44 protein-coding genes and 4 tRNA genes (1 of these 48 only partly in view) are annotated in these 57,671 nt (G+C 55.6%); 11 read left to right on the forward strand and 37 right to left on the reverse strand.

Going from position 1 to position 57,671, the window contains the following annotated elements; all coding sequences use genetic code 11:
* Positions 1-203, reverse strand: the start of a protein-coding gene (locus tag ACRDCA_RS15035; RefSeq protein WP_438690248.1) for a class I adenylate cyclase. The gene continues 2,356 nt to the left of window position 1, outside the view; only the first 203 of its 2,559 coding nucleotides appear in the window; its start codon is at positions 201-203; the stop codon falls past the left edge of the window.
* A gap of 314 nt (positions 204-517) precedes the next feature.
* On the opposite strand from ACRDCA_RS15035, the gene hemC reads away from it, so the two are divergent.
* Genes hemC through hemY form a run of 4 tightly spaced genes read left to right on the forward strand, consistent with a single transcriptional unit; the run spans position 518 to position 4,540 of the window.
* A complete protein-coding gene (hemC, locus tag ACRDCA_RS15040; protein WP_438690249.1) occupies positions 518-1,459 on the forward strand; it encodes a hydroxymethylbilane synthase in 942 nt (313 codons plus the stop codon).
* Positions 1,456-2,196 carry a uroporphyrinogen-III synthase gene (hemD, locus tag ACRDCA_RS15045; protein ID WP_438690250.1) on the forward strand — a complete coding sequence of 247 codons (741 nt, stop codon included), beginning with the start codon at positions 1,456-1,458 and terminating at the stop codon, positions 2,194-2,196. The genes hemC and hemD overlap by 4 nt, the downstream gene beginning before the upstream one ends.
* A 22-nt stretch (positions 2,197-2,218) precedes the next feature.
* Positions 2,219-3,343: a uroporphyrinogen-III C-methyltransferase gene (gene hemX / locus ACRDCA_RS15050; protein WP_438690251.1), complete on the forward strand. Its 1,125-nt coding sequence runs from the start codon at positions 2,219-2,221 to the stop codon at positions 3,341-3,343.
* Positions 3,344-3,346: 3 nt separating this feature from the next.
* The gene (gene hemY, locus ACRDCA_RS15055) at positions 3,347-4,540 is read left to right on the forward strand and encodes a protoheme IX biogenesis protein HemY (RefSeq protein WP_438690252.1); all 1,194 of its coding nucleotides are present in this window, start codon (positions 3,347-3,349) and stop codon (positions 4,538-4,540) included.
* 1,544 nt (positions 4,541-6,084) lie between these two features.
* Here the strand turns inward: hemY and ACRDCA_RS15060 are convergent.
* The 19 genes from ACRDCA_RS15060 to trxA all read right to left on the reverse strand — a co-directional run bounded on the left by ACRDCA_RS15060 (position 6,085) and on the right by trxA (position 23,716).
* Positions 6,085-6,161, reverse strand: a tRNA-Pro gene (locus ACRDCA_RS15060).
* 76 nt (positions 6,162-6,237) lie between these two features.
* Positions 6,238-6,324: transfer RNA gene (locus ACRDCA_RS15065), tRNA-Leu, on the reverse strand.
* A gap of 47 nt (positions 6,325-6,371) precedes the next feature.
* A tRNA-His gene (locus ACRDCA_RS15070) sits at positions 6,372-6,447 on the reverse strand.
* Between the two features lie 70 nt (positions 6,448-6,517).
* Positions 6,518-6,594 (reverse strand) — tRNA-Arg (locus tag ACRDCA_RS15075).
* 135 nt (positions 6,595-6,729) lie between these two features.
* A complete protein-coding gene (thrP, locus tag ACRDCA_RS15080; RefSeq protein ID WP_438690253.1) occupies positions 6,730-8,133 on the reverse strand; it encodes a bifunctional threonine/serine APC transporter ThrP in 1,404 nt (467 codons plus the stop codon).
* Positions 8,134-8,474: 341 nt separating this feature from the next.
* Positions 8,475-9,215 (reverse strand): lipopolysaccharide N-acetylmannosaminouronosyltransferase, encoded by a 741-nt coding sequence (gene wecG, locus ACRDCA_RS15085; protein WP_438690254.1) that lies wholly within the window; start codon positions 9,213-9,215, stop codon positions 8,475-8,477.
* An 8-nt stretch (positions 9,216-9,223) separates the two neighbouring features.
* Positions 9,224-10,594, reverse strand: coding sequence for an ECA oligosaccharide polymerase (gene wzyE / locus ACRDCA_RS15090; protein WP_438690255.1), 1,371 nt, complete (start codon positions 10,592-10,594; stop codon positions 9,224-9,226).
* Positions 10,591-11,676, reverse strand: a complete 1,086-nt coding sequence (locus tag ACRDCA_RS15095) for a TDP-N-acetylfucosamine:lipid II N-acetylfucosaminyltransferase (RefSeq protein ID WP_438690256.1) — start codon at positions 11,674-11,676, stop codon at positions 10,591-10,593. Before ACRDCA_RS15095 ends, wzyE begins: the two co-directional genes overlap by 4 nt.
* Positions 11,673-12,923: a lipid III flippase WzxE gene (wzxE, locus tag ACRDCA_RS15100; protein WP_438690257.1), complete on the reverse strand. Its 1,251-nt coding sequence runs from the start codon at positions 12,921-12,923 to the stop codon at positions 11,673-11,675. Before wzxE ends, ACRDCA_RS15095 begins: the two co-directional genes overlap by 4 nt.
* 1 nt (position 12,924) lies before the next feature.
* Entirely contained in the window at positions 12,925-14,055 is a 1,131-nt protein-coding gene (gene rffA, locus ACRDCA_RS15105; protein WP_438690258.1) for a dTDP-4-amino-4,6-dideoxygalactose transaminase, read from the reverse strand.
* A complete protein-coding gene (rffC, locus tag ACRDCA_RS15110; RefSeq protein ID WP_438690259.1) occupies positions 14,042-14,761 on the reverse strand; it encodes a dTDP-4-amino-4,6-dideoxy-D-galactose acyltransferase in 720 nt (239 codons plus the stop codon). The genes rffA and rffC overlap by 14 nt, the downstream gene beginning before the upstream one ends.
* Positions 14,739-15,620: a glucose-1-phosphate thymidylyltransferase RfbA gene (gene rfbA, locus ACRDCA_RS15115; protein ID WP_438690260.1), complete on the reverse strand. Its 882-nt coding sequence runs from the start codon at positions 15,618-15,620 to the stop codon at positions 14,739-14,741. The genes rffC and rfbA overlap by 23 nt, the downstream gene beginning before the upstream one ends.
* A gap of 66 nt (positions 15,621-15,686) precedes the next feature.
* Positions 15,687-16,754: a dTDP-glucose 4,6-dehydratase gene (gene rffG / locus ACRDCA_RS15120; RefSeq protein ID WP_438690261.1), complete on the reverse strand. Its 1,068-nt coding sequence runs from the start codon at positions 16,752-16,754 to the stop codon at positions 15,687-15,689.
* On the reverse strand, positions 16,751-18,013 hold the full coding sequence (gene wecC, locus ACRDCA_RS15125; protein ID WP_438690262.1) for a UDP-N-acetyl-D-mannosamine dehydrogenase: 1,263 nt from the start codon (positions 18,011-18,013) through the stop codon (positions 16,751-16,753). The genes rffG and wecC overlap by 4 nt, the downstream gene beginning before the upstream one ends.
* The gene (gene wecB, locus ACRDCA_RS15130; protein WP_438690263.1) at positions 18,010-19,140 is read right to left on the reverse strand and encodes a non-hydrolyzing UDP-N-acetylglucosamine 2-epimerase; all 1,131 of its coding nucleotides are present in this window, start codon (positions 19,138-19,140) and stop codon (positions 18,010-18,012) included. The genes wecC and wecB overlap by 4 nt, the downstream gene beginning before the upstream one ends.
* 87 nt (positions 19,141-19,227) lie before the next feature.
* A complete protein-coding gene (wzzE, locus tag ACRDCA_RS15135) occupies positions 19,228-20,280 on the reverse strand; it encodes an ECA polysaccharide chain length modulation protein (protein WP_438690295.1) in 1,053 nt (350 codons plus the stop codon).
* A 20-nt stretch (positions 20,281-20,300) separates the two neighbouring features.
* Entirely contained in the window at positions 20,301-21,398 is a 1,098-nt protein-coding gene (gene wecA, locus ACRDCA_RS15140; RefSeq protein ID WP_438690264.1) for a UDP-N-acetylglucosamine--undecaprenyl-phosphate N-acetylglucosaminephosphotransferase, read from the reverse strand.
* A gap of 284 nt (positions 21,399-21,682) precedes the next feature.
* Complete coding sequence (rho, locus tag ACRDCA_RS15145) at positions 21,683-22,942, reverse strand: transcription termination factor Rho (protein WP_025119023.1); 1,260 nt, start codon at positions 22,940-22,942, stop codon at positions 21,683-21,685.
* A 447-nt stretch (positions 22,943-23,389) separates the two neighbouring features.
* Complete coding sequence (gene trxA / locus ACRDCA_RS15150) at positions 23,390-23,716, reverse strand: thioredoxin TrxA (protein ID WP_438690265.1); 327 nt, start codon at positions 23,714-23,716, stop codon at positions 23,390-23,392.
* A gap of 131 nt (positions 23,717-23,847) precedes the next feature.
* Here trxA and rhlB point away from each other — a divergent pair, with 131 nt between their 5' ends.
* Positions 23,848-25,137 (forward strand): ATP-dependent RNA helicase RhlB, encoded by a 1,290-nt coding sequence (rhlB, locus tag ACRDCA_RS15155; RefSeq protein ID WP_438690266.1) that lies wholly within the window; start codon positions 23,848-23,850, stop codon positions 25,135-25,137.
* 9 nt (positions 25,138-25,146) lie between these two features.
* Positions 25,147-26,640 (forward strand): exopolyphosphatase, encoded by a 1,494-nt coding sequence (gene ppx, locus ACRDCA_RS15160; RefSeq protein ID WP_025119026.1) that lies wholly within the window; start codon positions 25,147-25,149, stop codon positions 26,638-26,640.
* Positions 26,641-26,998: 358 nt separating this feature from the next.
* Here ppx and rep read toward each other — a convergent pair whose 3' ends face one another.
* Positions 26,999-29,023 (reverse strand): DNA helicase Rep, encoded by a 2,025-nt coding sequence (gene rep, locus ACRDCA_RS15165; protein ID WP_438690267.1) that lies wholly within the window; start codon positions 29,021-29,023, stop codon positions 26,999-27,001.
* Between the two features lie 278 nt (positions 29,024-29,301).
* Between rep and ppiC the strand changes: the two genes are divergently transcribed.
* A complete protein-coding gene (ppiC, locus tag ACRDCA_RS15170) occupies positions 29,302-29,583 on the forward strand; it encodes a peptidylprolyl isomerase PpiC (protein ID WP_025119028.1) in 282 nt (93 codons plus the stop codon).
* 86 nt (positions 29,584-29,669) lie between these two features.
* On the opposite strand, the gene ACRDCA_RS15175 is transcribed toward ppiC, so the two are convergent.
* The 9 genes from ACRDCA_RS15175 to bcsR all read right to left on the reverse strand — a co-directional run bounded on the left by ACRDCA_RS15175 (position 29,670) and on the right by bcsR (position 45,868).
* Positions 29,670-31,166: a M16 family metallopeptidase gene (locus ACRDCA_RS15175; protein ID WP_438690268.1), complete on the reverse strand. Its 1,497-nt coding sequence runs from the start codon at positions 31,164-31,166 to the stop codon at positions 29,670-29,672.
* 330 nt (positions 31,167-31,496) lie between these two features.
* Complete coding sequence (locus ACRDCA_RS15180; RefSeq protein ID WP_438690269.1) at positions 31,497-32,789, reverse strand: dicarboxylate/amino acid:cation symporter; 1,293 nt, start codon at positions 32,787-32,789, stop codon at positions 31,497-31,499.
* A gap of 293 nt (positions 32,790-33,082) precedes the next feature.
* Positions 33,083-35,095 (reverse strand): biofilm formation regulator HmsP, encoded by a 2,013-nt coding sequence (gene hmsP / locus ACRDCA_RS15185; RefSeq protein WP_438690270.1) that lies wholly within the window; start codon positions 35,093-35,095, stop codon positions 33,083-33,085.
* Positions 35,096-35,382: 287 nt separating this feature from the next.
* Entirely contained in the window at positions 35,383-38,856 is a 3,474-nt protein-coding gene (bcsC, locus tag ACRDCA_RS15190; protein ID WP_438690271.1) for a cellulose synthase complex outer membrane protein BcsC, read from the reverse strand.
* Positions 38,838-39,953: a cellulose synthase complex periplasmic endoglucanase BcsZ gene (bcsZ, locus tag ACRDCA_RS15195; RefSeq protein WP_438690272.1), complete on the reverse strand. Its 1,116-nt coding sequence runs from the start codon at positions 39,951-39,953 to the stop codon at positions 38,838-38,840. The genes bcsC and bcsZ overlap by 19 nt, the downstream gene beginning before the upstream one ends.
* A gap of 5 nt (positions 39,954-39,958) precedes the next feature.
* Positions 39,959-42,268 (reverse strand): cellulose biosynthesis cyclic di-GMP-binding regulatory protein BcsB, encoded by a 2,310-nt coding sequence (bcsB, locus tag ACRDCA_RS15200; RefSeq protein ID WP_438690273.1) that lies wholly within the window; start codon positions 42,266-42,268, stop codon positions 39,959-39,961.
* A gap of 64 nt (positions 42,269-42,332) precedes the next feature.
* Complete coding sequence (gene bcsA, locus ACRDCA_RS15205) at positions 42,333-44,936, reverse strand: UDP-forming cellulose synthase catalytic subunit (protein ID WP_438690274.1); 2,604 nt, start codon at positions 44,934-44,936, stop codon at positions 42,333-42,335.
* Positions 44,933-45,670, reverse strand: coding sequence for a cellulose biosynthesis protein BcsQ (bcsQ, locus tag ACRDCA_RS15210; RefSeq protein ID WP_438690275.1), 738 nt, complete (start codon positions 45,668-45,670; stop codon positions 44,933-44,935). The genes bcsA and bcsQ overlap by 4 nt, the downstream gene beginning before the upstream one ends.
* A 3-nt stretch (positions 45,671-45,673) precedes the next feature.
* Positions 45,674-45,868, reverse strand: a complete 195-nt coding sequence (gene bcsR / locus ACRDCA_RS15215; RefSeq protein ID WP_438690276.1) for a cellulose biosynthesis protein BcsR — start codon at positions 45,866-45,868, stop codon at positions 45,674-45,676.
* Between the two features lie 193 nt (positions 45,869-46,061).
* Between bcsR and bcsE the strand changes: the two genes are divergently transcribed.
* From bcsE to ACRDCA_RS15235, 4 genes are all read left to right on the forward strand, one after another.
* Positions 46,062-47,624, forward strand: coding sequence for a cellulose biosynthesis protein BcsE (bcsE, locus tag ACRDCA_RS15220; protein ID WP_438690277.1), 1,563 nt, complete (start codon positions 46,062-46,064; stop codon positions 47,622-47,624).
* Positions 47,621-47,818, forward strand: a complete 198-nt coding sequence (gene bcsF / locus ACRDCA_RS15225; RefSeq protein WP_438690278.1) for a cellulose biosynthesis protein BcsF — start codon at positions 47,621-47,623, stop codon at positions 47,816-47,818. The genes bcsE and bcsF overlap by 4 nt, the downstream gene beginning before the upstream one ends.
* Positions 47,819-47,820: 2 nt before the next feature.
* Positions 47,821-49,473, forward strand: coding sequence for a cellulose biosynthesis protein BcsG (gene bcsG / locus ACRDCA_RS15230; protein ID WP_438690279.1), 1,653 nt, complete (start codon positions 47,821-47,823; stop codon positions 49,471-49,473).
* A gap of 161 nt (positions 49,474-49,634) precedes the next feature.
* Complete coding sequence (locus ACRDCA_RS15235) at positions 49,635-50,309, forward strand: hypothetical protein (RefSeq protein WP_438690280.1); 675 nt, start codon at positions 49,635-49,637, stop codon at positions 50,307-50,309.
* A 37-nt stretch (positions 50,310-50,346) separates the two neighbouring features.
* Here ACRDCA_RS15235 and ACRDCA_RS15240 read toward each other — a convergent pair whose 3' ends face one another.
* From ACRDCA_RS15240 to dppA, 7 genes are all read right to left on the reverse strand, one after another.
* The gene (locus tag ACRDCA_RS15240; RefSeq protein ID WP_438690281.1) at positions 50,347-50,979 is read right to left on the reverse strand and encodes an RES family NAD+ phosphorylase; all 633 of its coding nucleotides are present in this window, start codon (positions 50,977-50,979) and stop codon (positions 50,347-50,349) included.
* A gap of 160 nt (positions 50,980-51,139) precedes the next feature.
* Positions 51,140-51,442 (reverse strand): hypothetical protein, encoded by a 303-nt coding sequence (locus ACRDCA_RS15245; RefSeq protein ID WP_438690282.1) that lies wholly within the window; start codon positions 51,440-51,442, stop codon positions 51,140-51,142.
* A gap of 322 nt (positions 51,443-51,764) precedes the next feature.
* Positions 51,765-52,754, reverse strand: a complete 990-nt coding sequence (dppF, locus tag ACRDCA_RS15250; protein WP_438690283.1) for a dipeptide ABC transporter ATP-binding subunit DppF — start codon at positions 52,752-52,754, stop codon at positions 51,765-51,767.
* Positions 52,751-53,731, reverse strand: a complete 981-nt coding sequence (dppD, locus tag ACRDCA_RS15255; RefSeq protein ID WP_025119040.1) for a dipeptide ABC transporter ATP-binding protein — start codon at positions 53,729-53,731, stop codon at positions 52,751-52,753. Before dppD ends, dppF begins: the two co-directional genes overlap by 4 nt.
* Before the next feature lie 14 nt (positions 53,732-53,745).
* Positions 53,746-54,648, reverse strand: a complete 903-nt coding sequence (dppC, locus tag ACRDCA_RS15260) for a dipeptide ABC transporter permease DppC (protein ID WP_438690284.1) — start codon at positions 54,646-54,648, stop codon at positions 53,746-53,748.
* A gap of 11 nt (positions 54,649-54,659) precedes the next feature.
* Entirely contained in the window at positions 54,660-55,679 is a 1,020-nt protein-coding gene (gene dppB, locus ACRDCA_RS15265) for a dipeptide ABC transporter permease DppB (RefSeq protein ID WP_029987210.1), read from the reverse strand.
* Between the two features lie 160 nt (positions 55,680-55,839).
* Positions 55,840-57,447 carry a dipeptide ABC transporter periplasmic-binding protein DppA gene (dppA, locus tag ACRDCA_RS15270; protein ID WP_438690285.1) on the reverse strand — a complete coding sequence of 536 codons (1,608 nt, stop codon included), beginning with the start codon at positions 57,445-57,447 and terminating at the stop codon, positions 55,840-55,842.
* Between the last annotated feature and the right edge of the window lie 224 nt (positions 57,448-57,671).

Below are 57,671 nucleotides of genomic sequence, written 5' to 3' on the forward strand. Positions count from 1 at the left end.
TCATCAGGCGTGTAGATACAGATGCCATGGGGAACGTTACCGTTGAGGTAGCCCGGCATCAGTGGATGATGGTGGTGCAATAAGGTAGGCAGCAGACTGTAGACCCGTTGGAACGCGGGCTTCATGGCCGCCAGGGCACGATCGACACGTAGTTGGTTGATCGCATCCAGTCTTTGTTTCAGTGTCTCGATGTAGAGGTACAAGACGTCTCGCCTGATTATCCCGATGCTTGAAAAAAACCCGTATTCCCGCTGCGTCTTTAGTTTAGAAGAATATTTGACGACTTATTGCTGGAAACGTGATCAATCTAACACCTTGCTGATTGACCGTAAAGGAGGTAAAGCTCCACACTTACCGTAGCGCTTCTATAAACGATTTACCCGCAGTGTGAACTGCTACCCACTTTCCCTCACGCCCCTTTGATTCCGTTGTCCTTTCTCCGCCTGTGGCTTCTTGCACTGACAGTTTTCGTCCTCAGTGGTAGGATGGACGGCGAATTATAAAAACGGTAACCAGCATGTTAGACAAAATTATTCGAATTGCCACCCGTCAGAGCCCACTTGCCCTCTGGCAAGCACACTATGTTCAGCAGCGCCTGATGGCTAGCCATCCGGGCTTGCAGGTCGAGCTGGTGCCAATGGTCACGCGCGGCGACATTATTCTGGATACGCCGCTGGCCAAGGTTGGCGGTAAGGGCCTGTTCGTCAAAGAACTTGAGCTGGCGCTGCTGGAAGGCCGGGCGGATATTGCCGTGCACTCGATGAAAGATGTGCCCGTCGATTTCCCTGAAGGTCTGGGACTGGTCACTATCTGCGAACGTGACGATCCGCGCGATGCTTTCGTTTCTAACAACTTTGCCTCACTCGACCAGCTGCCGCTGGGCAGCGTGGTGGGTACCTCCAGCCTGCGCCGTCAGTGCCAGTTGCGTCGTCGTCGTCCGGATCTGATCGTGCGCGATCTGCGGGGCAACGTCGGCACGCGCCTGGGCAAGCTGGATAACGGCGACTACGATGCGATTATTCTGGCCGTAGCCGGATTAAAACGCCTGGGCCTGGAACAGCGTATCCGTTCCCCGTTAAGCCCCGAAGAATCCTTGCCTGCGGTCGGCCAGGGTGCGGTGGGTATCGAATGCCGCCTTGACGATGACGTCACCCGCGCCTTGCTGGCTCCGCTCAACCATCGCGAAACCGAAATTCGCGTTCGTGCCGAGCGCGCCATGAACACCCGGCTGGAAGGTGGATGCCAGGTTCCGATCGGCAGCTATGCCGAACTGGTTGACGACGAGCTGTGGTTACGCGCGCTGGTGGGCGCTCCCGACGGCAGCCAGATGGTCTGCGGTGAACGCCGTGGCCCATCAGCACAGGCAGAGCAAATGGGTGTAGAACTGGCTGAAGAGCTGTTGGCCGCCGGTGCCCGTGAGATCCTGCATGACGTTTATCAGGGAAACCCTCCTGCATGACCATTCTGGTAACCCGCCCTTCTCCCGCTGGAGAGCAACTGGTGAGCCGCCTGCGCGCACTTGGCCGGGTTGCCTATCATGTGCCGCTGATCGACTTCGCGCCCGGTAACGATCTTGCCCGCTTACCTCAGGGGCTGGCCGGGTTGCATGCAGGCGATTTGGTGTTTGCGCTGTCACAGCACGCCGTCAGCTATGCCAGTTCGGTGATTAATCGTGCCGGGCTTCAATGGCCTGGCCAGTTGTCCTATTATGCTATTGGCCGGACTACCGCGCTGGCAATGCACCGCATCAGCAGCCTGCCGGTAGAATACCCGCGTGAACGTGAGATCAGCGAGATGCTGCTGCTAATGCCGGCATTACAAAAACTGGCCGGTAAACAGGCGTTGATCATGCGGGGCAACGGGGGGCGTGAACTGCTCGGCGAAACGCTGGCTGAGCGCGGCGCGGCGGTAAGCTATTATGAATGTTATCAACGCAGCCCGGTGCACTATGATGGCAGTGAGCAAAGCGCCCACTGGCAACGCGCCGGTATCGATACGCTGGTAGTGACCAGCGGCGAAATGTTACAACAGCTCTATACTTTAGTTCCTGATTACTATCGTTCTTCGTGGCTGTTACGTTGCCGCCTGATCGTGGTCAGTGAACGTCTTGCTACCCTTGCCCAGGAATTGGGCTGGAGCACGATTCGGGTAGCTGAAAACGCAGATAATGACGCGCTGATCCGCGCGCTACAATAACCTGACTATGGGATGTGCCACTATGACGGAACAAAACACTCCATCCGCCGCGGTTGAAGAATCAAACCCAGCGGTTGAGAGCCCCCAGAAGCCAGCCGCTGACCACCGGAAAGGTAAAAATACCGGCCCGGTATTAGGTGCGATCGCCATCGTGCTGGTCATCGCTCTGGGTGCTGGCGGCTATTACCATACACACCAGCAGGCGCAGACATTGATCGCCGCCAACCAGGCCTTGCAGCAACAGCTGGCAGAGCTGAAACAGAGCCAGCAGCAGGAAAAGAGTACGCTTGAAGGCTTGCTGCAACAGCAAGGTAAAACGCTGGAGGCTGCCGATCGCGAGCAAACCTCGTTGGTCCGTCAGCTCAATGAGCTGCAAGAAAAAGTGGCCACCATTTCCGGCAGCGATGCCAAGACCTGGCTGCTGGCGCAGGCAGACTTCCTGGTGAAAATGGCAGGCCGCAAGCTGTGGAGCGATCAGGATGTCACCACCGCGGCCGCGCTGCTGAAAAGCGCCGACGCCAGCCTGGCAGAGATGAACGATCCGAGCCTGCTCGATATTCGCCGCGCCATCACTGAAGATGTCGGTACCCTCTCTGCCGTAGCCCAGGTGGATTTTGACGGCATCATCCTGAAGGTCAACCAACTGTCCAATCAGGTCGACGACCTGCGTCTGGCGGATAATAACCGTGACGAACGGCCAATGGACGAAGACGACGGCGAACTGTCCAGCTCATTGAGCGAATGGCGCCAAAACCTGACCAAGAGCTGGCACAACTTTATGGCGGACTTTATTACCGTGCGCCGTCGTGATAGCAGTGCTGAACCGCTGCTGGCACCGAATCAGGATATCTACCTACGTGAGAATATCCGTTCGCGCCTGCTGGTTGCCGCACAGGCAATCCCTCGCCATCAGAACGAAGTGTTCAAACAGTCGCTGGAAACGGTATCGACCTGGGTACGCGCCTACTTCGATACCACCGATCCGGCCACCAAGGCGTTCCTGGAAGAGTTGGACAACCTGAGCCAGCAATCGATCTCCATGGACGTACCGGGCCAGCTGAAAAGCCAGCCAATGCTGGAAAAACTGATGCAGACCCGGGTACGTAATCTGTTGGCCCAGGCCCCTGCCACTCACCAGGAGGGATAAGCCATGTTACGCGTGTTATTCCTGTTCCTGGTGCTGATCGCCAGCCTGGTGCTGGGGCCGATGCTGGCCGGCCATCAAGGCTATGTGTTGATCCAGACCGACAATTACAACGTTGAAACCAGCGTCACCGGCCTGGTGATTATGGCCGTGCTGCTGTTCCTGGCGCTGTTTGTCATCGAATGGATCCTGCGCCGCGTGTTCCGTACCGGAGCACGTACCCGTGGCTGGTTCCTTGGCCGCAAGCGCAGCCGCGCACGTAAACAAACCAAAGCTGCGCTGATCAAACTGGCGGAAGGTGATTACAAGCAGGTCGAAAAGCTACTGACCCGCAATGCCGATCATGCCGAGCAACCGGTGGTGAACTACCTGCTGGCAGCAGAGGCGGCGCAACAACGTGGTGATGATTTCCGTACCAATCAGTATCTGGAACGTGCCGCCGAAGCGGCAGATACCGATCAGTTACCGGTAGACATTACCCGTGTGCGCATTCAACTGGCTCAGGGTGAAGCCCATGCGGCACGGCACGGCGTCGATCGCTTGCTCAACCAGGCACCGCGTCACCCGGAAGTGCTGCGGCTGGCGGAGCAGGCCTATCTGCGCACCGGTGCTTATGCCTCGCTGCTGGAAATTCTGCCTTCGATGAGCAAAATCAATCTGCACAGCGAAGAAGAGCTTCAGGCTCTTCAGCAGCAGGCTTATATCGGTCTGATGAATCAGGCCATGGCCGATGAAGGTAGTGAAGGGTTGAAACGTTGGTGGAAAGATCAGAGCCGTAAAATCCGCCACGAAATCCCGCTACAGGTGGCAATGGTGGAACATCTTATTGAGTGTAATGATCATGAACTGGCGCAAAGTATCGTGCTGGACGGTCTGAAGCGCCAATACGATGAGCGGTTGGTACTGCTGATCCCACGCATCAAGTCCGGCAACCCGGAGCAGTTGGAAAAAGTGCTACGCCAACAGATCAAGCAGCATGGCGCGACACCGTTGCTTAACAGCACGCTAGGTCAGTTACTGATGAAACACGGCGAGTGGCAGCAAGCCAGCGATGCGTTCCATGCGGCGCTGCAACAGCGACCAGATGCCTATGACTACGCCTGGCTGGCAGACGCGCTGGATAAGCTGCATCGTTCCGATGAAGCCACACAGATGCGCCGTGAAGGGCTGATGTTAACGCTCAAGCAAAACGGCGAATAACTCTCCCACTTCGTTTAACCGGGCTCAGCATACCTGCTGGGCCTTTTTTTCGCCTGAAACTTTCCTTGGGGCAAAAAAAAACACTTGCCGCGAGACAAGTGTATAAAAGAAGCAATCAGGTCTAGGACAACTGGGGTGGTGCCTCACTCAACGTTTTGCCCGGAGTGTGATGAAGCCGTTGCAAGCAACCCTTTCATCGTTCTGGTGGGCAATAGGCACCCTAAAATCGGCTCTGCATCATTCCTGGGTTTATGAGGCCTAAGGCGAACATAAGAAGTGGAATGAGCATCTACGATAGAGATATTGCACTTGGCGTGCCAACTTTTGATTAAACAGGGCCAACCACTAATAAATAATTACATCCTATTGAATTTTAAAGGTTAAAAATAATTTTTGGTTAGTCCCTTATTTTTTTCTGCCCACTCTCTGCTGTTTACCCCACAACGGAACCTGTCGCCTTAAAACGACGCGTGAATGACAAGCCTTTTTTATTGTTTTAAATCATCACGTTAAATGTCTCAAACTAACGACAAACGGCATGCCCGGAATGGGGAAAAGGAGACAGGTCAGCGATCCTCCGGTTTTGCCATCAACCAGCCGCTCGAGAAGGCGATGACTTTTAAAATAAAACACCGGTTTAATATTTTTGTGACTAGCATCACAAAATACTTGATCGAATTAGCGGCGAGGTGTAGCCTATTTGTGTGACGTAAATCACATTATTAACGACTCTCTGGGGATTACCACTATGAAACTGATCAACAAAATCATCACGGCTTTCAACAACGTAGACTTCTCTTTCGGCACCATCAACCTCTGATCGCGCAGAAACATTAGCTAGAAGTAAAACGACCGATCTCTGGGGCAACGCTGGCATAATGCCGTTGTGCTCCAGAAGTCGTTGAGCTGTTTATCCCATCCCACGCTCTGCCACTTTCCCAGCATTTCTCCCTCTGCTTAGTTCTGATAATTTTCTTTTAAAAACAAAATCATTTGTCTCTAAAGTCATCTGTATCCCCCTCACCCCAACCCTCTCCCAAAGGGCGAGGGAGCTGGTGCGGCGCTGTTATCAGGTCTGGAGTCAATCTGGACAATGTGGTAGTTGAGCGCAGAGGGAAAGAGGTGGCATGTTCGGTCCCCTCTTCCTGTGGAAGAGGGCCAGGATGAGGGGTCGTGCACGTAACCACGTTCGACATTCTCATCCGATAAAAAGCAAAAAACCCGCTCAATGCTGAACAGGTTGATCAAACACCAGACGTAAAAAAACCTGCTTAAAAAGCAGGTTTCTTTGAAATTGGTCGGCGAGAGAGGATTCACTCGTATCGTCCATGATACTCGCCCCTTCGGGGTATCGCTGTCGCGATATGCAAATCTGCTCCCGGCAGATTTGTCGACCTCCGCGGAGGTTATTTCGCACGTCCTGTGCTCCACCCTTACGGGCCAACGCTAAAGCGTTGTTCAAAACTGTTCCCGACAGTTTTGTCTCATCCTCATAAACTCCAGACGTAAAAAAACCTGCTTAAAAAAGCAGGTTTTCTTGAAATTGGTCGGCGAGAGAGGATTCGAACCTCCGACCCACTGGTCCCAAACCAGTTGCGCTACCAAGCTGCGCTACTCGCCGATTTCTTGTTGCTGATACTACTGAATTTTCAGGCTTATGTCTATGTAAATATTAAATTTATCAGACATTTTGTGTGTGGTGCGAAGAGAGGGACTTGAACCCTCACGTCCGTAAGAACACTAACACCTGAAGCTAGCGCGTCTACCAATTCCGCCACCTTCGCACTGTCACAAAACAGCTTTCAATTCTTTTACTTTACCCTAGGTAAAGTGGGGTGGCTAATGGGGCTCGAACCCACGACAACTGGAATCACAATCCAGGGCTCTACCAACTGAGCTATAGCCACCATAACTACTTTATCTACTGCTTACTTCACGCGGTAATCATACCACCGCAGCTCCTGCGCACAAAATTAATGGCGCGCCCGACAGGATTCGAACCTGAGACCTCTGCCTCCGGAGGGCAGCGCTCTATCCAGCTGAGCTACGGGCGCGTAGCGCCGTTGCGGGTGGGGATACTACGGTTTTATGCCCATCCTGTCTAGTGCTTTTTCTCAGAAATGTTGAGTTCGCTGACCCTTTGCTCACTCTTGCAGCAGAAAGGGCCCGGCAGGGCCCTTTTATGCGGGTCAGCGCTGACTTTCTGTACGCTTTTCAGGCTCATGATGGACTTTGTGCATACCGAACGCAAAGTAGCACAGGCTCACCGCAGCCAGGAAAATCGTCCCCACCAACAACGAAATCCGCGTATCCGGGTTGATCCCCATACCAACCAGCACACAAATCAGGAAAGCGATGGTCAGGTAGTTCACATAAGGGAACATAAACGACTTGAAGCTGTGGGTCTTCATCGCTTCCTTATGAGCACGGCGGAAGTAGATCTGACTAATCAGCACCACGAACCACGGCATCATACCCGGCAGCACGCTGGCGCTGTAGACATAGACAAACACCTGTTGCGGATTGGGGATAACGTAATTCAATGCAGACCCCACCAACAGGCAGATGATGGTAATGGCGATGCAGTTGACCGGCACACCGCTGGCGGAAAGTTTGGTCAAGGCCGCAGGCAGTTGGCGGTTCTTGGCCAGGGCATAGAGCATGCGCCCTCCGCTATACATACCGCTGTTACAACCGGAGAGCGCGGCGGTCAGTACCACAAAGTTGATGATACCAGCGGCGGCGACGATACCGATCTTGGCGAAGGTCAGCACAAACGGGCTGCCTGCGGTGCCGATGCCGTTCCACGGGAAGATGGTGACGATCACAAAGATGGCCCCGACATAGAAAATCAGGATGCGCCACAGGATGTTGTTAATCGCACGTTTGAGCGTCACCTGTGGATCCTTGGCTTCCCCGGCGGTGATGCCGACCAGCTCAACCCCTTGGTAAGAGGCCACCACAATACACAGCGCAAACAGGAAGCCTTTCCAGCCACCGGCAAAGAAACCACCGTGAGCCGTCAGATTGGCAAACCCGGTCGGATGCCCGCCGTTGCCGAACCCGAAGAAGATCACCCCCAGGCCCACCAGGATCATCACGATAATGGTGGTCACCTTAATCATGGCAAACCAGAACTCCAGCTCACCATACAGGCGCACCGCAGCCAGGTTGGCTAACGCGACCATAGCGACCGCAATTAACGCAGGCAGCCATTGGGGTATCTCAGGGAACCAGAACTGCACGTAGACGCCGATAGCCGTGATTTCCGATATCCCCACGGCAAGCCACATAAACCAGTAGCCCCAGGCGGTGAGATAACCGAAAAACGGGTTCATGTATTTGTGTGCATAGACGGCGAAAGAGCCCGCCACCGGCTCCAGGAACAGCATCTCGCCCATGGAGCGCATGATGAAGAACACAAACAGGCCAGCGATGATATAAGCCAGCAGCACCGAAGGCCCCGCCCATTTCAGCGTACTGGCCGATCCCATAAACAGACCCACGCCGATCGTCCCGCCCAGGGCGATCAGCTCTATATGCCGGGCTTCCAACCCGCGATGTAAACCTTGTGGTTTTTCTTTGCTTGCCATAAATCCTCAGTCATATTTTTTTGATTGTGTTTGCGTGCCGACTTGTGCCGGTCATTGTTGTTTTACCAAATGAGTGTAATTCATCCCGGACCAGACAAAACGCAGCGTAACGAGCAATCTGCACAATTTAATGGCGAGGAACTGCCGCCTGGCCGGGGAAAATTTGCGGGCGGTATGGTTTCGCATTTTGCCGCTATAAGCAAACCGCGAATTAAAACCTTATGGAATAAGTGAAGGGGGAATGATTGATCGGGGTTATAGCAACGGCGAAGTTATGAACGATAGGGAGATTATTTGGACAAAACAGAGGCTGGAGCAGTGGACCTGCTCCAGCCAGAGGATTACATCTTGCCGGTGTAGTAATAGCCGACGAATTTGAGTAACCGTAATTGGCGACGAATACGGCTCGGCTGGCTGAGCAAGCGGTAAAGCCACTCAAGCCCAAGATTCTGCCACACCTTGGGCGCACGCTTCACATGACCGGTAAACACGTCATAAGTGCCACCGACGCCCATATACAGCGCCTGTGGATGCACCTTGCGGCAATCCCGCATCAGGATTTCCTGCTTCGGTGACCCCATCGCGACCGTCACGATCGCCGCACCGCTGGCCCGAATGCGCTCAAACAACGCATCTCGCTGTTCTGGCGTGAAGTAACCGTCCTGGCTACCCACCAGATTCACATTCCATTGGCTACGCAGCTTCTGCTCGGTCTCCGCCAGCACCGCAGGTTTGCCGCCAACCAGAAACACTGGCGTACCTTCTTGCCCAGCGCGCTGCATCATGGCTTCCCACAGATCGGCCCCGGCTACGCGAGATACCTCCGCGCCAGGGTACTTGCGGCGGATGGAACGTACCATGCTGATCCCATCGGCATACTTGTACTCCGCCTCATCCAACAGGGCATGCAGCGCCGGATCGGTTTCCGCATTGAGAATTTTCTCGGCGTTCATCGCCACCAGGGTGCCTTGCTTGACTTTGCCACCGTCGAACAGAAAATCCATGCACTGCGCCATGCTGCGAAAGCCCCACAGGCTGAAACCGCGCAGCTCATACTTGGGAACCGAAATGTTTGCTTCCATCGTCACTATTACCTTGGCACAAGGGAGTTGGCAGCAGGTGCCAACGCGCGCTTGCGCATAATTCGAGTCTTGATAAGCCCGGCGGCGTCAAACAGCCAGTACAGTAATTTTGCCAATACCAGGCAGGTACCAAAAATGATGCAGAAGAACACCACGCGCGAGACGAAGGAATCCACCCCTTCACGCGCCAGCACGATGATATTGAACACCGCACCAAAGCAGAAGCCCTGTAAAATAGCCGCCTTAAAGCGGTTCTGCTCGCTTTTGCCCAGTTCATACAGCCAGTCGAACCACTTGATGATCAGGCCCACCACAATGGCGCCCAGCGGGATAAACAGCACTCCGCCCATCACCACCAACGAACCAATCAGCGTTGGGGAAATCGCCAGCCCGGAGTGGTTATCCAGCACTTCCCAGGTAAAGTAGTTGGCGGTATTCAGCACCAGATCCGGCCGCCCCGGCCACAGCCAGGCTGGGATAAACACATAGAAATCACGCACGATCGGTGCCAGCCCCTGGAAATCGATCTTGTCGTAATTTTGCAGCAGCAGCGCCAGGTTTTCCCACGGCGAGAAAGTATCGCGCGTCAGATACAGGAAAGCGTAGAACGCTTCAAAGCCGTTGCTGATATCCAAATTATAGCGTTTCAACGCCAACCAGAACATGCCGACGATGCCAAATACCCCGGCGACAGCCAGCATCCAGAGCGTGATCCAGCCACGCACCACGCCGATAAACAGGAACAGCGAGAAGGCGATAATGATGTTGGCGCGGGTACCGCCCACGATCAGGTAGGTCAGAATGCCAAACGCCACCGTGGCCGCCAGGAAGAAGAACCAGGCACGTAGATCCTGCTTAAGGAAATAGACCACCAGCATGGCCGGGATAAAGAAGTAGAAGAAGCGCTTGAGCGCCACCCCTGACACATCGCTGGAGAAAATTTGGCTGTAGGAGTTGAGCTTGAACAGCAGGAAACCGTTTTGCATAAAGAAGATGCCAACGGTACCGATCGCCACCAGCGCCAACAATATCCAGGTGATATGGGTTTCTACCCGGTTCATGGTGAATACTGGCTTATGCTGCTGATTAGTCCGTTTACGCAACCGCGTCTTGTAGCTGACATAGTAAATCGCGTAGAAACTGGTCGCAGAAAGAATGGCGTACAGCAGGAATTCTACCGGCACCACGGCCACGTCATACTGGAACACCAGCAGGCAGGTCAGCGGGAAACCAAAGTAAAACGTCAGCAGATAGAGCAGGGAAAAGAAGACGTTAAAGTTGAAACGGACGCGCCGGAACTCCTGATAGGTCAGGAAAAGTACGAACAGCGCCCCGATCAGATAAACGACAAACAGCCCGCCAAACTGAGCCAGCGTCATGGATGCTCTCCTGCCGCCAGCGCCAATGCCTGCTGCCAGCCATCAACATAGTTCGGATTGAAAAAGGCGATGGATTGTTTATCCAACGTCGCCAGTTGGCGCTGTGACTCACGCACTACCGCTTCATCCAGCGAATCGCCGTAGAACAGCACCGGCAGATGCTGCTCGGCCAGGTCTTGCCAGAATGGGTTCTTGCGGCTGAGCACAAAAGGCACGCCGAACTGGATCAACAGGCACAGCGTGCCGATACCCTGCTGACGGTCGAAAATAAAGTAGCCGAGATCGCACTCACGCAGGATATTGAGATAATCGTCAAACGCCACCTGCTGGGTCAGCAGTTGCAGATTCTGCTCGGAGAACAGCTTCAGACCCGCCTCGCGCACCTTGGCAATATAGGCGTCATTATTGGCCGGGTAGCCCATCGGTAAAATCACCCGCACCTTGGCACCAAATTGCTGATGGATCGCCTGTAGCGCCTCGATATGGCGGTTGGTGCTATCGCCAGAGTTCCCTACCAGGATGGTCATCGGCCCGGCCAGGTTCTTTTCGACTTCAATCCCCGTCAGGGCAGGATCCATCCGCGTTGGAAAATACAGCAGCGAAGCCGGAACGCGCGCATGCCGCTGCTGGTAGTGGATCAGATCGCCTCGGGTGGCAAACACATGGGCAACCCGCCCCTGAGCGATGCGGCGCAGCACGTAGAACAGGCGATATTTCCAACTGGTGGCGTTTTCATACAGATCGGCCCCCCAGATATGCCAGCTCACCTGACGCGACTTGATCTTGCCGCTCAGCAAGGCCAGCCACAGCGCCGCGTTAAATTGGCCATGCAGGAAAAAACGAGTGTCACGGTTGGCCTTGGCACGCGCAATCACCGCCTCTGCCAGGCTCTTTTTGCCTGGGAAAGCCTCGATGGTCAGTTTGGGAAAGTGGCCCAGCGCGGCAACATCTTTGGCTGCCACCATAAAATGACACACATGGTCTGCGGGCAGGCGTGCGGCCAGCTCATCATTGAAGAAGCGCAGCACCGTCTGATTATGATGTGGGATATCAGATCCCAGTACGTGGATTAGTATGGTCATACTCGTCTACGATAAAGAATAAATACGCAGCTACAGAGCGCGAAATACACGATGTAGGTTGCCATATAGGCCTGTGCCGCCCCCAATGCGCCATGCAGCGGGATCAGCCAGTGCGAGAACAGCGTCAGCAAGGCGAACTGGCTGACCTCTGTCAAAATATAAAAACGCAGTGACGCCTTGGCAATCACCAGGTAGCCGAAGACGTAGGCCCCGACCTTCAGCACGTCGCCCACCAGTTGCCAGGCAAACAGATCGCGCATGGCAACGAATTTCTCTGAGAACAGCAGCCAGATGGCAAAGTCACGCAGCAGCCAGACGGTAAAGCTGGCGGCGGCCACCGCAGGCAACACAAACTTCAGCGAGCGCACAATCTCGCGTGAGATGGCACTTTTCTCTTGCAGACGCGACAACGTCGGCAGCAGATAAACGGTAAACGAAGCGGTAATAAATTGCAGGTAGGCATCGGAGATACTGCTCACCCCTTGCCAGATCCCCACTTCATCCCAGCCGTAATGTTCTGCCAGCAGGTTACGCATCATTACATAGGCGACCGGCAAGGTCACGGAGGTGATCAGCGCCATCAGGGTAAACTTGCCAAGATGGGTTGCCAGCGCCTTATCCCAGGCCAGTTTCAGATAGCGCAGCGGCAGCACTTTGCGCCGCCACAGCATGAAACCGGCAGGTAAGACCACCAGGGCAGGAACCAATGCCAGCCCGGCCAGTGCGCCTTCATAACCGCCTAGTTTGAAGCAAAGGGTGAAAGCCACCACGCCGATCAGGCTACCGGCGATCACCGCCAGGGCGTTGCCCATCGCGTCGCGATAACCTTTGAGGATCGCCAGGAACAGGTTGGCGTAGGCAATCCCCATCTGGATAAACGCCACCGCCCGCACCACGTTCACATAATCGCCATGGCCAAACAGCCCACGGCTGATCGGAACGGCTGCAAACAGGAACACCAACGCCAGTAGGGTTGAGAAGCCCAGCACGATGCTGGAGGCAGTCCCCACCGCCATCCGCAAGTGCTGCGGATCCTGATGGTACTCCGCCACATACTTGGTAATACCGTTAAAAATCCCGGCACCCGACAGCACGCCCAACACGGTGATCAGTTGGCGGAAGTTACCCGCCTGCCCGACCCCGCTGGGGCCGAAGGCCACCGCCAGCATTTTTACCACCAGCAACCCCACGCCGATCTTGATCAGCGTGGAGCCCGCGGTCCAAATCGATGCTTTTGCCAGCGACATATCAGGCGAGGAAGCTCAGGATGGTATTAATCACCGTGCGTTGATTGACGTCTGACATGTTAAAGAACAGCGGCAGACGCACCAGGCGCTCGCTTTCTTTGGTGGTGAAGCGGTCTTCGCCGGAGAAACGGCCAAACTTTTCACCCGCCGGGCAAGCATGCAGCGGGATGTAATGGAACACCGACATGATTTCGGCTTCTTTCAGATAGTCGATAAACGCGGTGCGATCCTGCACGTCTTTCAGCTTGATGTAGAACATATGGGCATTGTGCACGCAGTTGGCCGGGATGACCGGCAAGGCGATGCGCCCTGCAGCCGCCAATGGCTTGAACGCGTCATAGTAGTTCTGCCACAGTTTCAGGCGGCGCTGGTTGATCGGCTCAGCGGCTTCCAGTTGCGCCCACAGGTAGGCGGCTTGCAGATCTGACATCAGATAGCTGGAGCCGATATCACGCCAGGTATATTTGTCCACCTGACCACGGAAGAACTGGCTGCGGTTGGTGCCTTTCTCACGGATCACTTCGGCACGGTCGATCAGGGCCGGGTCGTTAATCAGCGTTGCGCCACCTTCACCGCCAGCGGTGTAGTTTTTGGTCTCATGGAAGCTGAAGCAACCGATATGGCCGATGGTCCCCAAGGCTTTGCCTTTATAGGTGGACATCACGCCCTGCGCGGCATCTTCTACCACCATCAGGTTGTACTTCTTCGCCAGCGCCATGATGGTGTCCATTTCGCAGGCCACGCCAGCGTAATGCACCGGCACGATGGCACGGGTCTTATCGGTGATCGCCGCTTCAATCTTGGTTTCATCGATATTCATGGTGTCTGGACGCAGATCGACAAACACCACCACCGCTCCGCGCAACACAAAGGCGTTAGAGGTGGAGACGAAGGTATAGCTCGGCATGATCACTTCATCACCCGGCTGGATATCCAGCAGGATGGCGGCCATTTCCAGCGACGCGGTGCAAGACGGCGTCAGCAACACTTTCGGACAGCCGAAATGCTGTTCCATCCACTGCTGGCAGCGACGGGTAAAACCACCGTCGCCACAGAGTTTGCCGCTGCTCATGGCAGCCTGCATGTAATCGAGTTCCGTGCCAACAACCGGTGGAGCGTTAAATGGGATCATGTAAACCTCTGTAGAACCAATACGCGGTGCTTTCTATGTTGGCACCGTGCCGTTGATAGAGCCGTAACGCGGCGATATTGCTGATCTGAGTCGCGATCCGCAGGCGCTGCAGCCGTTGCTGCTGACACCAGGCGATCGCGGCAGCCATCAACCGTGAACCGGTCCCTTTCCCTTGTACACCCGGGAATGCCGCCAACAAACCGATACGCGCCTCTTGCTGGCCGATATCGCGCAGGCTGACAAACCCTTCTGGCTCCCCATCGCTGCCCAGCACTAGCAGGCACTGATGGTCAAACGTCCCCAGCACCGCTTTTTCAATCCAGGTGGCGTAAAAACGCCCGCTGTCCTGCGGCTGATACCAAGGCGCACGAAAACGGCTGGCGGCAAACACCTTGGCCGCCACCGTACGCAGCAGTGGAATATCGTCAGGCTGGGCGATGCGGATGGCCGGTAAATCTAATGCACAATCTGTGCCAATCGCCAGGGCAAAGTCCACCTCGCCCTCCACCAGCCGAAACCCTGCGGCGGCCAAACCATCGGCCAAATCCAGGCGCTGAGCCGGGATCTTGGCCTGAACCAGCGCAAAAGCATCCAATGCGGCGGCATTAAGCGCGGGAGCAGCATCGTCAAAATGCAGCTTGGCGCTGGCAAGTTGGAAATATTCGCTTTCCCAGCCTAACGGCTCAATATTGGCGTGGACGGACATGCAGTAAATCCAACAGATATTTGCCATAGCCGGTTTTGGCTAACGCCTGCGCCGACCGCCTTACGCCCTCATCATCCAGCCAACCGTTACGCCAGGCGATCTCTTCCAGACAGGCAATCTTGAACCCCTGACGCTTTTCTACCGTCTGCACAAAGGTACTGGCCTCGATCAGGCTGTCGTGGGTGCCGGTATCGAGCCAGGCAAAACCACGCCCCAGCAGCTCAACGCTCAGTTCGCCACGCTCCAGATACATCTGGTTGATGCTGGTGATTTCCAGCTCGCCACGTTCCGAGGGCTTCACCTGCTTGGCGAAATCCACTACCTGATTGTCATAGAAATAGAGGCCGGTGACCGCCCAGTTGGATTTCGGCTTCAGTGGCTTCTCTTCAATCGACAGCGCACGGAAGTTATCATCGAACTCCACCACGCCAAACCGCTCGGGATCCATCACCTGATAGCCGAATACCGTGGCGCCTTGCAGGCCCTGCACCACGCTTTTCAGTTTCGGACTGAAGCCCTGGCCGAAGTAGATATTGTCGCCCAGCACCAGGCAGCTCGGCTCGCCGCCGATAAACTCTTCGCCAATCAGGAAGGCCTGCGCCAGTCCGTCCGGACGTGGCTGTTCGGCGTAGCTGAGGTTGATGCCAAACTCTTCACCGCTGCCCAGCAAACGGCGAAACGAGGGGAGATCTTCAGGCGTGGAGATAATCAGAATGTCGCGGATCCCGGCCAGCATCAGCACCGAGAGCGGATAGTAAATCATCGGTTTGTCGTAAATGGGCAGCAACTGCTTGGAGACGCCACGGGTGATCGGATGCAAACGCGTCCCCGAACCGCCGGCTAGAATGATACCTTTCATGTTAACTCCTGAACTTTTGACCGCCGCACGGCGCTTGCTGCCCTCCGTGCGCGCTCCTGAATGGGATTACTCGCTCAGGCCTAAACGCTCGCCTGCGTAAGACCCATCTTGCACACGGCGCCACCAGGTTTCATTGTTCAGATACCAGGAAACCGTCTTGCGGATGCCGCTTTCAAAGGTTTCCTGTGGGCGCCAACCCAGTTCACGTTCAATTTTGCCAGCATCAATGGCATAGCGCATATCGTGGCCAGGCCGATCCGTAACATAGGTGATCAGATCGCGATATTTCGCCACGCCCTGCGGTTTGTTCGGTGCCAGTTCTTCCAGCAGATCGCAAATGGTATGCACCACTTCGATATTCTTGCGCTCGTTGTGCCCGCCGATGTTATAGGTTTCCCCAATCACACCTTCGGTCACCACCTGATATAACGCCCGCGCATGGTCTTCCACATACAGCCAGTCACGCACCTGTGCGCCATCGCCGTAGACCGGCAGCGGTTTGCCAGAAATCGCGTTGAGGATCACCAGCGGCACCAGCTTCTCAGGGAAGTGGTAAGGGCCATAGTTGTTGGAACAGTTGGTCACGACGGTTGGGAAACCGTAGGTACGCAGCCAGGCGCGCACCAGATGATCGCTCGAGGCCTTGGAGGCAGAGTATGGGCTGCTTGGCGCGTAAGGCGTCGTTTCGGTAAACAGATCGTCGGTGCCGTGCAGGTCGCCGTAGACTTCATCGGTCGAGATATGGTGGAAACGGAAAGCCTGCTTTTTCTCTGCTGCCAGTGCCTGCCAATAATGGCGGGCAGCCTCCAGCATGGTGTAAGTACCCACGATGTTGGTTTCGATAAAGGCCGCCGGACCGTCGATTGAGCGGTCTACGTGGCTTTCCGCCGCCAGGTGCATCACGAAATCCGGCTGGTACTGCGCAAACACGCGATCCAGTGCGGCACGGTCGCAGATATCTACCTGCTCGAAAGCATAGCGTTCGTTGTCTGCCACACCGGCCAGCGACTCCAGGTTACCGGCATAGGTGAGCTTATCGACCACCACCACGCTATCGCGGGTTGCTTCAATGATATGTCTGACTACGGCAGAGCCGATGAATCCGGCACCGCCGGTGACCAAAATACGTTTCAACGCCAAACTCCTTTGGTGTCCACGATCCAGGACTGCTTAATCTCTTCCGGCTTGATCGCCTTGAATTCTTTATGATCGACCAGCATCACGATCACATCCGCCTGCTGCAGGGCCTCTGGCAGTGTTTTCAGCGTAACGTGGCCTGCCAGTGACTTGGGCAGTTGCTCAACGTTAGGCTCTACTGCCAGGGTTTCACCCACGTGCCAATCGGCAATCAGGTGGGCTACTTCTACCGCCGGGCTTTCGCGCAGGTCATCAATATTAGGTTTGAACGCCAGACCGAAGCAGGCGATCTTCACTTCGGAAGCCCGCTTGTCGGTTGCCGCCAGGCAATCTGCCACGGCGGCCTTGACGCGATCGACCACCCAAAGCGGTTTGCCGTCGTTAACCAGACGCGCGGTATGGATCAGACGAGCCTGCTGCGGGTTTTGTGCCACGATGAACCAAGGGTCCACGGCGATACAGTGTCCGCCCACGCCTGGGCCAGGTTGCAAGATGTTGACGCGCGGATGGCGGTTAGCCAAACGGATCAGTTCCCACACGTTGATCCCTTGATCGGCGCAGATCAGCGAAAGTTCGTTGGCAAAGGCGATGTTAACGTCACGGAAGCTGTTTTCCGTCAGCTTGCACATCTCGGCGGTGCGCGAGTTGGTGATAACACACTCACCTTCGAGGAAAATTTTGTACAGCGCGCTGGCGCGTTCGGAACATTTCGGCGTCATTCCACCGATGACACGGTCATTCTGGATCAGCTCGACCATCACCTGCCCAGGCAATACACGCTCAGGGCAGTAGGCAATGTTCACATCGGCCTGCTCACCGGCATCCTGTGGGAAGCTCAGATCGTTACGCGCCTCTGCCAACCACAATGCCATCTGCTCGGTAGCGCCCACCGGTGAGGTGGACTCCAGGATCACCAGGTCGCCTTTTTTCAGCACCGGAGCCAATGACTTGGCGGCGGCTTCAACATAGGCCAGATCGGGTTCGTGATCTCCTTTGAATGGCGTTGGCACGGCAATCAGGAAAGCATCGGCCGCCAGTGGTTTAGTCACCGCTTGTAAATAACCGCCTTCAACGGCTTCTTTTACCACGCGATCCAGATCGGGTTCGACGATGTGGATGGCTCCACGGTTAATGGTATCTACCGCGTGCTGGTTAACATCTACGCCGACCACTTTTTTCTTGCGGGAAGCAAACGCCGCCGCCGTTGGCAAGCCGATATAACCCAGGCCAATAACTGAAATAGTGTTAAAACTCATAGTGTCACCTGATGATTCTTTAAAGCTTCGAGGATACGTTGGCAGGCATGCCCGTCACCGTATGGGTTATGCGCCCGGCTCATGGCGTGGTATTCGCCTTCGTCTGTCAATAACCGGGTTACCGCATCAACAATTTTAGCTACGTCTGTGCCCACCAGTTGGACCGTGCCCGCGTCTACCGCTTCAGGCCGCTCGGTGGTATCACGCATGACCAACACCGGTTTACCCAGCGATGGCGCCTCTTCCTGAATACCGCCCGAGTCGGTCAGGATCAGATAAGATCGCGTCATCAGATAGACAAACGGTAGGTAATCCTGCGGATCGATCAGAATGATGTTATCGATACCCTTCAAAATACGGTTGACCGGCTCACTGACGTTCGGGTTGAGGTGCACCGGATATACCACCTGCACCTCTGGGTGCTGGCAGGCAATTTCAGCCAGGGCGCTACAGATGCGCTCGAACCCACCACCAAAGCTTTCGCGGCGGTGGCCGGTTACCAGGATCAGTTTTTTGCTGGCATCCAGGAAAGGATAGCGCTGGTCCAGGCTGCTGCGCAGCTCTGGGTTGTGCATAATGCGATCGCGCACCCACAGCAACGCATCGATCACGGTGTTACCCGTGACGAAAATATGATCGTCCCGCAGCGATTCGCGCAGCAGGTTCTGACGTGAGTTTTCGGTTGGCGAGAAATGGTACATCGCCAAATGCCCCGTCAACTTACGGTTGGCCTCTTCAGGCCACGGAGAATAGAGATTACCGGTACGCAGACCCGCTTCCACATGCCCCACCGGGATACGCTGATAGAACGCCGCCAGGCTGGTCGCCATGGTGGTCGTGGTATCACCGTGAACCAACACCACGTCCGGTTTGAATTCCTCCAGTACGCCCTTTAACCCTTCCAGAATGCGGCAGGTGATTTCACTCAGCCCCTGGCCGGGTTTCATAATATTCAGGTCGTAATCCGGTACGATTTCAAACAAACGCAGTACCTGATCCAGCATCTCGCGATGCTGTGCCGTAACGCAGACTCTTGATTCAAAGGCATCATCCTGAGCCAGAGCATGTACCAGAGGTGCCATTTTAATGGCTTCCGGTCTGGTGCCAAAAACAGTCAACACTTTCACAGCGAATCTCTTTTGGTCGGTGAAGTGCAGGCGAACCTGCAAAGTTGGGCTCCGAGGAGCCCAACAGCGAAATTATTATAGTATGGATTAACTCCGTGGCCGGCGTACCAGAGCCACGCCCGCGCCAACCAGGCCACCGATTGCGCCCCACATAATCAGCCAGAATACCCGGCGTGGGCTATCACGTTTCACCGGTTCTTCCGGCGTACGCAAATAGCGGTAGGTCTGGAATTTGGCATCCAACGTCGGGCCAACGTTCAAGGTTGCCAGCATGGCCCGGTTCTGATCGTAACTCAGATCATACGTGGGGCCGGAAGCCTGTAGCCCTTCCAGGCGGGCTTGCAGCATTGGCTTGCCCAACAGGAACAGGTCGGAGTCTGGCAGCTGTTCCGCTGGCGTATCGGTCTGCGTGCGGCTAATTCCCTGCTGCTCGGCAATTTTCAGCGCCTGCTGCACGGTCTTGAGTTCACGCTGATAAACCGCATCGGCTACCGCTTCCTGGCGTTTTACCTGAGCGTTCATCGAGGTAGTACGCGCAGCCCAGGCTCCCTGGATCTCTTCGTTCAGATGCTGCGCCGCACGGTGGCTGGCAAAGGCAACATACTGGCGCAGCAGATGGTTGGAGTCTGGCGCAGTTTCTGCGGTCAGTTTCACGCTGTCGTTGAGCACTTTCTTGTCGTCGCGCGGCGTGAACTGGATATTGTTGATCAGATCATCAAGCAATGCCGCATCGGCACGGGCATCCCCTTCCTGGCGCTGCTTGTAGTAATCGCTTTGCAGCCAGAAATCACGGCGCGTGTCATAGGCGGCCAGTTGCATGATAAATTCATTATAGGCTTCATCGGCAATCCCTGGCTGATCGCTGGCAACCGCTGGCAGAGTGCGCAGGTCCAGGTTACGCAGGAACTGCTGCTGAGAGTAATATCCCCCCAACGCATTCACCGTCGGTTTATCGGTGATCGCCGTGGCGCTCCACTCCTGTTTCACCAGGTAGGACACGATCAGCGCGACGGCAGCAAACAACACCGCGAAACCGATAATCCATTTTTTGCCACGCCACAGGGTGCAGCACAGACCACGGATATCGAGTTCGTTATCGACCACCGGGGTATTCTTGTCAGACGTTGTTTCAGGAATCATCACTGCCCTAAAGCCTCAGGTTAAGGTACTTGCTTATTGTTCGATGAATGACGGAGGCGGCGCTTGAGACGTTTGATATAGCGCGCGACCCGCCATGCACGTTTGATGCAATAGCCATAGAAGAAGAATGCAAGCAAGAATAATGCCAACATAACCCATTCAGGTATGAAAGTCAGGCGTTCGCCCACCACGCCAATCGCCGCCAACAGCGCCGCGGCCAAGGTGATCAACACAAAGGCCTGACGAGGCGTAAAGCCCGCACGCATAATCAAATGGTGGATATGTTGACGGTCTGGCGAGAACGGACTCATGCCTTTACGCAGGCGGCGATACATGATGGCAATCATATCCATCAGCGGGATGGCAATTATCCACAGCGCGGTCACCGGCTTGATGGGATGATTTGGCCCTTGCGAGCTTTGCACCAGCAGCCAGATGGCGGTAAAACCGATCAGCGTACTGCCGGCATCGCCCATAAAGACTTTATAGCGACGGCCAAGAATGCCGAGGTTGAGCAGAATATAGGGAACAATGGCCGCCAGCATGGCGAAGCACCAGAAGGCGAGATCGCTATGGCCGCCTTGATACAGCAGGATCCCCATCGCGCCAAACGACACGCAGGAGAGGCCGCCGAGCAGGCCATCGATACCGTCGACCATGTTAAAGGCGTTAATCGCGGCCCAGACGGCAAACAGCGTCACCAGGTAACCAAACGGCCCCAGCTGCATTTCCCATCCGCCAAACACATAGCCAAGGCTGCGCAGATAAAGGCCGGCAAACACCATCATGGCAATGCCGACCAACGCCTGAATGGTGGCGCGGATCTTGACGCTGATATCGAAGCGATCGTCCAGTGCCCCGACGAACACCAGGACACCGGCACAGGCGAGGTAGAGTTTACCGTGCGCAATCGTCTGGTCGGTGATCAAGAAGGCAAAACAGATGCCAGCGTAAACAGAAATCCCACCCACCAGCGGGATCAACCCCTGGTGACGTTTGCGATAATTAGGTTTATCAACCAAACCAATAGGTTTTGCTGCCTTGCGAGCAACAAATAAAAAAGCCAGAGAAAACAGAAAAACAAAAAGAATTTCAGTACTCATGGTGAGTAAGTTCACGGTTAACAAATCTCTGAAGAAGATGAGGCAGCTTAACATGGGTAACAAACCGCGCCACATGACCAAGCAACCTTTCAGTCATTTCCTATGACAATAGACATTCACACTTACTCATGCCAAGACGTGTCTTGCTTCAACGCATTAACGCAAAAAACAGGCGCAAATAAGATGAGTTCTCAATAAGTCGCAGGAATAACTTACTTTCCTTTACTGTTACTTATCGTATCCGCCAAAAGCAAAAAACGCCACGACTAGGCGTGGCGTTCCTCGAATATTTTACTTAATTATGAGCGTTTCATCATGTCGAAGAATTCGTCGTTGGTTTTGGTCATCGCCAACTTGTTGATGAGGAATTCCATCGCGTCGATCTCGCCCATTGGGTGAATGATCTTGCGCAGGATCCACATCTTCTGCAGTTCTTCAGAAGTAGTGAGCAACTCTTCTTTACGCGTACCGGAACGGTTGTAATCAATAGCAGGGAACACGCGCTTCTCGGCGATTTTACGCGCCAGATGCAGTTCCATGTTACCCGTACCTTTAAATTCTTCGTAAATCACTTCGTCCATCTTCGAACCGGTATCGACCAGTGCGGTAGCGATGATGGTCAGGCTGCCGCCTTCCTCAACGTTACGAGCCGCACCGAAGAAGCGCTTCGGACGATGCAGGGCGTTGGCATCCACACCACCGGTCAGCACTTTGCCTGAGGCAGGTACGACGGTGTTGTAGGCACGTGCCAGACGGGTGATGGAGTCCAGCAGGATGATCACGTCTTTTTTGTGCTCGACCAGGCGCTTGGCCTTCTCGATCACCATTTCGGCAACCTGCACGTGGCGAGAAGCTGGCTCGTCAAAGGTAGAAGCGATAACTTCGCCTTTTACCAGACGTTGCATCTCGGTCACTTCTTCTGGACGTTCGTCGATCAGCAGCACCATCAGCACGCAGTCTGGGTGGTTGTAAGCGATGCTCTGCGCGATGTTTTGCAGCAGCATGGTTTTACCGGCTTTCGGCGGTGCCACAATCAGGCCACGCTGGCCACGGCCAATTGGCGATGCCAGATCCAGTACGCGAGCCGTCAGATCTTCGGTAGAACCGTTGCCGCGCTCCATACGCAAACGTGAGTTGGCGTGCAGTGGCGTCAGGTTTTCGAACAGGATCTTGTTACGGGCGTTTTCCGGTTTGTCGTAGTTGACTTCGTTAACTTTCAACAGGGCAAAATAGCGCTCGCCTTCTTTTGGCGGACGAATCTTACCGGAAATGGTGTCACCTGTGCGGAGGTTGAAGCGGCGGATTTGGCTAGGAGAAACGTAGATATCGTCGGGGCCTGCGAGGTAGGAACTGTCTCCGGAACGGAGGAAACCAAATCCATCCTGCAATATCTCCAGCACGCCATCACCGAAGATATCTTCTCCGCTTTTCGCATGTTGCTTGAGTATAGAGAAGATAATGTCCTGTTTGCGCAGGCGGGCCAGGTTTTCCAGCCCCATATTTTCGCCGAGAGTAATCAGCTCAGAAACCGGCGTATTCTTTAATTCGGTAAGATTCATAGTGGGGGTTCTTAAACTCGGGGTGTGTCTCGAACTAGTATCGTGAATGGTATGGCAGCGTGTTAAACCCATTCGCCTTTCAAGCTACTACGTGAAATTGATCGGGTATGCGTGCCTGTTACTGGACGTTCGATCGCCGGGCTGCTGGGTCACCGCAGTAAGAAATGGCTTAGCTGGGGCGCACACGCTGACGGTTTAAGATCGAAGGTGCCTTAAAACTGATTTTTTGTAAAACCGCTTGATCGTCAAAACACGGGCTCGGGTCACAGTAAAATGCTAGTGCCGATGGTTCAACGTAGAGTAATGCTCAGATTCAAACTCTTTAGATTTAATACTTATGGCAAGTTCAAAATGCAGTATGGTTAAACTTAACACGCTTCTTGGCAGGCGTCTAGCGGTGAATGAAAATCCCCCTCCAGACGCCCGTCACGGGGCTTCCTGCCCTAATTACAGATTCGCTTCAAGGAACTCTTTGAGCTGGCCCTTGGACAACGCGCCGACCTTGGTCGCTGCCACTTCACCGTTCTTGAACAACAACAGCGTCGGGATACCGCGGATGCCGTATTTAGGCGCGGTAGCCGGGTTTTGATCGATGTTCAGTTTGGTAATGGTCAACTTGCCGGCAAACTCTTCGGCAATCTCGTCGAGGATCGGAGCAATCATCTTGCACGGACCACACCATTCAGCCCAGAAATCGACCAGGATAGGCCCTGCGGCTTTCAGTACATCGGTATCGAAGCTGTCGTCAGTCAGGTGAATAATTTTATCGCTCATGTTCTACTCCACAGGATTAGGTCTACCTTGTTGGTGTAGCATCAAACCAACTTGGGTGATTTTATTTCACCGCTTTTATTTCAACGGATATGCTTTCGTAAAGCAATAGTTAGCTGATATTCTACCACACTATGAGCAAAACACACTTGACCGAACAGAAGTTTTCCGACTTCGCCCTGCACCCGTTAGTCCTTGAAGCCCTTGAGAAAAAAGGGTTTCACAACTGCACGCCCATCCAGGCGTTGGCATTGCCGCTCACCCTCAGTGGGCGCGACGTTGCAGGTCAGGCGCAAACCGGTACCGGAAAGACGCTGGCATTTTTAGCGTCTACTTTTCACTATTTGCTGTCCCACCCGGCGAAAGAAGGTCGCCAGACCAACCAGCCGCGCGCCTTGATCATGGCGCCTACGCGTGAACTGGCAGTACAGATCCATTCCGATGCAGAAGCCCTGTCACAGTCTACCGGGTTGAAGCTTGGCCTGGCCTACGGCGGCGATGGCTACGACAAACAGCTGAAAGTGCTGGAAAGCGGCGTGGACATCCTGGTGGGCACCACCGGTCGTTTAATCGACTACGCCAAACAGAACTATATCGATCTGGGTGCTATCCAGGTTGTGGTGCTCGATGAAGCCGACCGTATGTACGATCTGGGCTTTATCAAAGATATCCGTTGGCTGTTCCGCCGCATGCCTGCGGTCGATCAACGCCTGAACATGTTGTTCTCTGCCACCCTGTCCTATCGCGTCCGCGAACTGGCCTTTGAGCAGATGAACAACGCTGAATATGTGGAAGTTGAACCGGAACAGAAAACCGGCCACCGCATTCAGGAAGAGCTGTTCTACCCGTCCAACGAAGAAAAAATGCGCCTGTTGCAGACGCTGATTGAAGAAGAGTGGCCGGATCGCTGCATCATCTTCGCCAACACCAAGCACCGCTGTGAAGACATCTGGGGCCATCTGGCCGCCGACGGTCACCGCGTTGGCCTGCTGACCGGCGACGTGGCGCAGAAAAAACGCCTGCGTATTCTGGACGACTTCACCAAAGGCAACCTGGATATCCTGGTCGCTACCGATGTCGCCGCCCGCGGCCTGCATATCCCGTTGGTGACTCACGTCTTCAACTACGATCTGCCGGACGACTGTGAAGACTACGTGCACCGTATTGGCCGTACTGGCCGCGCGGGCGAAAGCGGTCACTCCATCAGCCTGGCCTGTGAAGAGTACGCGCTTAACCTGCCAGCCATCGAAACCTATACCGGCCACAGCATTCCCGTGAGCAAGTACAACAGCGATGCGCTGATGACCGATCTGCCTGCACCGAAGCGCCTGGTGCGCCCGCGTGGCAACAACGGTCCACGCCGTAACTCTTCTGCGCCACGTCGTGGTGGTGCGCCGCGTAACAACCGTAAACGTTCGGGCTGATAGATAACTATGCCAGGTTCCAGCACCCTCTATGCCGCCATCGATCTGGGGTCCAACAGTTTCCATATGTTGGTGGTACGTGAGGTGGCTGGCAGTATCCAGACGCTGGCCCGCATCAAGCGCAAAGTGCGCCTGGCGGCCGGGTTGGATCAGCACAATCACCTGTCACAGGAAGCCATGCAGCGCGGGTGGCAATGCCTGCGGTTGTTCTCGGAACGCCTGCAGGACATCCCGCGCGATCAGATCCGGGTCGTCGCCACCGCGACGTTACGCCTGGCCAATAACGCGGCCGAATTCCTGCAAACCGCCGAAACCATCCTTGGCTGCCCCGTACAGGTCATCAGTGGCGAAGAAGAAGCCCGCCTGATCTACCATGGCGTGGCCCACACGACCGGCGGCCCGGATCGGCGTCTGGTGGTTGATATCGGGGGTGGCAGCACGGAGTTGGTTGCCGGTACCGGGGCGCAGGCTGCGCAGTTGTATAGCCTGTCGATGGGCTGTGTCACCTGGCTTGAGCGCTTCTTCAGCGATCGCAATCTGGAGCGGGATAACTTCGAAGCCGCCGAACAGGCCGCGCGTGAAATGGTGCGGCCCATCGTCCCACAACTGCGTCAACATGGCTGGCAAATTTGCGTCGGCGCATCCGGTACCGTGCAAGCGCTACAGGAAATCATGGTGGCGCAGGGCATGGATGAACGCATTACCTTGCCCAAGCTGCGGCAGCTAAAACAGCGGGCCATTCAATGTGGCAAGCTGGAAGAGCTGGAAATCGAAGGGCTGACGCTGGAACGCGCCTTGGTGTTCCCAAGCGGCCTGTCGATACTGCTGGCCATTTTCCAGGAGCTGGGTATCGAAAGCATGACGCTGGCCGGTGGCGCTCTGCGCGAAGGGCTGGTGTATGGCATGCTGCATCTGCCGGTCGAACAGGATATCCGCAGCCGCACGTTGCGTAATCTGCAACGCCGTTATCTGCTGGATATCGATCAGGCCGAGCGTGTCAGCCAGTTGGCTGCGAACTTCTGTCTGCAAACCACCAATGAATGGCAACTGGATACGCGATGTCGCGAGCTACTGCATGCGGCCTGCCTGATCCACGAAATCGGCCTGAGCGTCGATTTCAAACAGGCTCCCCAACACGCCGCCTATCTGGTCAGCCATCTTGATTTACCCGGCTTTACCCCGGCACAGAAAAAACTGTTAGCCACCCTGCTGCAAAACCAAAGCAACGCCCTCGATCTCCCGCTGTTGAGCCAACAGAATGCCGTGCCGCCGCGCGTAGCACAACGCATGTGCCGTCTGTTGCGTCTGGCTATCATCTTTGCCAGCCGCCGCCGTGACGATACCCTGCCTGCGGTACGCTTGCGCGCCAACGATGAAGAGTTGCATGTGATTTTGCCGCAAGGCTGGCTGGAACGGCATCCGCTGCGCGCAGAAGCGCTGGATCAGGAAAGCCATTGGCAGAGCTATGCCCACTGGCCGCTGTTTTTAGAAGAGCAGCACTGAGAGTAGTCCCCTCACCCTAACCCTCTCCCCAAGGAGAGGGAACCGATCGAGTACTCTGATATTACAAGGTTTTCCGAATCGGCACCGGCTCATCAACAACGCCGGACAGTCCCCTAACCCTCTCCCCGAGAAGAGGGAACCGATCGAGTACTCAGATATTACAAGGTTTTTCGAATCGGCACCGGCTCATCAACAACGCCGGACAGTCCCCTCACCCTAACCCTCTCCCCGAGGAGAGGGAACCGATCGAGTACTCAGATATTCCAACGTTTCCCGAAGCGGCACTGGCTTATCAACGACGGCGGACAGCCCCCTCGCCCTTTGGGAGAGGGTTGGGGTGAGGGGAAAATCCTCGGGGTCAGCTACCGCCTTTCGCCTTGGCCAACATCGCTTTCACGCTGGCCAAATGGCTCTGGCCTTTCTCCATCCGCTCTTGCGGACTAACCACCTTCCGCTCTGTCTCCCAGGCCAGATCATCCTGCGGCAGTTCCAACAGGAAACGGCTGGGTTCAGGGCGCACTAACTCGCCGTATTGGCGACGTTCGCGGCACAGGGTGAAAATCAGCTCTTTCTGGGCGCGAGTGATCCCCACATAGGCCAAACGCCGCTCTTCATCGACATTATCCTCATCAATACTGCTCTGATGTGGCAATAACCCCTCTTCCATGCCCACCAGGAACACATAGGGGAACTCCAACCCCTTGGAGGCATGCAAGGTCATCAGTTGCACCTGATCCAGCTCTTCGTCGCTTTCGCCACGCTCCATCATGTCGCGCAACGTAAAGCGCGTGACCACCTGGGTCAGCGTCATCGGTTCGTCCAGATCGTTGCCTTCCAGCATCTCGGTCATCCAGCCAAACAGCGTGTTGACGTTTTTCATGCGCATTTCGGCCGCTTTCGGGCTGGGCGAGGTTTCAAACAGCCAGCTTTCATAGTCGACACCACGGATCAGATCGCGCACCGCCGCCACCGGCTCACGCTCCATCATTTGAATAATGCCTTCCATCCAATGAGTGAAACGCTGTAATGACTCCAATCCTCGACCGGTCAGATACTGGCCCAGGCCGAGATCGAAGCTGGCACGGAACAGGCTTTTGTTGCGCTGATTGGCCCACTCCCCCAGCTTTTGCAGCGTCGCCGGGCCAATTTCCCGCTTTGGCGTGTTGACGATGCGCAGGAAGGCGCTGTCATCATCCTGATTGGTCAGCACCCGCAAATAGGCCAGCAAATCCTTGATTTCCGGACGCGAGAAGAACGACGTGCCGCCCGAAATCTTGTATGGAATGCGGTTCTGCATCAGCATTTTTTCAAACAGCCGCGACTGATGGTTACCGCGATAGAGGATCGCATAGTCGCCATAATTGGTTTTCTTCACAAAGTGATGGGCGATCAGTTCCCCCACCACCCGCTCGGCCTCGTGATCTTCATTGTTGGCCGTTACCACCTTCAACTCTTCGCCGTAGCCCAGCTCGGAGAACAGGCGTTTCTCGAATACGTGCGGGTTGTTGGCAATCAGAATGTTGGCGGCCTTCAGAATACGTTCACTGGAACGGTAGTTCTGCTCCAGTTTGATGACCTGTAACGCTGGGAAATCTTCCTGCAACAACACCAGGTTCTGCGGACGCGCACCGCGCCAGGAGTAAATGGACTGATCGTCATCCCCCACCACGGTAAAGCGTGCGCGGTTGCCCACCAGCAGTTTCACCAGTTCATACTGGCTGGTGTTGGTGTCCTGATATTCATCCACCAGCAGATAGCGGATCCGGTTCTGCCAGCGTTCACGTACTTCCTCATTCCGCTGTAGCAACAAGGTGGGCAACAGGATCAGATCGTCAAAATCCAGTACGTTACAGGCCTTCATATGGTCGTGGTACAACCCGTAACAATGGGCAAACAGTTTGTCCCGCTCGGAGCGCGCCAGCCCCATGGCCCGTTGCGGATCCACCAGATCGTTCTTCCAGTTGGAAATGGTCGAAATCAGCTGTGCCACCAGCGTTTTGTCGTTTTCCAGCCACTTCTCGGTCAATTCTTTCAGCAACGCGAGCTGATCCTGATCGTCAAACAGCGAGAAGTTGGACTTCATCCCCAGCGCGGCATATTCGCGTTTGATCACTTCCAGCCCCAGCGTATGGAAGGTTGAGATCATCAGGCCACGCGACTCTTTGCGCCCCATGGTTTGTGCCACACGCTCTTTCATCTCGCGCGCCGCCTTGTTGGTAAAGGTCACCGCGGCGATATGTTTGGCCTGATAACCACATTGGTGGATCAGGTGGGCGATTTTGTTGGTGATCACGCGCGTTTTGCCGGAACCGGCTCCGGCCAGTACCAGGCAGGGCCCGGTAACGAATTCGACGGCTTGTTGTTGGCTGGGGTTTAATCGCATGGCGCTTTATTGCTCAATAGTGGTGTGCTGGGGGGGTGAATTGTAGCAGAAAGCGCCGACCAGATTTATACCCGTCGCCTTTCAAGTTGTTGCGTTGTTACCTGCGAGCATAAACCCCAGTCACTTATCAAAGAGTTACGCTCTTGTCGCCTAGCTATGCTGTACAGGGATGTACAAATGCCGCGAGCGCATGGACGCGCTAGAGCGGCCAACTCGAAATTCATAGGGTAAGACAGGTATAATGCGGCGAATTCTTCATGACTAAACGGATAAAAACGATGGCCAAGACCGCGAGTGCCCTGCACATTCTGGTGGATAACGAAACGCTGGCAAACGAACTGATGGCTAAACTCAAGCGTGGCGTCAGCTTTGATACGCTGGCGCGCAAATACTCGAGCTGCCCGTCCAAGCGCAACGGTGGCTCCTTAGGTGAATTCAACAAGGGAACCATGGTCGCCGCCTTCGATAAGGCAGTGTTCAGCATCCCGTTGCTCAAGCCCTATGGCCCGGTGAAAACCCAGTTCGGCTATCACATCATCAAGGTGCTATACCGGAGTTAAGCCCCTCTCCCAAAAAAGGAGAGGGGACCGATCGAGTGACTATCGGTAACAGAGGATCACCTGACCACAGCAGAAATGATCAATGATTATTGAGCACTGGTTTCCGGTGCCGCCGTTGTCGCGTCCGCCGGTTTTGGCTCTTCGCTCACCACGGCCGGTGCTGGCGTCATGATACCGTTGTAGGTTTCCTGCAACTGCTTCATGTTCATCTCCGGCTCCCCCTTCGGCTGTAACAACACCAGGGTAGCATCCTGCGACAGTTGCAGCTTCAGTTCCTGATTCAGCGATGCCAGCGTCAGTGACGACAAGAAGGCCTGACGCAGCTTCTGGTATTGCTCGGGAGCTATATCCACCACACCACTCTGCTGTGAACGCAGGCGCTGGCTCATCAGCACGTCGGTATCGGTGCGAGCATAGGTGGCAAACAGTTTGCTCAACTGATCGGTTTTCTGCGCCAGCAGGGCATTAAACTCATCCTGAGACAGGCCGTTATTACGCACATTGGCCAATTCGCGGGCAATAAACGCCAGGCCGTTGTTCAGGTTGTCATTCGGTGAGTTCAGGTGGATCGCACACTGGGCGCGTTGATATTGCACCCGGCAGTCGAAGCCCAGTTTGATGTTTTTCTGCTCGCTCTTTTGCAGCACCTGCTGAATGTGCCAGAACAGGGCCTCACGGGCCATATCACTGCGCCAGTAACGGCTCAGGCTTTGCGAATCGCGGATCGGATGCCAGGGCGTATCCCACATGATCGACAGCGTATCCTGCTTCACCTGATCGCTGATCAGGCTGACCGGCTGCGGCGGCAGTGGCGTCAGGGTTGGCATGGTTGCCGGTGTCTCGCGCTTGCCTTGCAGAGGCGAAAATGCCTTGTTGATCTGCTCACTCAGGCTACGGCTATCGACTTTACCCACGACGTACAACGTCATGGCGTCCGGGGTATACCACTGTTGATAAAACTTTTGCAGTTGCTCGATATTGACCGGCCGCTTGACCTCCTGACCCGGATCGTGTGCCAGCAGCGTTGAACCTTTCAGACGATAACGCCACCAGGTATCTTTGGGATTCGGCGGAAAGGTGCCGATAGGATCCATATTGGCGTTCATCACCGCTTCTACCGTTGGCTCATCAATAGCCAACTTGCCGGTGGTATCCGCCAGCCAGGCCAGCGCCTCTTTCAACAGATCGGGGCGGTTATTGGGCAGGCTCAGGTTGTAGATGGTGAAATCATAAGAGCTGATGGCTGGCGGCAATGGCCGTTCACTGTCCACGCTCTGTTGCCACAGCGACTGTAGCTGCGGCTGGGTAAAACTCTCGCTGCGCGTAATCGCAATACGCGGCAACAGATGGGCAAAACCGATCTGCTGGGAAGACTCCACCAGCGATCCGGTATTGACCATCAACCGTAACTCAACGCGATCGCTCGGGCGCTGTGGTGTATCAAGGATCTGCCAAGAGAACCCGTTATTCAACTGCCCCTGCTGCCAGGCAGGATCAGGTTGTAGCGCTTCAGCGTGCACACTGCCGTTGGCCGCAACCAACAGCAGCCCACCCACTAAAAGACGAATTCTGGTGCCCTGCATGTGAACCCCTACTTAATGACTAGCCAATTTTTTATGCGAATAAGGTATTCCAGTCAATGGAATATAAGGCAGCGTCCCGTCACTGGTCACCAGCGGTGCTGACGAGTCGGCCTGAACTGTGCGTGGCACAGCAACAATCACACCCTGAGTTTCACCGTAGGGCGGAAAGCGCAAAGTGTACCATTCTGTTAGACCGCGCGCCTTTGCGGATGTCACTCATCACAGTGAAAAATAATAGCCGGTAGGGTGTTATGGAGAAAAAATAAACAATAAGCAAGAGGAAATGGTATCGGCTGCGGTGGCAGCCGATACCGAAGGTCGGAAAAATAATCAGGCGGAAGGGAGCTTTCTGTCGGCAGGAGCTTTCTCGGTGCGCTGATTCAACACGTCTTGCAGCTGCTTTTCATCCAGTTGGTTACACCATTTGGCCACCACTACCGTCGCCACACCGTTACCGACCAGATTGGTCAAGGCGCGGGCTTCGGACATAAAGCGGTCGATACCAAGGATCAGCGCCAGGCCAGCCAGCGGCAAATGCCCTACCGCCGAAATGGTCGCTGCCAGTACGATAAAGCCACTGCCGGTCACCCCTGCCGCTCCTTTCGAGGAGAGCAGTAACACGACCAGCAAGGTCACCTGATGCATGATATCCATATGGGTGTTGGTCGCCTGGGCGATAAACACCGCGGCCATCGTCAGATAGATTGAAGTACCGTCCAGGTTGAACGAGTAACCCGTCGGGATAACCAGCCCCACCACCGATTTCTTGCAGCCCAGATTTTCCATTTTATCGAGCATGCGTGGCAGCACCGATTCGGAAGACGAGGTACCCAGAACGATCAGCAGCTCTTCTTTGATGTAGCGGATAAATTTGAAGATGTTGAAGCCGTTGTAGCGGGCAATCGAGCCCAGCACCACCACCACAAACAGCACGCAGGTGATGTAGAAGCAGACAATCAGCTGGCCGAGCTGCAACAGCGTACCCACACCGTATTTACCGATGGTGAACGCCATGGCACCAAAGGCCCCCAGCGGTGCCAGACGCATGATCATATTGATGATGCCGAAAATCACGCGGGAGAAGCTGTCGATAACGTTAAAGATCACCTGGCCTTTCTCACCCAGGCGATGCAGGGCAAAACCGAACAGCACCGCAAACAGCAGCACCTGCAAGATGTTACCGCTGGCAAAGGCACCCACTACGCTACCCGGGATAATATCCAACAGGAATGGCACGATACCCTGCTGGGAAGCCTGCTCGGCATACACCGCCACCGCTTTGGCATCCAGCGTTCCCGCATCGACGTTCATCCCGGCGCCCGGTTGCACCACGTTAACGATCACCAGACCGATCAGCAGCGCAATGGTACTGACAATTTCAAAGTACAGCAGGGCGATCGCCCCGGTACGGCCCACGGCTTTCATGCTTTCCATACCCGCGATGCCGGTCACCACGGTACAGAAGATCACCGGAGCGATAATCATTTTGATTAATTTAACAAATCCATCACCCAGGGGTTTCATCTGGGCACCAAGGTCAGGGTAGAAATGGCCAAGCAGGATCCCCAGCGTAATCGCGGTTAACACCTGAAAATAGAGGCTCTTGAATATAGTTGTTTTCATATGCACATCCTTTGGGGGGAGACAACGCAGCAGGCGGGCAATCACTCGTCCGTCCTGTTTTTCGCTTGCGCGGAAAATAACACCCCTATAACAACATGGAAATAACTTGTTGCCGACTTCCTGGCATATTGGTGTGAATTTAAGAGCTGAAACGCGTCAGTCAGTGTACAAGTTCCGGCGTTACGTCAGCTTTTCTTTGCATTAACTCAGAATGGGTATGGGCTTAAGGCGCAGGAAAACCCACGGCAAAAGTACCGGGAGGAAAGATAAACTCAGTGCCAGATTGAACCGGATCACGCTTTGGTAACAGGGGCAAACTGCGCTTCAAATGCCTCACGAGGCAAGGGTTTGGCAAACAGGAAGCCCTGGCCAATGCGAATGCCGTGTTGTAGCAACCAGTCTCGCTGCGCCTCGGTTTCCACCCCTTCCGCCATCACCGGCAGGTTGAGCACCTGGGAAATCGAGCTGACGATCCGCGCCATCGCATCGTCCTCTGGCAGCCCATCAATGAAGCTCTTGTCGATTTTAATCAGATCGATCGGCAGGGATTTAAGTCGATTGAGATAATGCAGGCTGGCATAGCCCATACCAAAGTCATCCAAGGCGACCGATACACCTAAGTCGTGTAATTCACGTAACAGTTCCAATGCCCGATCGAGGTCGTGGATACGCACCGTCTCGGTAATTTCCAGCAGCAGTTTGCGTGGGTCGATCTGATGCTCGTCCAGCAGTCGTTTCAGATGCGGCACAAAGTCTTGATGCTGCAACTGGATCGCCGAAATATTGACCGCCAGCGGCAACGGGATGCCCTGGGATTGCCACGCGGCCAGAATGCGGCATGACTCTTCCAGCACCCAGTTACCGAGAGGCACAATCACGCCCAACTCCTCCGCCAGCGGGATCACATCCGCCGGGAGAATGATCTGACCATTGGGCAGTAGCCAACGCAGCAAAGCTTCCGCACCGGTCACTTCACTGGTTTGCATATCCCACTGGGGTTGCAGGAACAGCGCAAACTGGCGTTGCTCTATGGCTAACAGGATCTCGCTTTCCTGCGTCAGGCGCTTTTGGGTTTTTTCGGTCAGGCAAGGCTCGAAGAACAGGATCTGGTTTTTACCCTCACGATGCGCCGACATCATGGCCGAGGTGGCGCTGCGCAGCAGTTGCTCTGCACTCCCCCCCGGATTGGGATAATGGGCAATGCCGATACTGGCGCTTGGCCGCAGCGGCATTTTCTGTTGCAGGTTGAGCGGTGCATTAATGGCCGCCATCACTCTTCTGGCCAACTGTAAGGCGTGAATGGGCTGCTCGATATTTTTCGCCAGGATGGCAAACTCGGCATGACTCAACTGAGCCAGCACACAGTCCGCACCGATAACCTGACGCAGCTTTTTCGCCAGCGTCAGCAACAGGGCTTCACGCATTGACGGGTTCAGCACGCCGGAGGCTTCATGCAGGGTTTCGATACCCACTACCAACAGGTTAAAACGCGGTGGCCGCATGCTGGTAGCAATATGTTGTTCAAGCAGCGCGGCAAACAACGCCGGATTAGGCAATTCGGTAATCGAGTGATGGGTGCTCAGGCGGCTCATGGCGGTATGCGCCTTGGCCAGCGCCTGCTGGTTGCGGTTGTAATTACGCACCAACTGGCCCAATTCGTCGTCCTGATGTTGGGTCGGCAGCGTCAGTTGGTGGTAAGGGAGATCGTCCACAGAGACATTTTGCAGCTCGCGCGCCATGGCGCGTAACGGATAAACCAGCAGCCGGTTCATGCACCAGCTCACGGCGACCGACAGGATCAGTGCCAACAGCAGGTAGGTCGACAGCATGGTCGATAGCGTGCTGAGGATAAACTGATACATGCGGTACGAATCGGCCTGTAACACCAGATAAGCCAGCGGTTGGGGATTGGCAGGCACCCGCTCAACCGAATAAAGCGGAACTGAAATCTGTACTGGCAGCTCAAAAATACGTGCCACTAACGCGGGAACGGGACGTTCCGACGGGAAATCGGCGTGCAATGCCTGAAACTCGTTCGGCAGGACGATATCTGCCCGGGTGAGGATCCCCACGGGCCGCAACGCATTGAGTACGCGTTTGGTTTCCGGCATATCCATGCGCAGGACCGCTTCTGACAGGGGTTGGCGCACGGCATGGGCCACATTCTCCAGTTGCTGGACATAGTCATCCCTGCGCTGCTGCACAAAGTGGAATAACTGGATCACGATGAAGATACAGATCGTCACCAGTGCCACACCAGACACCGCCGCCATCTGCTTAATCGTTAACGAACGCCTGACCCGCAAAAACCTGCTCCCCTAGAGTTAACTGAAAACCAAAATGCCTGATGGTGAAACACCATGCTTAAAGTGACGCTTCTCACCCCAGCCTCTCCGACGAGAAAAGCTGGGGTAAGGGGAAATATTGCTTGCTGGATAAGCGGCTTGAGTATACTCGATTGCCCCGCGTTTTTGCCTTACCAACCGCTTGGCGACAGCGGGAAAAGCGCGGCTTTCGGTATTATCCGAACCGGAATAGCCACAGGGTAGCAAAACTACCCTGTGGGCGACACCATCAATCAACCAATTTCAGATTACTTAAAGTCGGCATAAGGCGTCAGCGGCTGCGGTGGCAGATCGAGATCGCCCTGCCAACCCGCGAGCGAGTAACGCAGATAAATTAACGCATGGCTTGGCGTGTAGTCTTTGGCCTGTTGAATATCGATACCCGCCCCCAGCGTCCAATGGGAACTGAGGCGGCGTTCGATCAGGGCGCGCAGCGTGTAGCCTACGCCGGAGGAGGAGCCACCGCTTTCCACCGCGTCCTTGTCTGGCAGAGAAGCGGGTATCAGCCCTTGCAGAGGGTAGCGCTTTTCATCGTTGGTTTTCGCATGCGAGATCGACACCGAGCCACCGACTTCCCACGACCAGTTTTCCGTGCGCTGGCGATAGTTCACCGGCACCGCCAGCGACACATATTGCTGCGGGCTGTAATAGCCCCCCTGGCCAAGCGAGTACCCGCTCAAGTCCTTCTGATAGTGCCAGAGCATGGTACTCAGCCCAATGGTGGCACGGCGGTTATCTTCGTTAATCACCTTGTAATAATAGCCAGCCATCAATCGTTCACGCTGGTTATCCTCAACGTTCTGGCCAGTGAGCTGATGAGCACTGAGATCGGCCCATACGCCGTTGGCTTCACCACGGTCGTAACTGGCGCTCAGGTTGATGCCGGTAGCACGCACGCCTCCCCAGCTAATGCCGGTATTCGGATCACGGGTGCCACCGAAGGCTAACAGCGAGCTGGTTACCGGCCGCCGTGATGCGCCCAGCGTCCAACCGATATGGTTCCAGTCACCGCTATACGCCACGCCGCCGACCCAGTCCACCACCTCAAAGCCCATCGGGGTAGTGCCGATATCGGTTTGCCAACGATCGTTGGCCCAGCCGGCCGCCACGCTGGTGCCGGTGGTTTTTTGCCGTTGGTCTCCGCTGCAACCCTGCGTATTACAGGTGCCAAAGGTTTCGAAGTACTTGCCGTTATTGTCGGTCGAGAAACTGCCCGCGTTCAGTTGGACGGTATCGGTACGCAAGAACGCCCGGCCATCATACAGCGGCATATCCACCTGCAACATGGTGTCATGCGCCTGATAATCCGAGATACCGCCGGTGCCGCTTGAACGCCAGTAGTCGTGATCGAGCGTGACCCTGACGTCCTGTTGGCGATAGAGATCGGCGGCATCGGAGCGGATGCCGCGTTTTAGCCAATCATCCGTCGCGTTATTGCGGGTTAGCCGGGTGTAACCGTCATTATCCGCAGGAACCGTTGGCGCAATCCCGCTGGCTACCATCGCCTGGCGATAATCCTGCTGCGCCGGTTCCGGTTGCAGTTGCGCTTGTTCCAGCCTGGCGGCATCACGATATATCAGCGCTTTGGCCTGCCCTGGCGGCTCTTGCTGGGCGGCAACTTTAAGCTGCTGGAAGATATCGGTCGCTTTCTGCGGTTCGCCCACCGCCCGCCAGGCATTGGCAACCCGACGCTGACCGTTGATCGATTCATCCGGTTGTGCCGGTGCCGTTTGCAGCCGTTGGCGAGCCTCGCTCAGTTGACCTTGCGCCACATAGGCTTCGATTTCGCCCAAGCGCGCATCCGGATTATTCGGCTCACGCGCCCGCACTCGCTGGTAATCCGCCAGTGCGGCGTCATATTCACCCCGCTCCAGCGCCCAATCGGCCAAGGTCAGATCGATGCGCGTTGCCGGAGGCTGCTGACGCAGGTAGGCAATCGCCGCAGGTTCATCGCCGGCAGCACGCAACCGTTCGGCATGATCCAACGTGGCCTGCATCTGTAAACGCTGGGCCATTTCACGCATACCGTCGTTCCACTGCGCTTTCGGCAAACTATTCAGCTGTGCCAACGCCTGATTATCACGATCGCTGCCAGCCAGGTAGAGCGCATAGGCGTAAACCTGTTGTGGATCGCCGGACTTCTTCGCGGCCTGTTGGCGCATCAGCACATCGGCCTGCTGCGGTTGCCCGGCCTGGCGCAGCGTTTGCGCATAGTGATAGGTCAGCCAGACGTCGTCAGGATCCTTCTGGTGCGCCTGCCGATACTTTTCTGCCGCCGCAGGCCACTGCTGGCGCTGGGCCAATTCATCGGCCTGCTGCTTGAGCATGTCCAGTTGCAGCCCATCGAGCGTGCTGCGTAACTTGTTCTGCTGCCCACGAGGCAGACTATTGAGATAGGCCAATGCCTTTTGTGGCGACTGCCGTTGGTAAATATTCACCAACCCGCGCACCGCACTGCCGCTACTCGGATCCAGACGCAGCGCCTGCTGATAATATCGCTCGGCGACGGCATCATCTTTGCGAGCCACGGCAACGTCAGCCAGGCCGATCAGTGCATCGCTGTCGCCGTTATCAATCTGCCGTGCCTGCTGATAGTGTTGCTGGGCCAGCGGCAGGTTATTGGCCTTTAACGCCTTGTCGCCCGCGTCGATCGCCAGCCAGTAGCGGGTGGATTGGATCAGGCTCTGCCACTTGCTGCTGTCGTAATTATCCTTGTCTGCCTTCTGTGCCTGCTGGAACAGGCTCAGCGCCTGCTGGCGGTTACCCGCGCGGGAATAGGCCAAACCAAGCGCGCCAAGTACTTCGGCATCATTGGGCGCACTAGCTAACGCTTGTTTCAATTCAGGGATCGCCGCCCGGCTGCCGCCGCTGTTCACCTGTGCCAATCCGGCCATGCGCGCACGATAGGCCGGATCGGACAGCAACGTCCGCTGGCGGGCCAGTTCCTGTTGCGCGCCAAGCGCCTGCTCGCCGCTTTCAAACACGCCAAGGAACCGGTTTAACGCCGCCACGCTTTGCGGACTGACGGGCAACGCTTTGACCTTCTCCAGCCATAGATCTGCCGCAGCACCGCGCCCTGAAGGATCGGCAGCTACCTTTTGCAATAAATCATAGGCCTGAGCGTCGCGATCCTGGCTAAACAGCATCCGCGCCAGCGCCATGCGCAGCGTAACGTTACCGGGATATTGCTGGTCCAATGCCTGAAGTTTCTGTATCGCCGCCGGTTCCTGGCCGGGTAACCTGGCCACCAGGCGCCAATACTCCACCGCCAGATCGAGCGTGGGTAGATTGCCGTGGAACAGTTCGTCGTACTGGGCTTTGGCCTCTGGCAGTCGCCCTGCGGTTGCCATCAAGCGTGCCTGTTGCAACTTCTGGCGAGTTTCCGGCTGGGTCAGCAACATGTTCATTTCTGCCTGGCGGAACACTGGCGATTGCGGTGCAATCCCCTTCAGCTTATCCAACTGTTGTTGCGCCAATACCTGATTACCCTGCCGCAGCGCCAGACGCATGCGCGCCGCAATCACGTCCGGGTTGTTCGGGTCCATCAGCTCAAGCCGATAGAGCGATTGGCGCACCAACTCATCTTTGTTGCTGGCCTCACCGATACGCACCTGCTCCAGCAGCCACTGCTCCGGGGCAACGCTTTCGGCACTCTGCGCCTGTGGCAACAGGACCAGGCTCAATGGAAACAGGCTTAGCCAGCCTAGTGTGAAGTTGCGCATTGGCTACCCCAGGCGGGTTGAAGTTCACCCTGACGATTGAAACGATAGCGTAGCTGATCCCATCCCTGGCCAAACAGCAGCAAAGAGGCGCTGAAATAGGCATCGTCACCCAAAGGATTATCCTCAATGCGTTGGCGCTGTACCGCCAGGGCATCGGGCTGTGCGGCCAACAGCGGCAACATGGCGGCGGAGAAGCCTACCGGACCCGTACCGCTGGTTTTGCCGCTGGCGGTATCGGCCTTCTCCGGCACCGCACCAAGCTGGGCGGTGAGACGCACCATCGGCTGGAATTGCTTCACCAGCGCCGCTTTATGGGGATCGTCGTCCGCCAGCATGCCGGCCCACAGATAGACGCGGATGGCGTCATAGCTGCCAATATTGGGTTTGACCGGGTCAGGCTGCCAGCCTTTACCCGATTGCCACTCGACCCAGTCCGGCGAAAACCCCTGCGGAGCGGTTTCCAGCAACATCCGCTGGCTGGTTTTCTGCATCGCTCGCCACGGCCCGTTCAGAGGGGCAAAGCGGGCCAGCAACTGCGGCGGTAAATAGCTGGGGTTGAGCCGCCAGCGCTCCTCGGCGACAAAACCGACCTTGCCCGGCAACAGCATCAGCCCCAAACCCGGAATATTCGCCACCTCTTCGCGGCCAATCCGCTGCAACAGCAGCGTACCCAGCGTTTGATAACGGCGGCTTTGCCATAGTCTCCCCGCCTCCAGCAGGTTGTAAGCAATCCACATATCCGAGTCAGCAGCCGAATTACTGTCCAGCACCTTCCAGGTCTGAGCGTCGTCCTGCCCCCACAACCAGGCGGGCAAATGGGCACTCAGATCGCCTGCGGCCAGATTGTTCTCCGTCCACTCCAGCAGCTTATCGAAGGCAGGCCGATCGTTAGCCACCAGCGCAAAGAACATCCCATAGCTCTGCCCTTCGGAGGTGGTGATGCGCTTCAGGCTGCTGGGATCGATCACCCGCCCTTCATTGCTGATATAGAACTGTTTGTACTGCTGCCAGGCTGGCCAATCACAGCCTGCCGCCGTGCCGAACGCACACAGCAGCAGCAGGCCAGGCAGCAAACGACGCAGGCTGAACCCTACCATGGCAATTAATCCCGATCTTCCGGTGACAGACGACGACGGCTAAAGGCCTTCAGGCCACGCCGCAGCAACAGGGCCACGATCACCACCACCAGTGCGGCTATCGCCCCAAGCAGCAGCGGGTGCGTCGACAACGCATACCAGATCCGTTCCCACCACGGCAGATGGCCAACGTAGTAAACATCACCTACGCGCAGGCTATCGACGCCGGATTCACGGATCACGGCCACTGAACCAAACATCGCCGCACGCTTGCCGCTGTCCATTTGCGCATTATTCAGCAGTTCATAACCCCGTGGGCTGTCCGCCAGCAGGGCCACGATGCTGCGCTGATCGTGGAACGGTGATTGCACGCCGATCACCGCCGCCATCGCGCCTTCCGAACTGATGGTGGTTTTGCTGTCTGGCGTGGCGTCATCCTGCTGCACGTCCATACTCGGCAACGGCAGTTGGCGCATCGGCATTTTCACCCAGCTTTGGGTCGCGTCCACCAACAGGTTGATTTTCTTGTCATCACGCAGCTCCGGCGGGATGGTGCCAATCAGCAGGATATCGGCGTCCTTATCCTTGGCCTGTGACCAGTCATCGGCCAGCGAGAAGGCCAGCGCCGGGTAGCCGGTTTGCGCCCCCATGTTACCCATGGCGTTGAGCAGAGCACTGACCTGCGCAGGCTGCGGCTGTTTGTTTACCAGTACCAGCGTTTGCGACAGATCCGCCAGGCGGCTGAATGGGAAACCGGCATTGGCGAAGGCACGCAGATCGGGCATGGTGATAAAATGACGATAGCCGGAGAAATCGATGGTGGAACTGCCGTCGATCACCGCATGATTCGGCACCAACGAATAGGTTTCACAGCGCCCTTCGGCACCGCTGGCCAGCAGCGTGGTGTAATCAAAGTCAAAGCGCAGCTGGTTGGTGGCCCCTAGCTTCAGCGCCGGAATGTTGACCGCTTTGTCAGAATCGAGCAGCCCCTGAGCCAGCGGCAAACGCAGCAGTTGCGCGCCCTTTTCATTTTCCGGCACCAGAGCATAGGACTGCACAAACTGATTGTTCAGGCTGATGCTCAGGCGAGAGCCGTCCTGAATACGCGGTGAGGTGTAACGGTATTTCAGCTGCATATCGATGCCGGTGCTGTGGATCAGGAACAGATCCGGCGGCAGGTTCATCGACAGCGAGATCGGCCCAGGTTCGACGCCGCTAGTCTGCAACTGCTCGGCATATTGTTGCAGTTCGCTGAACTTCATCGCCCGATCGGTACGCACCCAGTTTGGCGCATCATATGGCTGACGCACCGCCAACTGTTCAACCTTGTCCACGCTCAGGTTCTGGCCACGGAACAGGATATTGCCCTGTGCAATGCCCTTCACCGCCGTGATCAGGTCGTTGTCATCACGGCCCTGCACCAGCAGCAGTTTCACATAAGGGTTATCCGGATGGCTGATCATCTCCACCGTCGGCCCGTTCACCGCCGGATAATCCTTGAGGAAATCCGGGCGCTGTTTATTGGTGGCAAACACGATGGCGTGCTGATTAGGCAAACGGTTGAATAATGTCGGGAAAGACTGGCCGCGCCATTGCGCCTTGGTACCAAACCAGGAAGCCAGGATCCCCGCAGCGCGCTGCTGCTCCAGATCCGGCTGGCCGGCGAACACCATCGGCAACGTTAAGGGCCGAACGTCGCGGCTGTCGAAGAAGGGTTCCGGGAAATGGGAAAGCTCATTTTTCACCGGCAGCGTCTGGTAGCGCAGGCTCAATGAGCTGGATTTGCCGACGTCCAGCCACAGCGTGCTGTTGGCCGGGTTCTCACAGATGTTCTGGTAATGACCGACAAATACCAGCCGTATGCGGTTAAAATCGGTGATATAGCGTGGATCGATCGCCATCTGGATGCGATTAGGCTTGCCCAACTGCTCTTTGGTGATGGTGGTTACGCCCATCAGCTCATCGTTGAGGTAGATTTTGACGTGCGACTCCACCGGGATCAGCGACGGTGAAGGGGTGAACTCCAGATCAAGCAGCGCCTGTGACACCACCTCGTCACTGCGCACGCCAAATTCAATCTGCCCCTCAGGGCGGGTGCCACGCAGAATAAAGGTGCCAGGCGGTGGTGCTATCTTGGTAAACGGCAGTATTACATCACGCACCGGCGCATCAGACGCTTGCGGCGCTGTCCCCCCCATAGGTACGGTGACCAGAGCTTCAGCCACGGTGCTCGCAGGCGGAGTCACACTAGCCGCTGGTGTGGGGGCCGTTTCCGCCTGAGACAGGCTACTGATGCCTAAGGCCAGCGCGGTAAACCAGTTTATTTTTCTCGTCATCGTATCATCATCAATGTTGGGGCCGGTTAGCAGGGCTGGCGAACCGGCAGTTACGATACACAGCCTATGCCACAGTCTCTTGGGCCGTTGGAGCGCGATCTCTTCCTACGCCATGCGGAATAAATGACAGGATCCAGGTTGCCAGCGACGTCAGGCCAACCAGGAGCCTGCGCATCATTGGTGGCGCATAGTCCGCCATGCGCCGGTAGCCATGGAAACCTAACATCAGGACATCCCGCAGGCTTTCCACCGGCCGGTCTTCCGGGAATCCGTCTTGCCACAGTGCCCAGGTGTCGGCCCGGGCAAAGGTGCATTGAATAAAATCGATATGTTGGCGCGTTGAGAGTTTGACCAGGCGGATCCCCACCGAACGGCCATGGGAACGCGTCACCACGCAGGGGAAGCTGAACTCCTGCTGGCCACGTTTAAGCAGCAGCGAAATCTGGTCATGCTCTTGCAATTGATCCGGCACGCGCATTTCGATACCTACCCCACCGTCGGAGTAATCGCGCAGCGTACAGGGGAACAGATGACCGTCGGCCCGGGCTACCGCCGCAGGCATGGCAATCTCCACGCGATGCGACTGCCGCACCTGCCTGGCCTCCACCGCCACCGCAACCGCCCCACCCAGTATGGTCATGTTGTAGATCACCCAAACCAGGCTGATGACCACCGTCATCATCTCGTCCGTCGGACCGTAGAAAAAGCGCCACACGCCAAATCCCAGACCGGCCAGATTGAGTATCACCAGCAGCAGGTAAGGCCGGGTGATCACCCAATCGACGTGCTCTTGCGTTACCAGCCCGCCTTTGGCGGTAACGTTGAACTTGCCTTTATGCGGGTTGAACAGCGCCACGGTCGTTGGCCGGGCGATATACCAGGCCAGCACGGTTTCGTAAATTTCACTCCAGAAAGAGTGGCGATATTTGCCCTGTATGCGTGAGTTGGTCAGGCTGGCGTGGATCATGTGGGGCAGCACATACAACGCAATCGCCAACGCAGGCGCGAAGATGATGTAGGCATGCATCAACAGAAACGCCAGCGGTGCGGTCAGGAAGATCAGGCGTGGAATACCGGACAGGAAGTGCAGCATGGCGTTGGCATAGCACAGGCGCTGGGCAAACTTCAGCCCTTTACCCAGCAACGGGTTATCCAGCCGGAAGATCTGCACCATGCCGCGCGCCCAACGAATACGCTGGCCAATATGGGCGGACAGGCTTTCCGTTGCCAGCCCGGCGGCCTGCGGAATACGGATATAGGCCGAGGTGTGGCCAAGGCGGTGCAGGCGCAGCGAGGTATGGGCATCTTCGGTCACCGTTTCCACTGCAATACCGCCGATCTCATCTAACGCCGTACGGCGCAGGATGGCACAGGAACCGCAGAAAAAGGTGGCATCCCACATATCATTGCCGTCCTGCACCAGCCCGTAGAACAACGTGCCTTCGTTCGGCGTCTGGCGGAACCGCCCCAGGTTACGTTCAAACGGATCGGGCGAGAAGAAATGGTGCGGCGTTTGCAGCATCGCCAGCTTCTTGTCTTTAAAGAACCAACCCATGGTCAGTTGCAGGAATGAGCGTGTGGGAACGTGGTCGCAGTCGAAGATGGCGACAAAATCACCGGTAGCGTACTTCAGCGCATTGTTGATATTGCCCGCTTTGGCATGCTCATGGGTCGGCCGGGCAATGTATTTCACCCCGACCTCTGCGGCAAAGGCTTTAAACTCGGCCCGGTTACCATCATCAAGAATATAGATATTGATTTTATCTTTCGGCCAGTCGATGCCCAGCGCCGCGTAGATGGTGGGCTTCACTACGCCCAGATCTTCGTTATAGGTTGGCACCATCAGATCGATGGTCGGCCAGGTGTTGCTATCGGCAGGCATGGGCACCGGCTGGCGATTCAACGGCCACACGGTCTGGAAGTAGCCCAACACCAGCACGACCCAGGCGTAGGTTTCCGCCGCCAGCAGCAACAGGCCACAGGTCAGGCTGAGCGGGTCGTCCCAGTTCAGCGTTGAGGTATAGCGCCACCACAGATAGCGGCAGGAAACCGTCAGCGACAGCACAATCAGCATCAGGCTGGGCAACCGCCCCGGAATGCGGCGCACCACCATGGCAATGCACCACAGCAGCAGGACGAAAATAAACTGGGCGGGTAGTTCAAAGGGCTGGGAAATACACAGCAAAGCCAGCAACCCAGCCAATATGGCCGCAAGGGTAAACAGCACCCGGCGTACGCGGTGATTCATCCGGTTGAGACGCTGTACCGTGCGCTCTTCCATACCGGCACCCTGCAAGCGCTGCGGTAAACTCTGTAACCAGTTGGCATAGCGCAACTGCAAGCGGTGCCAGCCGGCAAAGTAGGAACGCCCCATCGGGGCCGGGCCGCTGCGCGTCAGCAACAGCCAAAAACCCTGTAAAAAATAGCGCAGCGTGTCGGCCGGGCGTGGGCGATGAGGGGAGATATGGGGGAACCAATAGCGTTGGCCTGCCTGCACCTTTTGCCAAGCAGGAGATTCAAACCGCAGCAACAGCCAACCGATAGCCACCATCAGGGTCGTGAGGCCAGCGGTAAATGCCGGAGCGCCTGCGCGGCGATAAGCACGATAGCGTTGTTGCACCGCCCGGTGAACAGGCGGCACCAGCAGCAGGCTCAATACCCTGCTCATACCTCGGCATCCTGCAGGTTAAGCAGGCACCAGTTGGCCAGCGTCAGCACTTCGTCAGCCGCCAGGCTTTCTGGCCGATACTCTCCCAACGGCTGCTTGACCGCCATCGCTTCCGCCAGTGCCTCATCACGATGGATCACCAACGGCAGCAAGCCTGCCAGCGTTTGCAACCACAGCTGATGCAGGTCTTGTTGCAGCGGGCTGGCCGAGGAGTAGTGATTAATCAGCAGGTGGCAGCCCGTAGGCAGCGGTTGCTGATGCAGGCGCGCATGGCAATTGGCATCGGGGCTAAGCAACAGGAAAACCTGGTCGGCCAGCGTCAGCAACTGTTCAATCTGGGGGTCATCACCTGCCGGGATATCCAGCAGGATCCAGCGATAGTGCCCAGAGGCGCGTAACTGCGCCAAAAAATCCTGCCAACGTTGCGCGGTGCCACTCTCTGAATGGCGAATTTTTAACCGCTCCGCCGCATTTAACCGACCAAATGGTAGAAAATCGAGTTTTTTGCAGTAACGCATCGCCCCTTGCTGCCAACCGGTGCCGTCCAGCTCGGCGCGAGCCCAGCCACGGTCCAGTTCAAAAGGCGTATTAAAGTGCAATCGCAGCAGGTTATCCGGCGATAAGTCGATAGCCAACACTGGCTCGTCCAGTTGCTGTAACGCCCAGGCCAATGCCGCAGTGACTGACGTGGTGCCAAGACCGCCCCGAACCCCTTGCAGCGCAATAACCGGCATAACTCAAACACTCCCCGTCTTGTTGGCCAGCTCCGCCAACAGCGGCCAGCGGGCCATCATTTGTGCTAGCCGTTCCTGGCGTGAAATATCGATATAGTTTAACTTTGGCAACGAAAAGGCGTGGCTTAAGGCCTGCAGATCGTCCTGAAGTTCCACCGGAGCTTTCGCCTGAAAGCTGCTCAACGCATCATTATTCATCTTGCCGCCTCATAAAATAGGCTAATGTTAGATGACTATAGCAATGTTCGGAAAAAACGGGGTCAATAAGATGAATCTTAACGGATAATATCGCCCCTGCGGACAGATTTGCTATGATAACTTTAACGTTACGATTCTAATGTGACCAGATCTGGTTGGTCTACGACACTTTCAACGAAAGTAGAATAAATCCATGGCGCACTCATTTTCATTAGGTATCCGACGTATTTGGCAAGAATTGTCGGTTATGCAATCCCCAGGTTTGTACTGGGTGAATATCGATCGCCAGAGCGATGCCAACCTGTTTTGCCGGCAGATCGTCGCAGCCCAGGCCGAAAGTACCCAGCTAGCGCTGATTTGCAGCGGCGACCAGGCCGACAGATTATTGGCAACGCCCCTAACCTCAGCGATCAACAAGGTTCCCTTATATAGCTTGCCGGAAAAAAAGGCGGCGCTGTTGCACCTGAGCGATGACCTGATGCGTGAGCTGAAGCCCACCCACCGCTTGCTGATCCTGTTGGCCCACGCCAGCCTGTGGCAGACCTTTACCAGTGATGAGCTACGCACCTGGGCCGCCCGGCTTGGCAAATGGCTACACCAGCAGCAGTGCACGCTGGTGATCCTCAGCCACGGTAGCGGCGTAAATAAACTCAAAGGCCAGCTAGCCGCCGAGCACCGTATTCTCAACGGCCTGGCCAGCCTGCAAGGGCTGCAAAGCAGTGCCCAGTATCTGGTGCACTGGTGGAGTACGGGTAACGGCATCAACGCCAATCAATTGTTCACCCTCTCCGAAGGCCCGGAAGGCTGGCAAGGGGCAGATGACAGCGACCAGCCCTCCCCGACCCCGGAGCGCAATGACGAAAGCCTGTGTCTGGCAGAAAAGCGAATTCTGGAGGGGGCCCCTCCGCTCTCAGCCAGTTGGCAACTGTTTGAGAACAATACCAAGCTGATGCAACGCGGCATGTTGACCATCGCCGCCACGCTGATCTTCGCTCTGTATCAAAGTGACGAAATTGACGAGTTGGCCCATCAGATCCATAACCTGCGCCGCAGCAGGGGCGACGGGTTAAAAATTGTGGTGCGCGAGATGAGCGCCAGCCTGCGCTACAGCGACGAACGCCTGCTGCTAGCCTGCGGTGCCAATCTGATCGTGCCCCATGTGGCACCGCTTTCCAACTTTTTAACCATGCTGGAGGGGATTCAGGGCCAGCGGCTATCGCGACACATACCGGCAGACATCGATACCCTGCTGACCGGGCTACGGCCGCTGCAACTGAAAGGCTACCTACCGCCGGAAGATTTTAGCCGGGCGGTGACTTCGCTGATGGACAACACCCTGTTGCCGGAAGATGGCAAAGGGGTGATGGTCGCGCTGCGCCCCGCTCCTGGGTTGAGCGCTCAACAATCGATGACGCTATGCCACCTACGCCGGTTTGGCGATGTCATGACCGTGGCGCAGAATCGGCTGTTCCTGTTCCTTTCCACCTGCCGGATTAACGATCTGGATACTGCGCTAAAGTTCATCTTCCGCCTTCCGGTCAGCGAGGCGTTCAGCAATCGGGTAGTCTGGCACCAGGATGTGGATATTATCGATAAAATCAGGCTATTGAGGCAGCAAATCGAATTCTCGCTGCCCGCCGCCACGCCGCAACCAGCCGTTGCCAAAATGACTGCCGCAGCACGTGATCAGCAGGCCGAACGCCGTGAGCCGGTACCCTTCACACTCTTAAGCTATGGGCTGGAGAAACAACCATGATCGGTATTAGCGATATCGTACAACTGGTGATCCTGTGCGCCATAGTGTTTATTCCAACGGGCTACCTGCTGCACCGGCGTTTTCCCAACTGGTCTCGATCCTGGCAAAACTTGTTGTTATCACCGCGCTATTTAAAGTCGGCAGGGCTATGGGTACGCGCAGGTTCCACCTCTCAAATCAAGCGTAAAAAATAACCATGAGCGACGAGAAAAAAACGCAATCCGGCAATAACTTATGGCGTTACTGGCGCGGTCTGGGCGGCTGGAACTTCTATTTCCTGGCCAAATTCGGCCTGCTGTGGTTCGGCTATCTGAACTTCCATGCACTGCCCAACCTGGTGTTTATGGCGTTTCTGCTGATGCCGATCCCGTCGCCAAGGTGGCACCGCTGGCGTCACCTGATCGCCATTCCTATCGGTATCGGTTTGTTCTACCACGACACCTGGCTGCCGGGGATTAACAGTATTCTCAGCCAGGGTTCGCAGCTCACCGGTTTCAGCGCGCAGTATCTGCTAGAACTGACCAACCGCTTTATCAACTGGCAGATGATTGGCGCCGGCTTCGTGCTGTTGATTGCCTATTTGTTCCTGGCCCAATGGATACGCGTTACGGTGTTTACCGTAACGGCATTGGTATGGTTGAACGTGGTCAACATTGCTGGCCCGGCGGTATCCTTGCTGCCCGCAGCCAGCACAGCAACGGGTTCGGATACAGCATCGTTACCCGCCACCGCTGCGCCCGCAGGCGATCAACCAGCGGATAATGGCCCACCGACCAATGCCAACCTCACAGCCTACCTGGATAAGTTCTACGAACAGGAAAAAGCCAGAGCGACTACCTTCCCTACTGCCCTGCCCGCCGATGCCCAGCCGTTTGACGTGCTGATCATCAACATCTGTTCGCTGGCCTGGGCCGATCTGGATGCCGTCAATCTGCGCAACCACCCGCTGTGGGCCAAGATGGACATCATGTTCACCAACTTCAACTCGGCCACCGCCTATAGCGGCCCGGCGGCAATCCGCCTGTTACGCGCCAGTTGTGGCCAACCTTCTCACCACGATCTGTACCAACCCGCCAATCAGCAGTGCTACCTGTTTGATAATCTGGCCAAGCTAGGCTTCAAAGAACAACTGATGCTGGATCACTCCGGCGTGTTCGGTGACTTCCTGAAAGAGCTACGCGAACAAGGTGATATACAGGCTCCGCTGATGTCTCAAGCGGGGATCGGCAATGAACTGGCTTCTTTCGACGGGGAACCGATCTACAACGATCTGGAACTGCTCAACCGTTGGCTCGAACAGCAGCAAAAGGGGTCCGAAGCGCGTACCGCGACCTTCTTCAACATCATTCCATTACATGATGGTAACCGCTTTGTCGGGGGTAAAAAGACGGCCGATTATCAGCCCCGGGCGCAGAAGTTGTTCGATCAGTTGAACACCTTCCTGGACCAGCTACAGAAATCCGGGCGCAAGGTGATGGTAGTGATCGTGCCAGAGCACGGCGCGGCGCTGGCAGGTGATAAAATGCAGATGTCGGGCTTGCGCGACATCCCCAGCCTGAATATCACCCATACGCCGGTTGGCATCAAGCTGATCGGGATGCAGGCTCCGCATCAGGGCAGCCCGTTGGAGATTAAAGCGCCGAGCAGCTATCTGGCGCTGTCCGAACTGGTTTCCCGCCTGGTGGATGGCAAGGTATTCACCGCGCCAAGCGTTGATTGGCAAGTGCTGACCCAGAACCTGCCGCAGACGGCGATGATCTCTGAGAATGATAATGCCATCGTGATGCAGTATCAGGGCAAGGCGTATATTCGCCTTAACGGTGGGGATTGGGTGCCTTATCCTCAGTAAGCGGTGGGGGCCTCTAGTTTTGCGGCTAGAGGCTCTTCTTTGTTTGGCTAGATTTGCCGTCAATTTATCATCCGCTTTGTTAATGTTCAAAACTTGCTCGTATTTAAGATTTAATTTATCATCATACTATGTAAATCTTAAATACTTGGGACGAGGTCATCATGACGGCAATGACCATGAACAAAAGCGCTCGTGCTCTCCGGTTCAACCCCGATCACACCGAAAAAGCACTGATCCAGACACGCATAGATAACGTCGGCAAAAAATTTGTCGAGGCACTCGCTAGCGTGGAGGGAGAGAAGCTGCTGTCACTGCTCACTCTGTCCGATGGTGAATTTTGGTCAGAACTGAAAATTCTGGCACTCACACAGTCGGTGATAAACAACACCAACGTGGAAAAAAGCAAGCAGGAAGAATATGCCGAAGCTCGGCTGGCATTTTTAAATAGCCTGGAAAAATACGGCGGTGTCCATAAATCCACGACCGTCAAAGGACTGCTGGGTTTATCGGTTCCCACTATTCATAAATACGGAAAACATAATAAACTCATTGTATTAGAGTGGGGGGCCGAAAAGTTGTATCCAGTATTTCAGTTTTCTATCGATGAAAGATTTAGTGATAATGGGATGCTGAAAGGCTTACAGGAGTTACTGGCACGGATCACGCATAATGTAAGCAGCGTACGTAAATGCAACTTCTTCACCCGAAAAATTGAGATGCCCGGTTGCGCAGAAAAGACGACAGCGCTGGATGTATTACGACGGGGCGCTACAGAGCAAGAAATGGTGCATCTGCGCATTCTGGCGGACAACTTCGGAACCAACAACGCGGTTTAAAACGCTGGCAGTCATACTTGACACTGCTTGCCCTGATTTATCCTGTAATTCGTAAGTTACATTCGGACTTGAGGATCTGCCTGGCGGTTTTCCCCTGGTGTTCATACTGATTCAGTCTAGTCACTGATGTCGTTAACAATATCCCACCCCCATCGAGTTTATCGGACCAAAGTACCACACAGGGTTGCCCATTATGCCGGGACAAATACTCTAGTCCATCTGCATGCTCAGCCAGCACTTTCGACAGTTTTTGGGTGAAAATATAGACAGATCTTGGCCCCATCAGATCCCCGACGGAGATCCTCAAATGCGGAGCCAGCCGAGTTTCGTCAAAGACCTTGAGCGGCTTTTGCACCGAGATTTCCACCATACAGTTCGTGGTAAAATCCGAATAATCAATAAACTCCTCATCCTGATAGAACTCACTAAACGCGGTATGAGGCGACTCAGCCAGATATATCGGCCATTTAGACTTATCGAGCAACGAGAAACGGTTCTCGCTATTGGGGTTAAAAAAGACACCGTTTCCGCCATAATGCTGATCTTGTAATTTATAATAACCTGCTCCTACTGAGATCAGCTTCGTTACCCGCAGCTCGCCCTGCGCCTCCAGGCCCATAATTTCTTTTAGACGATCATGTAAAATATCCTCATATTCTATAATCATCATTACCTACCTTGGGATCATTGGGTTAGCATGCATTTGAAATCAGCATCAGGGGGACCATGAAAATGGGTATTACTGTCTATTCAAGCCACTCACAGTCAGTATTATTTCAACATTAATCATATGATTACCAACACTCATTTCACAAAATATAGTCTTGGCGTTACCGCGACGACTTACGCGTTAAAAATGAGTGGGCCAATAAGAAAAATGCCGTCGCCAATACCACTCCCCATATTGCAATATGATAATAATCATAGGGAAACCATTCATCATTATTATATAAAGCATTATGACGGTATGAATAAGGGACATAAATGGCGTCGGTTATCTCTAAGATTGAAATAAATGATACACATAAACAATAAAAGGGCGTGTTTTTTAACGTGTTCCCATTGCGTAATCTGGCAACAATAAACAGAAAACACACAATACCGACAACGAGTAACACAATAATGTCTTTCATGCCATTCACTCCCTGAATTCTGGCGTAACTGCATGGTGCGAAAGAGACCATTATTACCAAACCAACGATAAGTTCGCAATGGAAGCAGCATAGCCAACCTCATGTTCTAGATAATTATTGAATGTGTCACATCAGATTGATAACAAAGTGGCAATATTGCTGAGGCAAATGGGCGCAGCATGCAGCGCCTCTACGCGGTGAGATTGGAGTACCACAATAAAAAAACGCCGGTATCGCTACCGGCGTTGGATTGATAACAAAACCGGGCACAGCATGCCGCGCCCCAACGTTATAAACCAAGCTAGGTGTGCGAGCAGGAGTCTCAAGACCCCGCAGTTTCTTCCTGGTCAACGGCAAAGCAAGCCACCATCTGATCGCCATACTGCTTAAGCTGCGGTTGCAGCTGAGTGCAGGTGCCAAAGGCACGGCGGCAGCGGGCGTTAAACGCACAGCCCGGCGGTGGATTCATCGGGCTTGGCAGTTCACCGGTCAGCTTGATACGCTCACGGCGCATATCCGGGTTCAGGCGCGGCGTAGCGGACAGCAGTGCCTGAGTGTACGGATGGCGCGGATTGTTGAAGATGGCATCTTTGCTGCCCTTCTCCACGCAGCGGCCGAGGTACATCACCATCACTTCATCGGCAATGTGCTCGACCACCGACAGATCGTGGGAGATAAACACGTAAGACAGCCCCAGATCCTGTTGCAGATCCATCATCAGGTTCAGCACCTGAGCACGTACCGACACGTCCAGTGCAGAAACCGGTTCATCGGCAATCACCACGTCCGGGTTAAGCATCAGCCCACGCGCAATAGCGATACGCTGACGCTGGCCGCCGGAGAACATGTGCGGGTAACGGTCGTAATGCTCGGTTTTCAGGCCCACCTTCGCCATCATCTCCAGCGCTTTCTCACGCCGTTCGGCGCGGCTCAGCGGGGTGTTGATCAACAGCGGCTCCTCGAGGATCTGCCCCACCTTCTTGCGTGGGTTTAACGATCCATAAGGATTCTGGAACACGATTTGGATCTTCTGGCGGCGCAGCTTCTCTGCCGTCACGTCCGGCTTAAGCAGATCTTGCCCCTGATAATACAGTTCACCACCGGTAGGAACTTCGATCATGGTCAGCAGACGGCCTAGCGTGGACTTGCCACAGCCAGACTCCCCCACCACCGCCAGGGTTTTGCCACGTTCAAGGGTAAAGGAAACCCCATCCAGCGCTTTTACCAGCCGTTCCGGGGCAAACATCCCCTTCTTGACCGGATAGTGTTTTTTCAGGTCAATGGCCTGCAATAAAGGGTGGTTCTGGCTCATACGGTCGGCCTCCCCGCATCATCCAGCGGTGTGTGACATTTAACCTGACGGCCGGGAATGCTGCGCAGTTCCGGCTCTTCTTCGCGACAGCGTTGGGTAGCATACGGGCAACGCGGGTTCAGCAAACAGCCTTCCGGCCTATCGTATTTGCCCGGTACCACGCCAGGTAACGAGGCCAAACGCGCCTTGTCGGTAGCAAATTCTGGCAATGCGCGCAGCAGAGCCTGGGTGTATGGATGACGCGGCGAACGGAAAATTTCTACCGCCTTGCCCGATTCCACCACTTGCCCGGCATACATCACGATGATGTGGTGCGCCGCTTCGGCCACCAGCGCCAGATCGTGGGTGATCAGCAGCAGCGCCATATTTTCGCGCTGTTGCAGTTCGAGCAGCAGTTCAATGATCTGCGCCTGAATGGTCACGTCGAGCGCGGTGGTTGGTTCATCCGCAATCAGCAGCTTAGGCCGGCAGGCGATCGCCATGGCGATCATCACACGCTGGCTCATCCCGCCGGAAAGTTGATGCGGATAAACATCCAGCCGCGAGGCCGGATCGGGAATACCTACCTGATTGAGCAGGTCGATAGCGCGTTGGCGGCGGGTGCGGCGGTTACCGCCCTGGTGCACCTTCAGCGCCTCCATAATCTGGAAGCCCACGGTATAGCACGGGTTCAGGCTGGTCATCGGATCCTGGAAGATCATCGCCACTTCAGAACCCACCAGTTGGCGGCGCTCTTTTTCCGAGATTTTCCGCAGATCCTGGCCGTTGAACTCCAGCTTCTCGGCCATTACCTTGCCGGGGAAATCGATCAACCCCATGATCGCCAGCGAGCTGACGGATTTACCGGAGCCGGATTCACCCACGATGCCAACCACTTGGCCCTGTTCTACGCTATAGCTGATTCGGTCTACCGCGCGGAACGGCGCACCTTCGTCACCGAAGTGCACCGAAAGCTTGTCTACATTTAATAACGCCATTCTCTCTTCCTCTGTTACTGCTTGAGTTTGGGGTCGAGAGCATCACGCAAGCCGTCCCCCATCAGGTTAAAGGCCAACACCGTCAGCAGAATGGCCACCCCTGGGAAGGTCACCACCCACCAGGCACTTTGCGCAAACTGCAATACGTCGGAGAGCATGGTGCCCCACTCCGGCGTTGGCGGTTGCGCACCCATACCCAGGAAGCCGAGAGCGGCCATATCCAGAATGGCGTTCGAGAAACCGAGAGAAGCCTGCACGATCAGCGGTGCCAGGCAGTTTGGCAGAATATTGACGAACATCTGACGCGCCGCCCCAGCACCCGCCACGCGGGAAGCCGTCACGTAATCGCGGTTCACTTCCACCAGCACCGCGGCGCGGGTCAAGCGAACATAGTGCGGCAAGGCAACAAAGGTCAGCGCCAGCGAGGCGTTAACTATCGATGGACCGAATACCGCCACCAGCACCAATGCCAACAGCAGGCTTGGCAGTGCCAGCATGATATCGACCACGCGCATGATGATGGCATCCACTACGCCACCGAAGTAACCGGCCAGCAGGCCGAATATCACCCCCATGACCAGCGAAAGCACCACCACCAGGCAGCCAACCAACAGCGAAAGTCTGGCACCGTACATCAGGCGCGACAGCACATCGCGACCCACGTCGTCGGTACCCAGCAGGAACTTCCAGCTACCGCCAGTCTCCCAGACAGGAGGCCTCAGCAGCGCATCACGGAACTGTTCGGCGGGCGCGTGTGGAGCCAGGAACCCGGCCCCTACGGCAACCACCAGCATGATGACGATATAAACCAGGCCAACAACGGCCCCTTTGTTGCGCTTGAAATAGTGCCAAAACTCCTGGAACGGGGTCATTGGCTTCGGCGCACCTTTCACTACAGACTCGGTAATTTGAGACATCAGAGCGCCCCTTATTTCTTGTGGCGAATACGCGGGTTAACGACGCCGTAGAGCACGTCTACCAGCAGGTTAACCAGAATAATCATACAGGCGACCAGCAATACGCCGCCCTGAACAACCGGGTAATCACGGCGTTGCAACGCATCCATCAGCCAGCGGCCAAGCCCCGGCCAGGAGAAGATGGTTTCAGTCAGGATCGCCCCGGCCAGCATGGTGCCAACCTGGAGGCCGATCACCGTCACTACCGGCAGCAAGGCGTTACGCAATGCGTGCACCACGATCACCCGCATACGGCTCACGCCCTTGGCGCGCGCGGTACGGATATAGTCTTCACCCAGCACTTCCAGCATCGAGGAACGGGTCATACGCACGATAACCGCCAGCGGGATGGTGCCCAGCACAATGGCAGGCAGGATCATATGCATCACGGCGTCGGTGAAATCACCCGGCTCACCCCAGAACAGGGTGTCAATCAGCATAAAGCCGGTCAGCGGCAGGCTGTCATCGAGGAATACCGTATCGCTTATTCGCCCCGATACGGGCGTGAGGTTGAGCTGCACCGAAACCAGCATGATCAGCATCATGCCCCACCAGAAGATCGGCATCGAATAGCCGGTCAGGGAGATCCCCACGGCGGTATGGTCAAACACCGAGCCTCGTCTGACGGCCGCCAGCACCCCCACCGGAATACCGACTATCACCGCGAACAGCATCGCGCACACGCCCAGTTCCAGGGTCGCCTTGAAGCGGGGAACAAACTCTTCCCACACGGAGATACGGCTCTTGAGGGACGTACCCAAATCGCCATGCAGCACGTTGGTTACGTAAGTGAAATATTGTTGATAGAGCGGTTTGTCCAGCCCCATCTCTGCCATGAGTTGTGCATGGCGCTCTGCGGAGATCCCGCGTTCCCCGGCCATAATGGTCACCGGATCGCCGGGGATCATATGGACGAATGCAAAAGTCAGCAACGTTATGCCGATAAACGTTGGGATAACTAACCCCAAACGTCGGAGTATGAACTGCAACATATCCCGAACTCTCTGTATAAAGTGCCCGGCAGCTCATCGTCCGCCAGGCTTATTAAAACTCACACGCTTCACGACATTCTTCTGGAGACGGGAATGCAGAGGCACAACGTATTGCGCCCCTGCAAATTAACTCACCCAGCTCTTTAACCAGCCTTACGGCTTAGTCCAGAGAAACGTTCTCAAAGTGATGCTTACCAAGCGGATCGACCACATAGCCCTTCACTTCTTTACGCACTGGCTCGTAAACGGTGGAGTGAGCAACGATCAGCGCCGGAGCCTGGTCGTGCATCACTACCTGAGCCTGCTTGTAGAGTTCGACGCGCTTGTCGTGATTCGCTTCGGAACGGGCCGGTTGGATCAAATCTTCAAACGGCTTGTAGCACCAACGGGAGTAGTTGGAACCATCTTTGGCGGCTGCGCAGCTGAACAGCGTGGCGAAGAAGTTGTCTGGGTCCCCATTGTCCCCGGTCCAACCCATCATCACGGTCTGATGCTCACCGTCTTTGGCACGCTTGAGGTATTCGCCCCACTCGTAGGTGACGATCTTGGCATTGACGCCAATCTTCGCCCAATCGGACTGGATCATCTCAGCCATACGGCGTGCGTTCGGGTTATACGGACGCTGTACCGGCATCGCCCACAGGTCGATGGAGAAACCGTCTGGCATGCCCGCTTCTTTCAGCAGTTCTTTGGCCTTGGCAGGATCGTACGCGTAGTCTTTGACTTCGTCGTTGTAGCCCCACATGGTTGGTGGGATCAGGTTCTTGGCAGGTTGACCCGCCCCCTGATAAACCGCATCAACGATGGCTTGTTTGTTCACCGCCATGGTCAGTGCCTGACGCACTTTCACGTTATCCAGCGGTTTCTTCTCGGTGTTGAACGACAGGTAACCCACGTTCAGACCAGGCTGTTCCATCAGGTTGATGGTTTTGTCCTGCTTCATGCGAGCGATGTCAGCCGGGTTCGGGTACGGCATGACCTGGCACTCGTTTTTCTGCAGTTTGGCGTAACGTACTGAGGCATCTGGCGTGATGGAGAATACCAGGCGATCGATCTTCGGCTTGGTACCCCAGAAACCGTCAAAGGCCTTGTAGAGGATTTTGGAATCTTTCTGGTACTGCACCAGTTGGAACGGGCCGGTACCCACTGGGTTCAGGTCCACTTTCTCTGGCGTGCCGGCTTTCATCATCTTGTCGGCATATTCCGCAGACAGAATGGAAGCGAAGTCCATACCCAGGTCAGCCAGGAACGGTGATTCTGGACGGGTCAGCGTGAAGCGAACGGTGTTGTCGTCCACTTTCTCGACTTTGCTGATCAAGTCGCCCATGCCCATACCCTGGAAGTATTCATAGCTGCCGCCAGAAACCTTGTGGTAAGGGTGGTTCGGATCGAGCTGACGCTGGAAGGAATAGACCACGTCGTCGGCATTGAAATCGCGGGTAGGTTTAAAGTCTTTGGTGTTTTGCCACTTCACGCCTTTGCGCAGGTGGAAGGTATAGGTCTTACCGTCTTCGCTGACGTCCCATTTTTCTGCCAGACCGGGTTCCAGTTCGGTAGTGCCCAATTTGAACTCAACCAAGCGGTTATAGATTGGCACTGAGCTGGCATCATAGGTGGTGCCTGAGGTGAACAACTGCGGGTTAAACCCTTCAGGAGAACCTTCAGAACAGTAAACCAGCGTCTTTGCCTGCACGCTGGCCGCAACGGTCAGCGCAATCAGGCCGATACCGAATTTCAGAATCCCTGATTTACCCAAGGAACTTGTCATCGCTAGTGCTCCGTATGTGATGTGGTGTGTGTGTATTACCGCCAGAGCCTATATTTTTTGTTACGCGGCCTGTGCGGTCGGTGCCCGAAGGCAGGGGGAAATAACAGCGCGAGAATGCCGGATGGAACGCATCTTGGCAGGGCGTTTGAGCGCGTGAAATTCACTCATACACCTCTCGCTCTTATCCCTGAGGGTACCAAATTGCCAACTGTTTGGGGTGCCGT

It is taken from the genome of Serratia sp. (in: enterobacteria) (assembly GCF_051654945.1).
Lineage (GTDB): Bacteria > Pseudomonadota > Gammaproteobacteria > Enterobacterales > Enterobacteriaceae > Chania.

Excerpts from the sequence above, each read along its gene's own strand:
- hemC (WP_438690249.1), top strand. The coding sequence starts at position 518 with ATGTTAGACAAAATTATTCGAATTGCCACCCGTCAGAGCCCACTTGCC.
- hemD (WP_438690250.1), top strand. The coding sequence starts at position 1,456 with ATGACCATTCTGGTAACCCGCCCTTCTCCCGCTGGAGAGCAACTGGTG.
- hemX (WP_438690251.1), top strand. The coding sequence starts at position 2,219 with ATGACGGAACAAAACACTCCATCCGCCGCGGTTGAAGAATCAAACCCA.
- hemY (WP_438690252.1), top strand. The coding sequence starts at position 3,347 with ATGTTACGCGTGTTATTCCTGTTCCTGGTGCTGATCGCCAGCCTGGTG.
- thrP (WP_438690253.1), bottom strand. The coding sequence starts at position 8,133 with ATGGCAAGCAAAGAAAAACCACAAGGTTTACATCGCGGGTTGGAAGCC.
- wecG (WP_438690254.1), bottom strand. The coding sequence starts at position 9,215 with ATGGAAGCAAACATTTCGGTTCCCAAGTATGAGCTGCGCGGTTTCAGC.
- wzyE (WP_438690255.1), bottom strand. The coding sequence starts at position 10,594 with ATGACGCTGGCTCAGTTTGGCGGGCTGTTTGTCGTTTATCTGATCGGG.
- ACRDCA_RS15095 (WP_438690256.1), bottom strand. The coding sequence starts at position 11,676 with ATGACCATACTAATCCACGTACTGGGATCTGATATCCCACATCATAAT.
- wzxE (WP_438690257.1), bottom strand. The coding sequence starts at position 12,923 with ATGTCGCTGGCAAAAGCATCGATTTGGACCGCGGGCTCCACGCTGATC.
- rffA (WP_438690258.1), bottom strand. The coding sequence starts at position 14,055 with ATGATCCCATTTAACGCTCCACCGGTTGTTGGCACGGAACTCGATTAC.
- rffC (WP_438690259.1), bottom strand. The coding sequence starts at position 14,761 with ATGTCCGTCCACGCCAATATTGAGCCGTTAGGCTGGGAAAGCGAATAT.
- rfbA (WP_438690260.1), bottom strand. The coding sequence starts at position 15,620 with ATGAAAGGTATCATTCTAGCCGGCGGTTCGGGGACGCGTTTGCATCCG.
- wecC (WP_438690262.1), bottom strand. The coding sequence starts at position 18,013 with ATGAGTTTTAACACTATTTCAGTTATTGGCCTGGGTTATATCGGCTTG.
- wzzE (WP_438690295.1), bottom strand. The coding sequence starts at position 20,280 with ATGATTCCTGAAACAACGTCTGACAAGAATACCCCGGTGGTCGATAAC.
- rho (WP_025119023.1), bottom strand. The coding sequence starts at position 22,942 with ATGAATCTTACCGAATTAAAGAATACGCCGGTTTCTGAGCTGATTACT.
- trxA (WP_438690265.1), bottom strand. The coding sequence starts at position 23,716 with ATGAGCGATAAAATTATTCACCTGACTGACGACAGCTTCGATACCGAT.
- rhlB (WP_438690266.1), top strand. The coding sequence starts at position 23,848 with ATGAGCAAAACACACTTGACCGAACAGAAGTTTTCCGACTTCGCCCTG.
- ppx (WP_025119026.1), top strand. The coding sequence starts at position 25,147 with ATGCCAGGTTCCAGCACCCTCTATGCCGCCATCGATCTGGGGTCCAAC.
- rep (WP_438690267.1), bottom strand. The coding sequence starts at position 29,023 with ATGCGATTAAACCCCAGCCAACAACAAGCCGTCGAATTCGTTACCGGG.
- ppiC (WP_025119028.1), top strand. The coding sequence starts at position 29,302 with ATGGCCAAGACCGCGAGTGCCCTGCACATTCTGGTGGATAACGAAACG.
- ACRDCA_RS15175 (WP_438690268.1), bottom strand. The coding sequence starts at position 31,166 with ATGCAGGGCACCAGAATTCGTCTTTTAGTGGGTGGGCTGCTGTTGGTT.
- ACRDCA_RS15180 (WP_438690269.1), bottom strand. The coding sequence starts at position 32,789 with ATGAAAACAACTATATTCAAGAGCCTCTATTTTCAGGTGTTAACCGCG.
- bcsC (WP_438690271.1), bottom strand. The coding sequence starts at position 38,856 with ATGCGCAACTTCACACTAGGCTGGCTAAGCCTGTTTCCATTGAGCCTG.
- bcsZ (WP_438690272.1), bottom strand. The coding sequence starts at position 39,953 with ATGGTAGGGTTCAGCCTGCGTCGTTTGCTGCCTGGCCTGCTGCTGCTG.
- bcsB (WP_438690273.1), bottom strand. The coding sequence starts at position 42,268 with ATGACGAGAAAAATAAACTGGTTTACCGCGCTGGCCTTAGGCATCAGT.
- bcsA (WP_438690274.1), bottom strand. The coding sequence starts at position 44,936 with ATGAGCAGGGTATTGAGCCTGCTGCTGGTGCCGCCTGTTCACCGGGCG.
- bcsQ (WP_438690275.1), bottom strand. The coding sequence starts at position 45,670 with ATGCCGGTTATTGCGCTGCAAGGGGTTCGGGGCGGTCTTGGCACCACG.
- bcsR (WP_438690276.1), bottom strand. The coding sequence starts at position 45,868 with ATGAATAATGATGCGTTGAGCAGCTTTCAGGCGAAAGCTCCGGTGGAA.
- bcsE (WP_438690277.1), top strand. The coding sequence starts at position 46,062 with ATGGCGCACTCATTTTCATTAGGTATCCGACGTATTTGGCAAGAATTG.
- bcsF (WP_438690278.1), top strand. The coding sequence starts at position 47,621 with ATGATCGGTATTAGCGATATCGTACAACTGGTGATCCTGTGCGCCATA.
- bcsG (WP_438690279.1), top strand. The coding sequence starts at position 47,821 with ATGAGCGACGAGAAAAAAACGCAATCCGGCAATAACTTATGGCGTTAC.
- ACRDCA_RS15235 (WP_438690280.1), top strand. The coding sequence starts at position 49,635 with ATGACGGCAATGACCATGAACAAAAGCGCTCGTGCTCTCCGGTTCAAC.
- ACRDCA_RS15240 (WP_438690281.1), bottom strand. The coding sequence starts at position 50,979 with ATGATGATTATAGAATATGAGGATATTTTACATGATCGTCTAAAAGAA.
- ACRDCA_RS15245 (WP_438690282.1), bottom strand. The coding sequence starts at position 51,442 with ATGAAAGACATTATTGTGTTACTCGTTGTCGGTATTGTGTGTTTTCTG.
- dppF (WP_438690283.1), bottom strand. The coding sequence starts at position 52,754 with ATGAGCCAGAACCACCCTTTATTGCAGGCCATTGACCTGAAAAAACAC.
- dppD (WP_025119040.1), bottom strand. The coding sequence starts at position 53,731 with ATGGCGTTATTAAATGTAGACAAGCTTTCGGTGCACTTCGGTGACGAA.
- dppC (WP_438690284.1), bottom strand. The coding sequence starts at position 54,648 with ATGTCTCAAATTACCGAGTCTGTAGTGAAAGGTGCGCCGAAGCCAATG.
- dppB (WP_029987210.1), bottom strand. The coding sequence starts at position 55,679 with ATGTTGCAGTTCATACTCCGACGTTTGGGGTTAGTTATCCCAACGTTT.
- dppA (WP_438690285.1), bottom strand. The coding sequence starts at position 57,447 with ATGACAAGTTCCTTGGGTAAATCAGGGATTCTGAAATTCGGTATCGGC.